General features: G+C 58.2%; 61 protein-coding genes, 2 tRNA genes and 2 pseudogenes (1 of these 65 cut by a window edge). 41 read left to right on the forward strand and 24 right to left on the reverse strand.

Going from position 1 to position 54,922, the window contains the following annotated elements; translation table 11 throughout:
* Positions 1–927 precede the first annotated feature (927 nt).
* Together petD and petB are read right to left on the reverse strand one after the other, a co-directional pair.
* A complete protein-coding gene (gene petD, locus C7K55_RS11100) occupies positions 928–1,410 on the reverse strand; it encodes a cytochrome b6-f complex subunit IV (protein WP_106632801.1) in 483 nt (160 codons plus the stop codon).
* Positions 1,411–1,498: 88 nt separating this feature from the next.
* Positions 1,499–2,182, reverse strand: a complete 684-nt coding sequence (gene petB / locus C7K55_RS11105) for a cytochrome b6 (RefSeq protein ID WP_106632802.1) — start codon at positions 2,180–2,182, stop codon at positions 1,499–1,501.
* A 101-nt stretch (positions 2,183–2,283) separates the two neighbouring features.
* On the opposite strand from petB, the gene ctpZ reads away from it, so the two are divergent.
* The 3 genes from ctpZ to C7K55_RS11120 are packed head-to-tail and all read left to right on the forward strand — an operon-like array spanning position 2,284 to position 5,489.
* Positions 2,284–3,510: a carboxyl-terminal processing protease CtpZ gene (gene ctpZ, locus C7K55_RS11110; RefSeq protein ID WP_241518336.1), complete on the forward strand. Its 1,227-nt coding sequence runs from the start codon at positions 2,284–2,286 to the stop codon at positions 3,508–3,510.
* A gap of 2 nt (positions 3,511–3,512) precedes the next feature.
* Positions 3,513–4,754, forward strand: coding sequence for an HD domain-containing protein (locus C7K55_RS11115; protein WP_106632803.1), 1,242 nt, complete (start codon positions 3,513–3,515; stop codon positions 4,752–4,754).
* A gap of 57 nt (positions 4,755–4,811) precedes the next feature.
* On the forward strand, positions 4,812–5,489 hold the full coding sequence (locus C7K55_RS11120) for a septum site-determining protein MinC (protein ID WP_241518337.1): 678 nt from the start codon (positions 4,812–4,814) through the stop codon (positions 5,487–5,489).
* On the opposite strand, the gene C7K55_RS11125 is transcribed toward C7K55_RS11120, so the two are convergent.
* Genes C7K55_RS11125 through C7K55_RS11135 form a run of 3 tightly spaced genes read right to left on the reverse strand, consistent with a single transcriptional unit; the run spans position 5,479 to position 7,638 of the window.
* Positions 5,479–6,081 carry a chromate transporter gene (locus C7K55_RS11125; RefSeq protein ID WP_106632805.1) on the reverse strand — a complete coding sequence of 201 codons (603 nt, stop codon included), beginning with the start codon at positions 6,079–6,081 and terminating at the stop codon, positions 5,479–5,481. The two genes, C7K55_RS11120 and C7K55_RS11125, sit on opposite strands and share 11 nt — an antisense overlap.
* Complete coding sequence (locus tag C7K55_RS11130; RefSeq protein WP_241518338.1) at positions 6,078–6,629, reverse strand: chromate transporter; 552 nt, start codon at positions 6,627–6,629, stop codon at positions 6,078–6,080. The genes C7K55_RS11125 and C7K55_RS11130 overlap by 4 nt, the downstream gene beginning before the upstream one ends.
* Positions 6,622–7,638 carry a phospholipase D-like domain-containing protein gene (locus C7K55_RS11135; protein WP_106632806.1) on the reverse strand — a complete coding sequence of 339 codons (1,017 nt, stop codon included), beginning with the start codon at positions 7,636–7,638 and terminating at the stop codon, positions 6,622–6,624. The genes C7K55_RS11130 and C7K55_RS11135 overlap by 8 nt, the downstream gene beginning before the upstream one ends.
* Positions 7,639–7,753: 115 nt before the next feature.
* On the opposite strand from C7K55_RS11135, the gene minD reads away from it, so the two are divergent.
* The 5 genes from minD to C7K55_RS11160 all read left to right on the forward strand — a co-directional run bounded on the left by minD (position 7,754) and on the right by C7K55_RS11160 (position 11,146).
* On the forward strand, positions 7,754–8,572 hold the full coding sequence (minD, locus tag C7K55_RS11140; RefSeq protein ID WP_106632807.1) for a septum site-determining protein MinD: 819 nt from the start codon (positions 7,754–7,756) through the stop codon (positions 8,570–8,572).
* A 5-nt stretch (positions 8,573–8,577) separates the two neighbouring features.
* The gene (gene minE, locus C7K55_RS11145) at positions 8,578–8,892 is read left to right on the forward strand and encodes a cell division topological specificity factor MinE (protein WP_106632808.1); all 315 of its coding nucleotides are present in this window, start codon (positions 8,578–8,580) and stop codon (positions 8,890–8,892) included.
* Between the two features lie 39 nt (positions 8,893–8,931).
* The gene (locus C7K55_RS11150; RefSeq protein ID WP_106632809.1) at positions 8,932–9,144 is read left to right on the forward strand and encodes a response regulator transcription factor; all 213 of its coding nucleotides are present in this window, start codon (positions 8,932–8,934) and stop codon (positions 9,142–9,144) included.
* Positions 9,145–9,178: 34 nt separating this feature from the next.
* Positions 9,179–9,250, forward strand: a tRNA-Thr gene (locus C7K55_RS11155).
* Between the two features lie 603 nt (positions 9,251–9,853).
* Positions 9,854–11,146: a DUF2252 domain-containing protein gene (locus C7K55_RS11160; RefSeq protein ID WP_161956164.1), complete on the forward strand. Its 1,293-nt coding sequence runs from the start codon at positions 9,854–9,856 to the stop codon at positions 11,144–11,146.
* Here C7K55_RS11160 and C7K55_RS11165 read toward each other — a convergent pair.
* Complete coding sequence (locus C7K55_RS11165) at positions 11,143–12,672, reverse strand: MFS transporter (RefSeq protein ID WP_106632854.1); 1,530 nt, start codon at positions 12,670–12,672, stop codon at positions 11,143–11,145. The two genes, C7K55_RS11160 and C7K55_RS11165, sit on opposite strands and share 4 nt — an antisense overlap.
* A gap of 300 nt (positions 12,673–12,972) precedes the next feature.
* Between C7K55_RS11165 and C7K55_RS11170 the strand changes: the two genes are divergently transcribed.
* From C7K55_RS11170 to C7K55_RS14080, 4 genes and pseudogenes are all read left to right on the forward strand, one after another.
* Positions 12,973–13,965 carry an FUSC family protein gene (locus C7K55_RS11170; RefSeq protein ID WP_161956165.1) on the forward strand — a complete coding sequence of 331 codons (993 nt, stop codon included), beginning with the start codon at positions 12,973–12,975 and terminating at the stop codon, positions 13,963–13,965.
* 586 nt (positions 13,966–14,551) lie between these two features.
* Positions 14,552–17,239: a DUF4347 domain-containing protein gene (locus tag C7K55_RS11175; RefSeq protein WP_127432020.1), complete on the forward strand. Its 2,688-nt coding sequence runs from the start codon at positions 14,552–14,554 to the stop codon at positions 17,237–17,239.
* A 228-nt stretch (positions 17,240–17,467) separates the two neighbouring features.
* Positions 17,468–17,772, forward strand: a pseudogene (locus tag C7K55_RS14075) (transposase); the annotation flags it as partial.
* A 164-nt stretch (positions 17,773–17,936) separates the two neighbouring features.
* A pseudogene (locus C7K55_RS14080) lies at positions 17,937–18,141 on the forward strand (integrase core domain-containing protein); the annotation flags it as partial.
* Between the two features lie 45 nt (positions 18,142–18,186).
* Here C7K55_RS14080 and C7K55_RS14085 read toward each other — a convergent pair.
* The 3 genes from C7K55_RS14085 to C7K55_RS14095 are packed head-to-tail and all read right to left on the reverse strand — an operon-like array spanning position 18,187 to position 19,846.
* Positions 18,187–18,669 (reverse strand): hypothetical protein, encoded by a 483-nt coding sequence (locus C7K55_RS14085; protein WP_241518339.1) that lies wholly within the window; start codon positions 18,667–18,669, stop codon positions 18,187–18,189.
* Positions 18,627–19,436: an integrase catalytic domain-containing protein gene (locus tag C7K55_RS14090; RefSeq protein ID WP_241518340.1), complete on the reverse strand. Its 810-nt coding sequence runs from the start codon at positions 19,434–19,436 to the stop codon at positions 18,627–18,629. The genes C7K55_RS14085 and C7K55_RS14090 overlap by 43 nt, the downstream gene beginning before the upstream one ends.
* A 17-nt stretch (positions 19,437–19,453) precedes the next feature.
* Positions 19,454–19,846, reverse strand: coding sequence for a hypothetical protein (locus tag C7K55_RS14095; protein WP_241518341.1), 393 nt, complete (start codon positions 19,844–19,846; stop codon positions 19,454–19,456).
* A gap of 371 nt (positions 19,847–20,217) precedes the next feature.
* Between C7K55_RS14095 and C7K55_RS13310 the strand changes: the two genes are divergently transcribed.
* Positions 20,218–20,715: a hypothetical protein gene (locus C7K55_RS13310; RefSeq protein ID WP_127432021.1), complete on the forward strand. Its 498-nt coding sequence runs from the start codon at positions 20,218–20,220 to the stop codon at positions 20,713–20,715.
* A 28-nt stretch (positions 20,716–20,743) separates the two neighbouring features.
* On the opposite strand, the gene C7K55_RS11190 is transcribed toward C7K55_RS13310, so the two are convergent.
* The 7 genes from C7K55_RS11190 to C7K55_RS11210 form a co-directional block, all read right to left on the reverse strand.
* Positions 20,744–23,506, reverse strand: coding sequence for an MGH1-like glycoside hydrolase domain-containing protein (locus C7K55_RS11190; RefSeq protein ID WP_106632813.1), 2,763 nt, complete (start codon positions 23,504–23,506; stop codon positions 20,744–20,746).
* A gap of 259 nt (positions 23,507–23,765) precedes the next feature.
* Positions 23,766–23,966, reverse strand: coding sequence for a hypothetical protein (locus C7K55_RS13905; protein ID WP_127432022.1), 201 nt, complete (start codon positions 23,964–23,966; stop codon positions 23,766–23,768).
* 245 nt (positions 23,967–24,211) lie between these two features.
* Complete coding sequence (locus tag C7K55_RS13610; RefSeq protein ID WP_161956166.1) at positions 24,212–24,379, reverse strand: hypothetical protein; 168 nt, start codon at positions 24,377–24,379, stop codon at positions 24,212–24,214.
* Positions 24,380–24,391: 12 nt separating this feature from the next.
* Positions 24,392–24,961, reverse strand: coding sequence for an L-threonylcarbamoyladenylate synthase (locus C7K55_RS11195; RefSeq protein WP_273330404.1), 570 nt, complete (start codon positions 24,959–24,961; stop codon positions 24,392–24,394).
* 31 nt (positions 24,962–24,992) lie between these two features.
* Positions 24,993–25,889 (reverse strand): peptide chain release factor N(5)-glutamine methyltransferase, encoded by an 897-nt coding sequence (gene prmC / locus C7K55_RS11200; protein WP_106632815.1) that lies wholly within the window; start codon positions 25,887–25,889, stop codon positions 24,993–24,995.
* Positions 25,890–25,898: 9 nt separating this feature from the next.
* Complete coding sequence (locus tag C7K55_RS11205; protein WP_106632816.1) at positions 25,899–27,053, reverse strand: DNA-processing protein DprA; 1,155 nt, start codon at positions 27,051–27,053, stop codon at positions 25,899–25,901.
* Between the two features lie 27 nt (positions 27,054–27,080).
* Positions 27,081–27,515, reverse strand: a complete 435-nt coding sequence (locus C7K55_RS11210; protein WP_396094831.1) for an acyl-CoA thioesterase — start codon at positions 27,513–27,515, stop codon at positions 27,081–27,083.
* A gap of 122 nt (positions 27,516–27,637) precedes the next feature.
* On the opposite strand from C7K55_RS11210, the gene C7K55_RS11215 reads away from it, so the two are divergent.
* Complete coding sequence (locus C7K55_RS11215) at positions 27,638–28,486, forward strand: universal stress protein (protein WP_106632818.1); 849 nt, start codon at positions 27,638–27,640, stop codon at positions 28,484–28,486.
* Here the strand turns inward: C7K55_RS11215 and psbM are convergent.
* Together psbM and C7K55_RS11225 are read right to left on the reverse strand one after the other, a co-directional pair.
* Positions 28,483–28,590 (reverse strand): photosystem II reaction center protein PsbM, encoded by a 108-nt coding sequence (psbM, locus tag C7K55_RS11220; RefSeq protein ID WP_015109223.1) that lies wholly within the window; start codon positions 28,588–28,590, stop codon positions 28,483–28,485. The two genes, C7K55_RS11215 and psbM, sit on opposite strands and share 4 nt — an antisense overlap.
* A 48-nt stretch (positions 28,591–28,638) precedes the next feature.
* Complete coding sequence (locus C7K55_RS11225; protein ID WP_106632819.1) at positions 28,639–29,124, reverse strand: 2Fe-2S iron-sulfur cluster-binding protein; 486 nt, start codon at positions 29,122–29,124, stop codon at positions 28,639–28,641.
* 114 nt (positions 29,125–29,238) lie between these two features.
* Between C7K55_RS11225 and psbB the strand changes: the two genes are divergently transcribed.
* The 12 genes from psbB (at position 29,239) to C7K55_RS11285 (ending at position 38,421) form a co-directional block, all read left to right on the forward strand.
* The gene (gene psbB / locus C7K55_RS11230; protein ID WP_106632820.1) at positions 29,239–30,798 is read left to right on the forward strand and encodes a photosystem II chlorophyll-binding protein CP47; all 1,560 of its coding nucleotides are present in this window, start codon (positions 29,239–29,241) and stop codon (positions 30,796–30,798) included.
* A 24-nt stretch (positions 30,799–30,822) separates the two neighbouring features.
* Positions 30,823–30,918, forward strand: coding sequence for a photosystem II reaction center protein T (locus tag C7K55_RS11235; RefSeq protein WP_010314684.1), 96 nt, complete (start codon positions 30,823–30,825; stop codon positions 30,916–30,918).
* Between the two features lie 124 nt (positions 30,919–31,042).
* Positions 31,043–31,537 (forward strand): transcriptional regulator NrdR, encoded by a 495-nt coding sequence (gene nrdR / locus C7K55_RS11240; RefSeq protein WP_106632821.1) that lies wholly within the window; start codon positions 31,043–31,045, stop codon positions 31,535–31,537.
* 208 nt (positions 31,538–31,745) lie between these two features.
* Positions 31,746–32,831 (forward strand): 30S ribosomal protein S1, encoded by a 1,086-nt coding sequence (locus C7K55_RS11245; RefSeq protein WP_106632822.1) that lies wholly within the window; start codon positions 31,746–31,748, stop codon positions 32,829–32,831.
* Between the two features lie 24 nt (positions 32,832–32,855).
* Positions 32,856–33,671 (forward strand): HAD family hydrolase, encoded by an 816-nt coding sequence (locus C7K55_RS11250; protein ID WP_106632823.1) that lies wholly within the window; start codon positions 32,856–32,858, stop codon positions 33,669–33,671.
* 21 nt (positions 33,672–33,692) lie between these two features.
* Positions 33,693–34,940, forward strand: coding sequence for a methionine adenosyltransferase (gene metK, locus C7K55_RS11255; RefSeq protein ID WP_106632824.1), 1,248 nt, complete (start codon positions 33,693–33,695; stop codon positions 34,938–34,940).
* Between the two features lie 15 nt (positions 34,941–34,955).
* Positions 34,956–36,221 (forward strand): FGGY-family carbohydrate kinase, encoded by a 1,266-nt coding sequence (locus tag C7K55_RS11260; RefSeq protein WP_106632825.1) that lies wholly within the window; start codon positions 34,956–34,958, stop codon positions 36,219–36,221.
* A gap of 175 nt (positions 36,222–36,396) precedes the next feature.
* Entirely contained in the window at positions 36,397–36,663 is a 267-nt protein-coding gene (locus C7K55_RS11265; protein WP_106632826.1) for a DUF2470 domain-containing protein, read from the forward strand.
* 44 nt (positions 36,664–36,707) lie between these two features.
* Positions 36,708–37,394: a ComF family protein gene (locus tag C7K55_RS11270; protein WP_106632827.1), complete on the forward strand. Its 687-nt coding sequence runs from the start codon at positions 36,708–36,710 to the stop codon at positions 37,392–37,394.
* Positions 37,385–37,457 (forward strand) — tRNA-Phe (locus tag C7K55_RS11275). The genes C7K55_RS11270 and C7K55_RS11275 overlap by 10 nt, the downstream gene beginning before the upstream one ends.
* Positions 37,458–37,540: 83 nt before the next feature.
* Positions 37,541–37,789 (forward strand): hypothetical protein, encoded by a 249-nt coding sequence (locus C7K55_RS11280; protein WP_127432023.1) that lies wholly within the window; start codon positions 37,541–37,543, stop codon positions 37,787–37,789.
* A 29-nt stretch (positions 37,790–37,818) separates the two neighbouring features.
* The gene (locus C7K55_RS11285; protein ID WP_106632829.1) at positions 37,819–38,421 is read left to right on the forward strand and encodes a chromophore lyase CpcT/CpeT; all 603 of its coding nucleotides are present in this window, start codon (positions 37,819–37,821) and stop codon (positions 38,419–38,421) included.
* A 16-nt stretch (positions 38,422–38,437) separates the two neighbouring features.
* On the opposite strand, the gene C7K55_RS11290 is transcribed toward C7K55_RS11285, so the two are convergent.
* Positions 38,438–38,851: a hypothetical protein gene (locus C7K55_RS11290; protein WP_106632830.1), complete on the reverse strand. Its 414-nt coding sequence runs from the start codon at positions 38,849–38,851 to the stop codon at positions 38,438–38,440.
* A gap of 514 nt (positions 38,852–39,365) precedes the next feature.
* Between C7K55_RS11290 and C7K55_RS11295 the strand changes: the two genes are divergently transcribed.
* From C7K55_RS11295 to C7K55_RS11335, 10 genes are all read left to right on the forward strand, one after another.
* Positions 39,366–39,884, forward strand: a complete 519-nt coding sequence (locus C7K55_RS11295) for a phycocyanin subunit beta (RefSeq protein WP_106632831.1) — start codon at positions 39,366–39,368, stop codon at positions 39,882–39,884.
* Positions 39,885–39,926: 42 nt separating this feature from the next.
* On the forward strand, positions 39,927–40,415 hold the full coding sequence (cpcA, locus tag C7K55_RS11300; protein ID WP_106632832.1) for a phycocyanin subunit alpha: 489 nt from the start codon (positions 39,927–39,929) through the stop codon (positions 40,413–40,415).
* A gap of 193 nt (positions 40,416–40,608) precedes the next feature.
* The gene (locus tag C7K55_RS13320) at positions 40,609–41,025 is read left to right on the forward strand and encodes a hypothetical protein (RefSeq protein ID WP_127432024.1); all 417 of its coding nucleotides are present in this window, start codon (positions 40,609–40,611) and stop codon (positions 41,023–41,025) included.
* Positions 41,022–41,615 (forward strand): globin family protein, encoded by a 594-nt coding sequence (locus C7K55_RS11305; protein WP_106632833.1) that lies wholly within the window; start codon positions 41,022–41,024, stop codon positions 41,613–41,615. Before C7K55_RS13320 ends, C7K55_RS11305 begins: the two co-directional genes overlap by 4 nt.
* A 100-nt stretch (positions 41,616–41,715) precedes the next feature.
* On the forward strand, positions 41,716–42,447 hold the full coding sequence (locus C7K55_RS11310; RefSeq protein WP_106632834.1) for a pentapeptide repeat-containing protein: 732 nt from the start codon (positions 41,716–41,718) through the stop codon (positions 42,445–42,447).
* A gap of 116 nt (positions 42,448–42,563) precedes the next feature.
* Complete coding sequence (locus tag C7K55_RS11315; protein WP_106632835.1) at positions 42,564–43,448, forward strand: phycobilisome linker polypeptide; 885 nt, start codon at positions 42,564–42,566, stop codon at positions 43,446–43,448.
* A 132-nt stretch (positions 43,449–43,580) separates the two neighbouring features.
* Complete coding sequence (locus C7K55_RS11320) at positions 43,581–45,197, forward strand: phycobilisome rod-core linker polypeptide (protein WP_106632836.1); 1,617 nt, start codon at positions 43,581–43,583, stop codon at positions 45,195–45,197.
* A 68-nt stretch (positions 45,198–45,265) separates the two neighbouring features.
* Positions 45,266–46,006 (forward strand): phycobilisome rod-core linker polypeptide, encoded by a 741-nt coding sequence (locus C7K55_RS11325; RefSeq protein WP_106632837.1) that lies wholly within the window; start codon positions 45,266–45,268, stop codon positions 46,004–46,006.
* Between the two features lie 277 nt (positions 46,007–46,283).
* Positions 46,284–46,826 carry a phycobiliprotein lyase gene (locus tag C7K55_RS11330; protein WP_106632855.1) on the forward strand — a complete coding sequence of 181 codons (543 nt, stop codon included), beginning with the start codon at positions 46,284–46,286 and terminating at the stop codon, positions 46,824–46,826.
* A gap of 8 nt (positions 46,827–46,834) precedes the next feature.
* The gene (locus tag C7K55_RS11335) at positions 46,835–47,473 is read left to right on the forward strand and encodes a chromophore lyase CpcT/CpeT (RefSeq protein ID WP_106632838.1); all 639 of its coding nucleotides are present in this window, start codon (positions 46,835–46,837) and stop codon (positions 47,471–47,473) included.
* Positions 47,474–47,767: 294 nt separating this feature from the next.
* On the opposite strand, the gene C7K55_RS11345 is transcribed toward C7K55_RS11335, so the two are convergent.
* Positions 47,768–49,108, reverse strand: a complete 1,341-nt coding sequence (locus C7K55_RS11345) for a HEAT repeat domain-containing protein (protein WP_106632856.1) — start codon at positions 49,106–49,108, stop codon at positions 47,768–47,770.
* Between the two features lie 439 nt (positions 49,109–49,547).
* Positions 49,548–49,976, reverse strand: a complete 429-nt coding sequence (locus C7K55_RS11350; protein ID WP_106632840.1) for a DUF2656 family protein — start codon at positions 49,974–49,976, stop codon at positions 49,548–49,550.
* A 72-nt stretch (positions 49,977–50,048) separates the two neighbouring features.
* Here C7K55_RS11350 and C7K55_RS11355 point away from each other — a divergent pair, with 72 nt between their 5' ends.
* Positions 50,049–50,939 (forward strand): HEAT repeat domain-containing protein, encoded by an 891-nt coding sequence (locus C7K55_RS11355; protein WP_106632841.1) that lies wholly within the window; start codon positions 50,049–50,051, stop codon positions 50,937–50,939.
* 19 nt (positions 50,940–50,958) lie between these two features.
* Here the strand turns inward: C7K55_RS11355 and C7K55_RS11360 are convergent, their stop codons facing one another.
* From C7K55_RS11360 to cpeB, 3 genes are all read right to left on the reverse strand, one after another.
* Positions 50,959–51,579, reverse strand: a complete 621-nt coding sequence (locus C7K55_RS11360; protein ID WP_106632842.1) for a HEAT repeat domain-containing protein — start codon at positions 51,577–51,579, stop codon at positions 50,959–50,961.
* A 93-nt stretch (positions 51,580–51,672) separates the two neighbouring features.
* Positions 51,673–52,167, reverse strand: a complete 495-nt coding sequence (cpeA, locus tag C7K55_RS11365; RefSeq protein WP_106632843.1) for a class 1 C-phycoerythrin subunit alpha — start codon at positions 52,165–52,167, stop codon at positions 51,673–51,675.
* A gap of 61 nt (positions 52,168–52,228) precedes the next feature.
* Entirely contained in the window at positions 52,229–52,789 is a 561-nt protein-coding gene (gene cpeB, locus C7K55_RS11370) for a class 1 C-phycoerythrin subunit beta (protein ID WP_106632844.1), read from the reverse strand.
* A gap of 371 nt (positions 52,790–53,160) precedes the next feature.
* Here cpeB and C7K55_RS11375 point away from each other — a divergent pair, with 371 nt between their 5' ends.
* The 4 genes in view from C7K55_RS11375 to C7K55_RS11390 are tightly spaced (at most 31 nt apart) and all read left to right on the forward strand, a layout consistent with a single transcriptional unit that may run on beyond the window.
* On the forward strand, positions 53,161–53,415 hold the full coding sequence (locus tag C7K55_RS11375; protein ID WP_106632845.1) for a hypothetical protein: 255 nt from the start codon (positions 53,161–53,163) through the stop codon (positions 53,413–53,415).
* Between the two features lie 31 nt (positions 53,416–53,446).
* A complete protein-coding gene (locus tag C7K55_RS11380; protein WP_241518342.1) occupies positions 53,447–54,034 on the forward strand; it encodes a phycobiliprotein lyase in 588 nt (195 codons plus the stop codon).
* A 26-nt stretch (positions 54,035–54,060) separates the two neighbouring features.
* Positions 54,061–54,768: a 15,16-dihydrobiliverdin:ferredoxin oxidoreductase gene (locus C7K55_RS11385; protein ID WP_106632847.1), complete on the forward strand. Its 708-nt coding sequence runs from the start codon at positions 54,061–54,063 to the stop codon at positions 54,766–54,768.
* On the forward strand, positions 54,765–54,922 hold the 5' end (the start) of the coding sequence (locus tag C7K55_RS11390) for a phycoerythrobilin:ferredoxin oxidoreductase (protein WP_106632848.1). The gene runs 631 nt beyond the window's last position; the window shows 158 of its 789 coding nt (coding positions 1–158); the start codon lies at positions 54,765–54,767; its stop codon lies beyond the right edge, outside the window. Before C7K55_RS11385 ends, C7K55_RS11390 begins: the two co-directional genes overlap by 4 nt.

Genomic DNA, 54,922 nt, shown 5'->3' on the forward strand with positions numbered 1-54,922 from the left:
GCACGCCGCCAGCGTTCATCCTGAGCCAGGATCAAACTCTCCGTTGTAGTTCACGTCCTATCGGCTTTCGCCTCAACCTGAATTGCTTCTCACCCGCTTCAACCCACTGGCGCAGGTCTCACAGTTGGAGCCCCTTCCTCTGACAGAAGGTTTCAAAGAGTGCATTCAGAAATTTCTTTCCTCTTGACTTTCCCGAATCCCAGATCCGGTCGCGCTCGCCTCTCCCATCGGCACACCAGCTCCTGTTCCCTCGTGAGAAGGCAACAAAAACCAACCAACAGGCGCGTCACGCTTGTTCTTTTTTGACGGGACCTCACACCTTCACTGCTATTTCCGTCACTAGCTGATCTCTCAGCTAATAAAACCAAAGCTCCAACACCCTCCCTCTCAGGCGGTGCAGGCTCCCTTGGTCCGTGACGCAGTGAAAGCGTCAGTTCCTAAACTTTTTAGTTGTCCAGGTGCTTCCGCTTCCTCCCCCTCTCGGGAGTTCTCGGCGGAACGTCGCCTCTCAGCGACTCAGAAAACCTACAACACCGTCGGCTCTCGCCTTCTTCGTCGTAAGCCTGCTCGCTTCGGGTTCTTCCCCCTTGCGCGCAGTCCAAAAACATATCACCTCCTATGCCCTTCTGGCAAGGACCCGTATCGAGCGCGACAGCGCTTCAAGCCAAAACCATTGCGGCCAGGCATTTAGGTGCATTCCATTTGCCGCCTTCCCCCTGGCGCCGCTGCAGGCCTTTCAGCGCCAAATGCGCCAAGAGCACCAATAGGGGACGCCACTGGGGCAGGGAAGCTCCCAGAGCTCTGCCAGGGACGGGCCAAAGCAGCTGAAAGAGCCTCTCTATTCATGCCATAAAAAAAGCCGCGACCAAAGTCGCGGCTTAATGAGGGGAGCTAGACAGAGTGCCTATGCAGATTTGGTCCTAAATCTCAGAACAGACCAAGGGTGAGTGACTTGTCGATCGGCATAGCTGCGCCAATGCCGAGATAAATCGCAAACACCGTGCCGAACAAGAAGGTGGCCATGGCCACGGGCCTGCGGAAAGGATTCTGAAACTTGTTGAAACTCTCGATGAAGGGCACCAGCATCAGGCCCAGGGGGATCATCGTCTGCAGGGCAATGCCCAAAAGCTTGTTAGGAACGACCCTGAGGATCTGGAAGACCGGATACAGGTACCACTCAGGCAGGATCTCGAGCGGGGTTGCAAACGGATCAGCCTTGTCGCCCAGCATGGCCGGATCCATGACTGCCAGACCAACCATGCAGCCAATGGTCCCGAGGATTACCACGGGGAACATGTAGAGGAGGTCGTTGGGCCAGGCTGGCTCACCGTAGTAATTGTGACCCATGCCCTTCGCCAACTTGGCGCGGAGCTTGGGATCGGTGAGATCGGGCTTCTTAAGGATGTGCATGGCAGCTGCCGGCAGCAGGGATCTTTGTGGTGATGGTGTGGAGCTTAAGGGGTGAGATTCGGGAGGCGAGAGGCCCCGAATCAATAGGTCACAAGGGACCAGAGATGCCCTGCTTCCGGATCATCAGGAAGTGCATCAGCATGAAAACGGCAAGCAGCCAAGGCATAACGAAGGTGTGCAGGCTGTAAAAGCGGGTCAGGGTGGACTGACCAACGCTCTCTCCACCGCGGAGAAGCTCAACCATGAAATCTCCGATTACCGGCACAGCCGCGGGGACTCCAGAAACAATTTTGACAGCCCAGTAGCCGAGTTGATCCCAAGGCAAGGAGTAGCCGGTAACGCCGAAGGAAACGGTGATCACCGCCATGGTGACGCCCGTAACCCAGGTGAGCTCCCTAGGACGCTTGAAACCACCGGTGAGATAAACGCGGAAGACGTGCAGGATCAGCATCAGCACCATCATCGAGGCGCTCCAGCGGTGCACAGACCTGATCAACCAGCCAAAGCTGACGTCAGTCATGAGGTACTGGACAGAGGAATAGGCCTCGGCCACCGTTGGCTTGTAATAGAAGGTCATCGCAAACCCAGTGGCGAACTGGATCAGGAAGCACACCAGGGTGATGCCGCCCAGGCAGTAAAAAATGTTGACGTGGGGGGGCACGTATTTCGACGAGATGTCGTCGGCAATCGACTGGATCTCAAGGCGCTCGTCGAACCAGTTGTAAACCGGGTTCGAAGCCTGTCCGGAGTTTCCAGCAGGAGTGTTCGCCATGCAGCTGGGAGGTTTGGTTGCGAGAGTCTACCGATGACCTCGAGCCGCTCGTGAGTGCCCCGCCCATTAGGCCAGCGCCTTCTAAACCGTTTGCAACAGCCGTGAAAAACCGCTTGGCAACACTGCTGCAGCATTTGCTTGGCACCGTGCTGGGCTTGGCACTGCTGGCAGCCAACTGCGCGACGGCCTTGGCCCTCAGCGATACCCAGCAGCTGGTGGTTGAGGCATGGCGCTTAGTGAACCAGAGCTACGTGGATCCAGGCCGCTTTGAAACGGTGCATTGGAAGCGGCTGCGCCAAAAAGCGCTCGAGCAACCAATCAACAGCTCAGGCGATGCCTACGACGCCATCGAATCAATGCTCACCCCCCTTGGGGATCCCTATACCCGTCTTTTGCGGCCTGCCGACTACGCCACCCTCCGCTCCAACACTCAGGGCACCGTGACCGGAGTGGGACTGCAGCTGGGCTTGCGCAGTAACGACCAAGCAGTCGTTGTGATCGCCCCCCTGGACGGCTCCCCCGCCGCTGAAGCCCTTATCCCTAGTGGCGCCGAGGTACTGCAGGTAGATGGCCAGGACACTGGGCTGCTGGGGCTGGAACGCACCGCAGCCGCCCTGCGCGGCCCCGCCGGAAGCCGGGTGCTGGTGCAACTCAACATGCAAGGACAGCCGCGCGAAGTGGAGCTCGAACGGCGGGAGGTGGAGCTGCGTCCGGTGCGCAGCAAGCGGCTGCGGGTGGGAGAGCACACCCTCGGTTACCTGCGTATCACCCAATTTTCTGAACCGGTGCCCCAGGACGTACAGGAAGCCCTCGCCGATCTCAACAGCAAGGCGATCGAGGGACTGATTCTTGATCTGCGCAACAACTCCGGCGGGCTGGTGAGCGCCGGCTTAGCCGTGGCCGACGACCTGCTCAATGGCGAGCCCATCGTGGAAACCCAGGACCGTGATGGACTCAGCTCGCCCCAACAAGCCAACCCCGGCATGCTCTTCGACGGGCCGATGCTCACCCTGGTGAACGGCGGCACAGCTAGTGCCAGCGAAATCCTTGCGGGAGCACTTCAAGACAATGGCCGCAGTGAGCTGGTGGGAGCTCAAACCTTCGGCAAAGGGCTGATTCAGACCCTGATACCCCTGGGCGACACCAGTGGCCTGGCCGTAACCGTGGCCCGTTACCTCACCCCCAGTGGCAGGGACATTCAGCACCAGGGAATCGCACCGGATCTAGTGCTGCCCGAACCCGAACCCTTGGATCCCGGCGGTGAGGGTGACGGCTGGCTTGATGCCGCGGGCCGCTTGCTGGCCAGCCGGCTTGAAGCGACCCTCTGAATATGGGAGAGCGCACGTATCACGATCCACTGCACGGAGCGATTCGACTCGATCGCACCGATCCAGCTGAAGCCCTGGCCATCGACCTAATCGATTCCGCTCCCTTCCAGCGCTTGCGCCGAGTACGTCAATTGGGCCCAGCCTTTCTGACCTTCCATGGAGCCGAGTCCAGCCGCTTCACCCATTCCCTCGGGGTGCTGCACCTAGCCCGCCTAGCCCTGCAACAGCTGGAGCGTCACCACCTTGAACTGGCGGAACATCGAGCCGTGCTCTACGCCGCGGCGCTGCTGCACGATGTGGGCCACGCTCCCCTGAGCCACTCCGGCGAGGAGATGTATGGGCTGCACCACGAGGCTTGGTCGGGGCGTCTAATCCGGGAGCATCCGGCCTTGCGCGACCGCCTCGAAGCCCACTCCCCCGGCACGGCCAGCGTCGTGGCCGACCTGCTAGAGCACGGCCGCCACCCCTGCCCGGCGATCAAGGCCCTAGTGAGCAGCCAGCTGGACTGCGACCGGCTCGATTACCTGGTCCGCGATAGCTACAGCACGGGCACTACCTACGGGCGGCTGGATCTCGAGCGGATCCTGGCCGCCTTCACCTTGGCTCCCGATGGCCAGCTGGCGATCACCCCAAAGGGCCTGATGGCCGTGGAGCACTACCTGGTGGTGCGCAACCTGATGTATCGCAGCGTCTACAACCACCGGCTCAACGTGGTGTGCAACTGGCTGCTCAACCAGGCCATCGCCACCGCCCGACGCCTGGGGCCAAAGCGAGTTTGGGCCGACCAAGTGATGGGCCGCTGGCTGTGGCACTGCGAAGCTCTCGATCTGGAGTCTTTTCTTGCCAACGACGACATCCGCACTGGCTACCACCTGATGCGCTGGATGGAAGAGGGCCCGGCCGAACTGCAGGATCCTTGCGGTCGACTGCTGGAGCGGCGTCTACTCAAGGCCACGGATGTGAGTCACTGCAGCCCCGCCCAGCGACTGGAGCTCCTAGCTGCAGCGAGGCAGTTAAGCGAAGCAGAGGGCCTGAGCGCCGAAACGAGCTGCGGCCTACAGCAGCGCCAGAGCCGCGGTTATCACCCCTATAAGGGTGGGCTGCGCCTTTGGGATGGCGAGCACCTACAGGCCCTGGAGCAGCGCTCAAACCTGGTGCAAAGCCTCACTGTTGAAGTCGAGCTGGCCTGGCTGATCCATCCCGGTGAGGTGGCACCTAAGTTGCGCCAATTGCTAGGGCGCTGAGGGAGAATGGGGATGGAGATAGGGCCGGGAACGGAGTTGGAGCCTGCTCGCGGAGCCTTGTTGGTTGCAGACGAATCTGGGCGAGGCAGCCACCGGCTAGTGCTGCCCGCCTCTTGCCAGACCCCTTTGCCCGCTCTGGTGCAACAAGCAATCGATAGCGGCGCCCTGCTGGCTAATCGGCCAATCGAGGGCCAGGTGCTGCTCGAGGCTGGGGCCTGGCGTATCGGCCTAAGCCAACTTGGCGAGCTGCAGCGCACCCTGAACGGCCGGGGGCTTGAGCTGGTGACGATCTGCAGCAGTCAGCCCCACACCCACGTAGCAGCTGCGGGGCTGGGAATCTTGAGCCAGTGGCCTAATTCGGCCGCTCCTACTAGCCCCGCCAAACCAGATTCCGACCTGCAAGTGCATCAGGGCACCCTGCGCTCCGGCGACCATCTGGAAACATCGGGCAGCGTGCTGCTGCTTGGGGACGTAAACCCAGGGGCACGGATTTCAGCCGCAGGCCATGTGCTGGTGTGGGGGCGATTGAGGGGTGTTGCCCACGCCGGCTGCCAGGGCGACAACTTCGCCCGCATCGTGGCCCTGCAACTACGACCGCTGCAGCTGCGCATTGCCGGGGCGGTGGCCAGGGGCCCCGAGGGCGCCCCCCCAGCCGGGTTTGCCGAAGAAGCTCGGATAGTGGCGGGCGCCATCCAAATAGACCCGGCCCAACCAGTCTGGCCCCTTAGCGGTTAATTACACCCAGACCGCCCAGTACACCGGCCACCGCCATAAACCAGAGCGGCGAAATGCGGGTGCGCAACATCAGCACGCAAACCAGCACTGACACCACCACCCCAGCCCAATTGGTGTCAGCCGTGCGCAGAATCTTGAGCCCCACGGCAAACAAAATTCCTAAGGTTATTGGCCCTAGGCCTCGCTCAAACGCCACGCGCCAGGGGGAGTGTTCAAGGCGCTTCCAACTAAGGCAGGCCATGACCATCAGCAAGGTAGAGGGCAACAGGATCGCTGCTTCGGCGCCGTAGGCGCAGAGCAGGGCCCAGAAAGGCCCCTCCCGCCAGCCGGCCCCGAGACCAAGCAAACCCACCAACATTGAGCTGGGACCAGGTGCCGCCTCCGCCAGGGCATAAAGATCGGCGAATTGGGTATTAGTGAGCCAGCAAAACTGGGCCACCGCCAAATGGTGATATTCCGCCAGCAGGGTGTTGCCACCGCCAAGTGAAAACAGCGACAGCGATAAAAACTGCCACAGCACCTGCACCAAGGTGCCCAAATCCGAGAGGCGAGCTGGCTCACACGCCACCGCCGCGGCCAGCAGCCCACTCATGGATTGCTCTGCCGGCGGGGCCAATACCAAGCCATGGCCAAGGGACCGGCGATCAACACCACTGGAATCAAGCGCTGGTCAAACAAGCTGAGTGCCAGAAAGACCACCACAGCAAGCAACAAAGCAACCCGATCATTCCAATACTGATCAAGAATCTTGAAACCCATGGAAAGGGCCATCCCCGCTGCCGCAGCCACCACCCCGGCCAGCACCCGATCTACCGAGGGGATGGTGTGGAAATGGAAATAGGCCAAACCCAGCCCCATCAACAGGCTGAAGGGGAGCAGCAACATGCCGGCCAGGGCTACTAAAGCGCCTGGCAAACCGTGGAACTCGGCGCCGATGTACACGGCCATGTTGATCTGGTTTGGCCCGGGGAAAAGGCGGGCAACCGTGAGTCCGGTGAGGAATTGCTCGTTGGACATCCAACGGCGCTGCTCGACCACAATCCGCTGGCTCCAGGCTGACAGGCCACCACCAAAGGCCGAGAGCGCCACCTGGAGCATCCCCCAGAACAACTCAGAAAGGCTGGGGCGCCGCTCAGTCATGGACGAAGTGGGGATCTGGTGGCAATTCGCCGTCCTCGTGCAGGCTGGGATCAAGGGGATCTGGAGCGTGATATTTCTTTGCCGCATCCCAATCAGCCTGGAAGGTGCTGCGCAGCCTCTCCACCACCTCGGGGGCATCGGATTCGATGCCAAGCTCGCGCCGCAGATCAAAGGCACTGCGATCGATGTTCATGGAACCGGTCTGGGCGTAGGCACCGTCAACCAAAAGCAACTTGGCGTGCAGTTTTAGATGCTTCTGCCGCCGCACCTTCACACCAAAGCGCTCCATTACCCGCAGCGAAGAGAATGTGTCGTAGATGTCCCAGTCGGAGATGCCGTGCTTGCCACCACAGAGGAAGCGCACCTTCACGCCGCGCTCCCGGGCCGAAATTATTCTCTCCAAAATCACCGCATCCACAAATTTTGGGTGCTGAATCCAAAGGCTTTCGAGCGCCATATCAATGATCCTGGCCATCTGGCCGCGGCTGTGAACGCTGCTCCACACCAGGCCCACAGTGAGATCGGGATGGAAAAAGCTGCGGTTCCAGTCGGCCTCAAAGCAAGCGATCACCTGCTCCACCACAGGCACTGCATAACTGACGACCCCGTAGTCACGGGTCTCAGTGAAGTATTTGTCGCTGAGGTTAAAGGTGGCAATTAGCACGCAGGTGGAATCGACCACCAGCGACTTCTCATGGGTGACTGGAAAGGCTTCGCTGGTCCAGGCCACCTGAATGCCGCAGGCATCGAGGCGGTCATGGGCCTCATCATTCCAACGGTCACCGCCGGAGGTGTGCGGATTGAGCATCACCCGCACCAGCACGCCACGCTGCTGAGCCCGGATCAAGGCCTGCTCAATGGTCTCCGACTGCAACTTGAACTGCTTGATCCGAAGTGTCTCTTGGGCAGAGTCGATCAAAGCCACCACAGCCACTGCGCCGTCATCGGGCATCACCAGCAGCTGCTGGTGATGGTGCAGATGGTTAGGCCCACCTGGGGTTTGGGTCATCCCTTCTCAGAGCCTGAACACCCCTTTTAGAGCAGCTGCCGCCAGTAGCAATGCCAGCCCCAATACCTGCAACTCAAGGTTTTGGCCTTAACCTGCCCTCAATCCAGCCTGTGCCGTGGCAGCCACGTCTACCCGCTACATCCTGATCTGCTCCGGCAAAGGAGGCGTGGGCAAAACCACCCTCACCGCCAACCTCGGCATAGCCCTTGCCAAGCAAGGGGCTCGCACCGCCGTGCTCGATGCCGACTTCGGCCTACGCAACCTCGACTTGTTGCTCGGCCTAGAAAACAGGATCGTTTACACAGCCCAGGAGGTGCTGGCCGAAACCTGTCGCCTCGAGCAAGCATTGGTGAAACATAAGCAGGAGCCAAATCTGGCCCTGCTTCCCGCTGGCAATCCACGGATGCTCGAGTGGCTCCAGCCCGACGACATGCGCATGATCGCTGCCATGCTCGGCGAGCAATTCGATTACGTTTTAATCGATGCGCCGGCGGGCATTGAGGGCGGCTTCAAGAACGCCATGGCGGCTGCACGCGAAGCAATCGTGGTCACAACACCGGAGGTTTCGGCCGTGCGAGATGCCGACCGGGTGATTGGCCTGCTCAACAGTGAAGGCGTAAAGCCAATCCAGCTGGTGCTGAACCGGGTGCGGCCCAAAATGATGGCAAATCAGGAGATGCTGGCCGTCAGCGATGTCACCGACATCCTGGCCCTGCCCCTACTTGGACTCGTGCTGGAAGACGAACAGGTGATAGTGAGCACCAACCGCGGTGAGCCCCTCACCCTCACGGGCAATAGTTCACCTGCTGGCCGCGCCTACACCAATGTGGCCCGCCGCCTGCAGGGTGAAGAGGTGCCGCTGATCGATCCGAGCAAAGAGCGCCAAGGCTTGCGCGCCACGATCGGGCGACTGATGCAAACCAGGATCTTCTGAAGCCGATGACCTTGCTTGATGTGATCAACAAACTGTTGGGGCGGCAGCCCGCCAGTGCCAACACGGCTAAGCAGCGACTGCAGTTGGTGCTCGCCCACGACCGCAGCGACCTCAATCCCGAGCTGCTGCAACAAATGCGCCGCGAAATCCTTGAGGTTGTGAGTCGTTATGTGGAAATCGACTTTGAGGAAGGGGATGTGACCCTGGAAACGGAGGACCGAGTCACGGCCCTCGTAGCCAACCTGCCGATTCGGCGGGCCAAGCTGCCGGCTCCCGCCCCTATCCCTGAGCCAACCCTGGAGAACGAGCTCAGTTCCTGAGACGGTGTGGGAACTCTGAGGAGATGCCGCCCCAATGCCATGCCCTGTTCAACCGCCTTCGAGCATTCAGAACTATCCGCCGCAGAGCGGCGTGTGCTCGAGCAACTGGAACGGGGCTACAGCAACAAGGCAATTGCCGCCGCCTTAATTCTCAGCAGGCGCACGGTCGAAAGTCATATGTCTAGCCTGCTGGCCAAAACCGGCTGCCAAAGCCGCACCCAGCTGCTGCTCTGGGCGCTGGGTGAGCGATAAGCTCAGAACAGGAAGCCGCCAAGCGACTTCCATTGCCGGCTTAGCTCAGTGGTAGAGCAGCGCTTTTGTAAAGCGAAGGCCATCGGTTCAAATCCGTTAGCCGGCTTTTAGGTTCAGATCAGTTGCGAGGGGGGAGGTGCAACGGGTCTTGGGGATCGGGGACTGCCGGAGGAGCCCCGTCGCTTGATAGTGGGTTGATTAATGGGTTGATTAACAACTTGCCTAGATCAAGACTCTGCAGGGCACCAACCAACCACACTCCCGCCTAGGCACCAACGGAGAACAACTCCGAGTGAGGTGCTCGCCTTGAGGAATGAGTCCCTGATGAATCGGGCAGGACGCAGGACATCGATATCCAGATAGTCCCACTCCTCAAAATCTTCAAGGTCATTAATCGTTGCGGCCGATCAGAAAAACCTGGTAAACTACATCGGCCTCAAGGATTACAGCAATCTCTGCGGCTGGATGGTGGGGCGATCAAGGTGATGACTCTCGATCAACCCACGCAGGTGACGGTGCTCCGGCCCTGAGATCCGCTCCGGCTCGGGGGTCTGGCCTAAGGCCTTGGCTTGCTCGCCCGTTCAACGCACCAATGGGAGAGCACATAAATCCAGCACCTGAGGTCAGGCCGAGAGGCTCGCAGCTCGTCCATTGCCTCACCTTGTGCTCTGCGATGCTGATCCCAAGCCCTGGCGGGGAGAGGCCAACGATGAACTCCAGTGTTCGCTTGGATCCGCTCAAGCTTCTCCGGCAACAGGAGGCCACCCGTCTGCCCTGGCTGCTCCCCGAACGAAGGCGCCGCATGGCGGAGAGCCCCTTCGCGTTCTTCCGCGGCGCCGCCATCGTGATGGCAGCCGACCTCGGTCGCCAGCCCCACTCGGGCCTGATGGTGCAGCTCTGCGGCGATGCCCATCTGCTCAACTTCGGCTTCTACGGCTCCCCCGAACGGCAATTGCTGTTCGGCATCAACGACTTCGATGAAACCCACCCCGGCCCGTTCGAGTGGGATGTGCAGCGGCTGGCTGCCAGTTTCGTGTTGGCGGCCCGCAGCCTGGGGCTGAGCGAGAAGCAGCAGAGCAGGGTTTGCCGCCGCACGGTGCGCGCCTATGGCGAGGCGATGGCTGAGTTTGCTGCCATGCCTCAGATCCCGATGTGGGTTGCCCAGCTGCCGCTGGAGCGCCTGATCGACGAGCGCGCCAGTGCCAACTTTCGCGGTCACCTGAAAAAGGTGACGGCGGCCGCCCTGCAACGGGATAGTCGCCAGGCGGTGCGCAAATTGTGCGAGCCCGATGGCAATGGTGAACTGCGCTTTCGCCATCAGCCGCCACTGATCTGGCGCTTTGATGCCCTCGATCAAGCCTGGCTGGCGGGCATGGACTGGCATGACTGGTCGCAGAACGGCCTGCGCAGCTACATGGGCTCGATGGCCTCGACCATGCAGCACTTGATGGGCCACTATCAGCACAAAGATTCCGCCCTTAAGGCGGTGGGCGTGGGTTCCATCGGCACCCGCTGCGGCATCAACCTGTTCGTGGGCCAGCACCCTGAGGACGTCCTAGTGCTTCAGGGCAAGCAGGCTGAACCCTCCGTGCTGGCACCGTATGTGAATCTGCCTGCACCGGAGCATCAAGGGCAGCGGGTGGTGGAGGGGCAGCGGTTGCTGCAAACCGCCAGTGATGCCTTTCTGGGTTGGGGCACCAACCCCGCAGGTGATCACATCTATGTGCGCCATTTCCGCGATTGGAAGGCTTCGGTGGATGTGGCCCAGCTGGATGCCGACGGCCTCAAGGATTACGGCCGGCTCTGCGGCTGGACCCTGGCCAAGGCCCACGCCAGAGGCGGTGATCGGCGAGCCATAGCGGTTCACATTGATGACCCGAAGCGTTTTGCCGAGGGCGTTCTGGAGCAGGCGATCCTCCATGCGGATCTGGCCGAGGCAGACCATGCCTCCTTTGTGGGAGCCATCATCCAAGGCCATGAACCCGGGGCAGAGACGCCCTAGGCCCGAGCCCCCTGCTCAACGCGCCGCTGCTGGTGGCCGATCACCAGCAACACCAGGCTGATCGCGCCGAGCAATCCCACCAGCAGGGCTGCAACAAGCATGGTGCCCCCCAGGCCACTGGCGTAGGTGTCGCTCATCAGCTGGATGGCCGGCGCCGGTAAGCCTTTGGCGTGGCTCAGCATGCCGCTGCCTAGGGCCGCCCGCACCTTGGCTTCGAGTTCAGAACTCCAAACGGTTGTGGAGCCCAGCTTCAGCACCTGTTGATGCAGGTTGGCGGAACCGAAGCCGTCCACCATCGCGCCACTTGCTGCGAAACCCAAGGCGAATCCAAATTGCCCAGTCGTGGTGCGAAAGGCCGTGACGGGGCCGAGCGAGCCCAGCGGAGCCTCCTGGACGAACAACGTCGCCTGGGGAACGATCATGAAGGCCAGACCACTGCCCACCAGCACCATCGGCATCACCAGGGAGCTGTAGGTGCTGTCGGCGCGGATCGCGGCAAACCACAGCAGCCCGAGCACAAGAGACACGGTGCCACCAGCCATCAACTGGGTGGTGCGGCGACCGGCACGCATCAGCCGGCCGGCCGGCACAGCGCCAACGGCACAACAAACGAGCAGGGGGAGCTGGGCCAGGGCCACCTGAGCGGTGCTGAAGTGCTGCACCAGCTGCCAGAAATTGCTCGTTTGCAGCTGCACCACGGCCCAGGCGAAATTCCCGGCGATGCCGCTCACGATCGCCGCAGCGAAGCAACCACGGCGGTACAGCGCAAACGGGAAGATCGGCACCTGACGGCCGCGCTCGATCAGCAGATGCAAGCCGAACAGCACCACCCCAGAGAGGGTGGGCACCAGGAACTGGGGCGAGCTGAAACCCTTGATGGCGTGACTTACGCCACTCAAAAAGAGCACCATCGCTCCCGCGATGCTGATTAGCCCTGGCCAATCGGGCTTGAGCTTGGCGTTGGCGGGCATCTGCGGCAACAGCAGCGGCAGCCACGGCAGACACAACAGCGCCAGCAGGGGCACCAGGCCGAGGGCCAGGCGCCAGCTGCTGTTGGCCAACAGGCCACCCATGAGCGAGGCGGCGATAAAGGCAGTGATGGTGCAGAGGTGCCACACGCCCAAAGCCTTGCCCAGCTGGTCGGGACGGCTTACGGCGCCCACGGCTGCAAAGGACAGCACGAGCACAGCACCAACGGCGATGCCCGCGATGGCACGGCCCAACAGAAACAGGCCCGCATGGGGCGCCGCCATGGCGATCCCATCGCCGGCAATCAGCATCAGCAAGGCGGCCATCAACACCTGACGACGCTCCAGGCGATCGCCGAGGAAGCCCATCAGCAACACGGTGGCCGCCTGAGCCAGGGTGGAGATGCTGGCAGCTAGGGCCAATGTGGCGCCCTGCATCTCAAGTGCTTGGCCGGCCTTCACCAAGGCTGTGTTGGCCACGCTCGGGTCGATCAGTTGCAAGCTGGCCAGAACGCCGAGGAAGGGCACCGCCAGGGCTCTGGTGGGTTGAGCGCTCATGGGGTGATCAACAAAGGTGGTAATCAGCAGCAGCGGCTTAGCCGGCACTGAGGCCAGGTGCGCCTCAGCGCAAGAGTCGCACGATTATGCGTTGAAAAATCAACTTCGCGGGCAGCGTCAGGGCAACTGCGCACCTCTGACTCAACGGTCGCCTTGGGGCACATGAGGAACGGGTCCAATGGGGCACCTCCCATGCTCGTCACGGCTTGACGACCGCAGCTAGGGCACCCTGTTAGGAGTCCGCATGGGTTAACCCGTGGGGCAGTTGACTGGGTCACCTGACGAATGAGGCCGCCTGGGATGACATCGCGCACTCGGCCCGTGGTGCTGGTGCTTGTGGTGGTGCTCTGCCTGGTGCTTACTGAGCAGATCGCCCGCGGGCTTGGCATCGAGCGGGCCGTGGGCCTGCTCAGCCTGGCGAACCTGGCCACCCTGGTGATCGGCATCAAGCTGGGCTGGCGTCAGGCCCTGCTGGGCGTTGGCAGCCTGGCGCTGCTCACCATCCCGGCCGTGCTGAGCCAGGGCGATCCGGCCGCGGGCACCGTCGTGATGACGCTCACAGCCCTCGCTCTGGGCCTGAGCGCCCGTTGGCAGCTGCAGCCGGTCTACTGGCTGATGGTGGTGAGCCTCTGCCTGCTGATCACCAACAGCCCGCTGGCAGCAACTGCCACAACCAGCGACCTGGCCAGGCTGGTGCTCGGCGTGCTCGCCTCAGGCAGCCTCACCACCCTGCTGCTCAGCAAGCTGTTGCCCCTCCCTGATGGGGCAGACACCCCAGGAGCATTTGCGGTGGCGCACAGCTGGCGCCGCGCCCTGGCCTATGGCTCGCTGCTGGCGGCCACCACCTTGATCACCACCCCGTTCGCCCTGCAGCACGACTGGCACATCAATGGGCTGTGGTTGATCCTCACGCCATTCCTTGTGCTGCGTCCGTTCGTGCGGGATGCCTGGAGGGTCGCTCTGCACCGCTCCATGGGAACCCTTGCGGGCGTTGGGCTGGTGATCCTCGTGGCCCCGGCCCTGCACCACACCGTGTCCCCTCAGGTGCCGGCCATCGCCCTGGCGGCGATCACCGCTGCGATCGCCGCCCGCAAAGGCCATCCAGCCCTGATGGTGGCCGTTCTCACGGCCACGATCGTGTTGTTCAACAGCAATGCAAGCGACCTGCCGCTGATGGCCGACAAACGTCTGCTTGCCTGTGCCATCAGCATCGCCATCAGCCTGGGCGTGATGGCCCTCGCCCACCCGATTGAGCAGCGCTTTCGGGCAGTCCACGGCGGAGAGGGACGTTGAACGCTCCATAAGGGAGTTCGCCAGGCCCGTGACGGCTGTCCGAGGAGGTGGCATCTCCGCGGAAGGAGAGAACGTGGCGCTTGGGGCGGTGCACAGAAACCCCAGGACTTCCTTCCGGTCCAGCCGGGCCCCAAGCTTCTTGCTCTGGTAGGCAGGGCCATGGCAGACCGTCAGGTGGGTTCAGTTTTGATCCGTGCGGCCCCAATCTCAGCCCAGCTCTGCGTTGAGGAGGGCTTCATCGGCCTCCAGGTTGGAGGTGACGCTACGCCAATTTGCGGTGTACAAAAACCCTGATGAATCCGGTAGATTGCCTGTCGTAAAGTCGCACTTGGGCTGGTTTACTCGCCTTTGCTGATGTGACTATCTAGAAAGACCGGAACATCTCGCTACCCGCTATTCCTCGCCTTGGTCGCAGTCTTGGGCTGCGCGACTATTGGATTGTAAATAATCTGGATTTTAAAGTATTTTAAAATCGAAAAGCCATGAGATGCTGATTGGCCATGAGTTGCTGGGCTTCCTTGGGCTATCGTGCTAAAACCTAATAGGCCTATCTACTGTGACTGGTTCTTCGACCTCGCTGCCAGCTTTGCTCGTCTACGACGCTGGGCTGCCTGACCTCGATTTGCTGTTCGACGGGTTAGCCGAAGACGTAGTTGCGGTGCAAGTCGATCGCGATGCTGACGCTATTAGCAGGATCGCTGAGGCCCTATCGGCAACCGGGGCACGTCGCTTGCAGCTGCTGTGCCACGGCAGGCCAGGAGTTGCTCTTATCGGAGCCCAACCAATCACGGCCGCTGTACTTAGGGAGCAAGTGGACGTGGTGAGCAGTTGGAACTTGGAGGTCGTTGACCTGTTTGCTTGCCAAATTGGAGCCGATCAAGAGTTTTTGCAACTATTAGCTCAATACACTGGAGGCAGGGTTGCAGCAAGCAAGGGAGTAGTCGGGCACGCGGGAAACGGAGGTAGCTGGAATCTTTGCGGAGCAATAAGTACAGTAGTTCCTTTCAGCCGTTTTGCACAGCTCTCTTGGAACCATTGCCTCGAGACGCCGTTATCATCTATCTCCCTGTATTCGGCAGCTGAAATAAATGCATTCGTCTCGGATCCTTCCTTTAGGTCTTCCCTCGAGGATTCAAGTGGCAACAATTTCAATGGACATCAGCATATCTTCCTAGATCTCACGGACACCGGATCGATTCCTGCTGCCGACCTGACGGCACTTGATGGTCTAACCGCTGGCACGATCGATGCCACCGCTATTACCTCCATCACCGGCACGTCAACCGATGTCGCTGCTGTCTATGCCGCAAAGGTCGTCTCTGGCAATGGCATCTCTGGCCTCGGCAATGAAGTCGTCATCATTATCGGTAATGACGCAGCTGCAGCTGATCTCCAAAATATCGATGCTGCCACCACTGGCACCATCGATGCCACCGCTATTAACACCATCACCGGCACCCTGGCTGCGGTAACGGGTGCCTATGAATCAAATCAAATATCTGGTCTGGGCGACAAAGCAGTCACCCTCACGGACACCGGATCGATTGCTGCTGACGACCTAACGGCACTTGATGATCTAACCGCTGGCACCATCGATGCCACCGCTATTAACACCATCACCGGCACGGCAACCGATGTCGCTGCCGTCTATGCCGCAAAGGTCGTCTCTGGCAATGGCATCTCTGGCCTCGGCGATGAAGCTGTCATCCTCAACAATGCCCACTCACTCAGCCAGCTCAAAGCGATCAATGACGCCACCACTGGCGCCATCACCCTGGACAATTATTCCGTTTCCCTCAACGGCTCCGCAGTTGATATCGCCGGTGCCCTGACCGGCATCACTGGTTACAGCGGGGCTTTGACTCTCACGGACACCGGATCGATTGCTGCTGACGACCTGACGGCACTTGATGGTCTAACCACTGGTGAGGTTGATGCCAAATCTATTAAAACCATCACCGGCTCGGCAACCGATGTCGCTGCCGTCTATGCCGCCAAGGTCGTCTCTGGCAATGGCATCTTGGGCCTCGGGAATGAAGTCGTCGCTGTTATCGGCATGAACGCAGCCGCAGCTGATCTCAAAAACATCAACGCTGCCACCACTGGCACGATCGAGGCCAGATCCATTACCACCATCACCGGCACGGCAACCGATGTCGCTGCCGTCTATGCAGCCAAGGTCCTCTCTGGCAATGGCATCTTGGGCCTTGGGAATGAAGTCGTCGTCATTATCGGCATGAACGCAGACGCAGCTGATCTCAAAAACATCAACGCTGCCACCTCTGGTACGGTCGATGCCAAATCAATTACCACCATCACCGGCACGGCAACCGATGTCGCTGCCGTCTATGCCGCCAAGGTCGTCGCTGGCAATGGCATCTCTGGCCTCGGCAATGAAGCTGTCATCCTCAACACTGCCCACTCACTCAGCCAGCTCAAAGCGATCAATGACGCCACCACTGGCGCCATCACCCTGAACAATTATTCCGTTTCCCTCAAAGGCTCCGCAGTTGATATCACCCGTGCCCTGACCGGCATCACTGGTTACAGCGGGACTTTGACTCTCACGGACACCGGATCGATTGCTGCTGACGACCTGACAGCACTTGATGCTCTAACAACTGGAAATGTTGACGCCAGCTCCGTTACTACAGTCACCGGCAAGCTGCTTGCCGTTTCCACTGCATATAGATCCAACGGAATCGTCGGGCTCGGCAAAAATGCCGTCAGCTTGACAGATTCTACACAAACTCGCTTGGGCGTTACGGCCTCAAATCAGGATATATTTTATCTGGCTTCAAATAAGCAAAAATTTGCCATCTCGTATAATGGCGATGACAATGACAACCGTTTTACGGGCTTAGCTGGTAATGACATCATCACTGGCAAAGGTGGCAGTGATACTCTAAGCGGGGGCCTTGGTATCGACGTTTTGACCGGCGATTTGGGAGCAGATACTTTCCGCTTCGATACGGCCCTTGGGAGCACTAACGTTGATAGCATTACCGATTTCAATATTGCCGAGGGGGATATATTCCAGCTGGAAAATACTGGTTCTGGTCTATTTACTGCAATCAGGGAGACAGGTGAGCTTGCGTCCAATGCGTTCGTCCTTGGTGCAGTCTTCACAAGTATTGACCAGCGTATCCGTTATGAATCAACAAAGGGTAATCTATTCTATGATCCCGATGGCATTGGTTCTGCGAAATCGGTGCTCTTTGCTAACGTTTCTCAAGGCTTGGCCATGAGTTCCAGTCAATTTCAGATCACATAAGCTAGTACCTGATTGGCCAATTGCCTGGATAAAAGAGTTTGACGCTGGCAGCAATGCAAAGAATAATCGGGCCAGGTGAATTTCAGCCCATTTATTCCGTTATCAATTTCCTTTGTTTATCTTGACCTGCCTAGGTTACTATTTTCGGCCTGTATTGACGTCGATCCCAGAAACTGACCAGACCTTATAGGAGATTCCCTGCCGGCCAGAATTGGCCTGGAGTAGCCCATGAAAGTTAAACGCCAAAGCCCCGAGCAGATCTTTCGCAAGTTTCGGACCGCTGAGTAGCTCTTGAACCAGGGCCAGGCCGTTGCTGATGTCTGCCGAGCCATGTAGGTTTCTCCGGCGACTTACCGCCGCTGGCAGCAGTTGTACGGGGGAATGAAAGCCACAGAGGCCAAACGCCTCAAGGAGCTTGAGCTGGAGAACACACGGCCAAAGCGATTATTGGCAGACGCAGAACTCGATAAGGCCATGCTCAAGGAGCTTGCCAAGGGAAACTTTTAGATCCTAAGCGTCGTCTCCGGGCCGTGATGTGGTGATTCTGCATGATCGATTCCGAGTTTCGCTCCGGCGTGCCTGCAGATTGGCGTGTCAAAACTGCAATGCCCAGCGGCGCTCTGTGCCACGGGCCGCACCATGGAGCCGGTCTATGGGGCCCTGGTCAAGTGGAGCCACGCTGGAATCAAGGCTGGAGGAGATGGGAGTACTCAGATCCTTCTCTCGGCCAAGGGTCTCATACGACAACCATTACTCAGAATCCCTGTTCCTAACTCTCAAGTACCGGCCGGACTACACCAGCACAGCCCTTTGCATGCAAGGACGAAGCCTGCGAATGGGTAGCGTCGTTTGTGGATTGGTACAACCATCGGCACCGCCACAGCGGCATCAAGTTCGTGACTGTCCCGTGTCAATCAGGTTGATGGGCGCTTTGCATCAATCATTTGTTACCCATTTTGATTGACGCTTGGTAACACCTTTTCTCTAGCCTCCGGCTTGTTTTCCGACCGCTGCGCTGCGCTCTCCAGGCATAGCTGCACCCTGGCCACGCGCCAATCCCTGATGCGCCGCTGCAGCGTGCGTTTGTGCTGTGGCCCATAGCGCTCTTTATCCAGTGCGATCAGCCTGTCCAGAAGCTCCTGGCTGCCCACATCTGCTTCTGCCTCTAGCCACTGAGGGATGAGATCGGCATGGGCCTCAAAGGGATCCACGCGGCTGCGGCGGCCCTGCCGCGGCTTGGGCTTTTTCTGTAGAGGCCTGCTCTGACGCCACAGGGCCTGCAAACCCTGCAGAAAACCCTCCAGCCCACGATTTTCTTCCTCGGGGGTCTGCCAGAGCAGCGGATCCCCCGCCATGGCGCTGGCACGTTGGCCGCTGATCAACAGCGTCAGCCGGCTCTGGCAGCTGCGCATCGTGGCCTGCAGCGCCACCGGGTCACACCGCTTTCTGAGCTCTCTGAGGCCCTGGGCTTCCTGATCGCTGAGCACTCCGGTACGCAGGAGCTGCTGCAGCGGTGTTCGCGGCGGGTGGTGCTGCCGCTTGATCCGGCCCCCTTCCCGCACGCTGCTTTTGAGCTTGAACGATGGCTGGAACAGGTTGGTGTAGCCGTAAGGCTTCCGCGTAAGCGGTACAGCCGCAGTGCCGCGTAGAGCTCGGCCAGCAGCTGGGCTGCCTCCAAGCCCACCAAACGCTCGTAGCCCACCACCCGGCGGATCAGCATCCCGTTTTTCTGCTCCACCCAGGCCTTGTCGTTGCTTTGGTAGGCGCGTGAGCGGGTGAGCTCGATTCCCTGTTCCGGAGCATCGCACCACTGCTCCATCAGGGCGTTCATGAAGGCTGGATCGTTGTCGGCATCGATCCCACGCAGGGGGAAGGGAAGTTGCTGTCGCAGCCGCTGGATGGCGGCCAACACTGAGGCTCCATCCCGTGTGATCACGGGCAGGCTCTCGCTCCAACCGGTGGCGATGTCGGTGGCAACGAGGGTCCAGATAAACCGACCCTCCAGGCGTCCGCCGAAATGGGCCACCAGGTCAATCTCCAGCCAGCCGGGCTGCTTGTGGTCATCCCAGCCCTTAAACGTGCGCACCTGCAGGCGTCGCCGCACGCCGCTATGGGCCCGCGGAGGGCGCCGCCATCCATTGCCTCCGCTGCTCTGGCGGACTGGGGCTAGCAGCCGATCAATCGTGGCGCTGCTCATCGTCAACACCCTCGCCCTCACGCCCTGCTCAAGCTGCAAGTGGCCGTGGTGCTCAAGCGACTCCACCAGCTGCGGCAAAGGACATGGAGCCGCTTGCCGCACAGCCGGTGGCTGGCTTCCCACAGCGGCACCAACGCCTCGACTACCTCTTGGCCGTAGCGGCGGCGATGCTGGCCGCGGAGGCTGGTCTGCCGCTGATCGGGTTGCTGGTTCAACCGGCGCAGCAGCGATTTGCGGTGATAGCCGGTGAGGGCCTGCAGTTCATTCAGCAGCATCTGTTTGCCCGTACGGCTCAAGCTCCGGTAACGGCCTGCTGCTGCGCTGAGCGCCAGCGCTATCGGCTCTCCCTCCTTGAGAGAGCCAGCTCGGACTGGCCTCACGCCTTGCTCGCCCCGCAGCGCTGATGCCATGAGAGGTCGTCAGTTCTGATGCAACAACCCTAGACGGGTAGCAGCTTTAAAGATGCAAAGCGCCCCTCAACCAGATTGTCGTCGGACACGCTGCTGGCGCCAACCCGAAGGAGTGTGGATCAACAAGCCAATAGAGGAGCCCATCCGATCCTGGAGCTACCCTTAATCCAGGCCGCCTGAGTGGCAGCCCAGGAGCGACACCTTTCCTGAAAGTCACCGCTCCAGGGGTACTCCCCTGGAGAGCCGAATGCAATGGAGAGTGGCTTAACCATCCAGCAGCTCTCATAAGAACTGAAGCAGCAAAGGGGATCACGTAACCCACGCCCCGCTCAATCATTTCAAAAAAATTCTCGCCAATTTTAGGTTCAATCATGCCGACGCCTGACGACAATTTTAGCGAGTCAATTGATAGCATTGACTTAAAAGACGCACTGGCCCTTGCGGCATACATAGAACAATTGCTCATGACTGAGCAGCAATGGATCCTTAATCGCTTGTCTTGGCTTTTTACCTCTCAATCCTTTCTTATAACCGCCTTTGTTGTGCTTTTGGGCTCAGGCAATCATTCCCCCAGTGCTTATCTCTTGCGAATTACACTGCCTCTTTTAGGCCTGTTTTGTTGTATAAGCGTAGCAATAGCCATCAGGGCCGCTGAACGAGTACGCAAGCCACTCGAAAACAGGCGCGCGTTCTTATCAATGCATATTAACAACATAGTTAAAAGTCCAAAGCTCGTTCCAGTGCTTGGATCAAGCAAGGCCCTTCGTGAAAATCCATGGACATTGCATCATGGTTCATTGCCGCACATTGTTTTGCCTTGGGCATTTGCCGTTCTATGGCTTCTGTTGTTAATGACATTAGGACTTTGAACCAAGGCAGTCTTTCTGCCAATCTCCCTCAATCGCCGCCATAGCGCTCAGCAGGCAGGGGTCCAGTATTGCCGCCGCTCGCCAACCGACTCTCCTGGGTGTTGGCGGCGAAGTAGTGAATCAAATTAACCACCAGACCACTCCATCCCGTCTGGTGGCTGGCGCCAATGCCGGCCCCATTGTCACCATGGAAGTACTCATAAAACAGCAGATGGTCCTTCCAATTGGGGTCGCTTTGAAAGGTCCGCTGGCTGCCAAAGACTGGTCTAAAGCCTTCAGCATTGCGTGTGAAAATGGAAACGAGTCTGTGCGAGAGATTCTCGGCAACTTCGTAGAGGTTTGCCATTTGGCCGCTACCGGTTGGGAATTCAACCTTGAAGTCGTTGCCGTAATACGTGTAGTAGACACTCAAAGAGCGAATGATCGCGAAGTTGACTGGCATCCAGATCGGCCCGCGCCAGTTGCTGTTGCCGCCGAACAGGCCTGAATCGGACTCTGCCGGCAGGTATTGGACAACGTACTCCTGTTGATTGTGGACAAAGCGATAGGGGGCCCGTTCGTGCCGTTTCGAGATCGAGCGAATGCCATGGTCACTGAGAAACTCATCAGGATCGAGCATGATCTTCAGCACGCGGCGAAGATTGGTTTCATCGAGGGCTGACATCATTTGTCGGTTGGCATAGCCCTTGAGCCTGATGTCGTGAAAAGAGCTGTGTAGGCCTGGATATTTATCCCGCATGTGTTGCAAGTAATCGCCAATTTCCGGAAATTGTTCCACGACATCCTGCTCGAACACGTGTACAGCGCACAATGGAATCAGCCCGACCATCGATCTGACTTTCAAGCGAGTTGAGCTACCGTCGCTTTTGCGGAGGACATCATAAAAGAATCCTTCCTCTTCATCCCACATGCTCTCGCTCGCATTGCGATTGACCATCGCGTGGGCGATTCTTAAATAGTGCTTGATAAATTTGGCTATGTATTCGCGATACGTTTCATCGCTTCGTGCCAACTCAACGGCGATATTAACCATCGTCTGGGCGTAGAAGGCCATCCACGCGGTGCCATCGGCCTGCTCGAGCCGGCCGCCCATCTCTGGCGATTCAGTGCGGTCAAAAATACCAATATTATCAAGTCCAAGGAAGCCACCTTGGAACACACTATTACCCTCGGCATCTTTTCGATTCACCCACCAGGTAAAGTTGATGAGAAGCTTGTGGAAGCTTTGTTTCAGCCACTGATGATCAGCCTGGCCATGGAGTGATGCATCGGTTAAGTAGACGAGATAGGTTGCCCAGGCATGTACGGGTGGGTTGACATCGCCGAAGTTCCACTCATAGGCTGGAATTTGCCCGTTGGGGTGCAGGTACTCGCTGCTCAGCATCAAGCTGAGCTGTTGCTTGGCGAAGCTCGGATCCACGAGTGAAAACGCCATGCTGTGGAAAGCAAGATCCCAGGCCGCGTACCAGGGGTATTCCCATTTGTCTGGCATGGAGATCACATCACAGTTGTTCATGTGATGCCACTGCTGATTTCTGAATCCCTGGCCGTTCACGGCACCCATGGGATCAATGCCACGCTGCTGGAGCCAGGGCGCAATGTCGTAGTTGTAAAACTGTTTGGACCACAGCATCCCTGCCACGGCCTGCCTGAACACCAGCTTTTGCTCAGTGCTTAATCCAGCTGGCATCACCCTGGCGTAGTAGTCATCGCAGTCCTGTTTTCTACGATCCAAGATCTGGTCAAAGTCATGAAAGGCAGAGTCGTGATAGGCAGAGTCGTTATTTGATTCAGGCGTTGACTTGGCCAATCGTAATTGGATTGTGCTCGAGGCATGGGCACCAATCGAGAGGTTATGAACTGCGGATGCCTTAGTGCCGCGCTGGGATGGGTTGACAGCTGCTATTTCGCCATGAACGATGTAGCGGTTAATGCCACACTTGGTGTAGGGGGATTGATTCGGTTTGTCGTAGATGATTTCTGTGTTTGTTTCGTTTTCCGTGAACACCAGTTCATCAGCATCCTGGCAGTGCAGCACGAAATCGCCAAGGTTGGGGTGGCTCGCATGGAGGCTGGCTGCACCTGATTCACCCGGCTGCGCTTTGATCAAGGGTTTTAGGCCGCTGCCCTGATCCCAGGTATTGCGAAACCAGAGGGTTGGCAGAACAGCGAGACTGGCTGCTTGATCGGAGCGATTGTGGACCGTGATCTGGATCAGCAGGTCTTCCGGATCAGCCTTGGCGTATTCGACTTCGATATCACAGTATTCATTCTTATCAAAGATCCCCGTGTCGATTAGTTCATATTCCGACTCGTGTCGAGACCTTGCTTTATTTACAGCTACAAGATCTTCGTAGGGAAAGGCATTGAGCGGATACTTGTAGAGGTAACGCATGTAGGAATGCGTTGGTGTTGAATCCAGGTAGTAATAATATTCTTTGACATCTTCGCCGTGGTTCCCTTCGCTGTTGGTGAGGCCAAAGAGGCGTTCCTTAATGATCGGGTCTTTGCCATTCCAGAGTGCTAAGGCGAAGCAAAGCAGCTGGTGGTCATCGCTGATGCCTGCCAGGCCATCCTCTCCCCACTGGTAGGCGCGGGATCTTGCCTGATCGTGACTGAAGGATTCCCAGGCATCGCCATCGGGGCTGTCGTCCTCGCGCACCGTGCCCCACTGCCTTTCGCTCAGGTAGGGACCCCACGCTCTCCACGGCTTTTGGCCCTGGTCGGCCTCCGCTAGGCGCTGGTGCTCAGGCGAGAGGGCTTCTGAGGATTGGGCCTGGGACACCACCATGGTTAACGAAGGCTTGAAATCAGTCCCTCTCACACTAAGGGGGGGCGGTTACGGCTGCTACTACTAGTGGGTGGGGGTAGGGGCGACCCCATGAGCGGCTGGATAAGTGACTACACAGATGGCAAAGGTGCGAGATCCGCGCCAGTATCAATGCCGAGGGATTTGCCTTCTCGCTGCCAAAGCGAAGCAGGAGATAGCAGGCAAGCAATGTTCCCCTAATACTGATCATTCTCCTTGGTCAAGCAGCCGAAGAGAGATTTCAATCATCACCCTGCGGTGTTTCAACCATCCGTTGCTGACCAGAGTTCATCATCTCTGTGTAGGAAAGAGCCCTTGGCCATTCCGGTTCGAAGGTAATAGTCCTTAGGTCTTCTCTTTGATCCCTAGGTTTGCCTGCAATGAGTTTTCTAACCATCCATGCCACGGACAAGGAAGCAACCAGAGCAACAAGGACTGTCATGGGCTCTCCGCAGATCTTGCCTTCCAAATTATGCAGTAGAAACAGCTGCCACCTGAAATACACAGAGCCAAGATCACCAGCGTCTGTGGATCGGCTGAGATCACCAAAAAAATGGCGATGCACTGCGACACCCTGCGGGTGAGCAACCAATCCGGCCAGGGAAACTGGAGCAACTGGCGCCTGCCGCTATCTCAACAGAAGTGGTCCGCCACCGCCAAACCGTTACTAGTCCAAACCCAGGCGCCCTAGGTGTCCTCCTGGGCTCGCCCAGCCAGAAGCCAGATACCAAGGGCCAGCAACAACCAGGGCAAAAAGCTGAGCTGCATCAAGTCGGACAACACCTGCAGCAAGGGCCCCATAGCCCAATAAAACACCGCTACCGAGACCGCCACCACAACAATCAGAGCCCCCATGCCTACGCGCTCCTAAATGCCTGGGGGCAGTAGAGCACCGGCCCGCAATACCCGCCAGCCTCCCTCAGCGCGCCAAGCAACAACCGTGCTGGCCTGACCTGCGGCGAGGGGCCAGGGGATCGGTGCCAGAAGCGGCACCCCGAGAAATTGCTGGGCAGCCTCCTGAGCTGTGCATGCGGCCGGACAGCCTGAAATGTTGGCGCTGGTTGTAGCCAAGGGGCCACTTAGCTGCAGCAAGGCCTGGGCTTCCGCACTGGCCGGCAGCCGCAGGCCCAGGCTCGACCCACCGGGATTAAGGGCCTCTGCCACCACTCCAACGGCAGGTAGCACCAAAGTGACCGCCCCTGGCCAGGCCCAAGCAGCCATCTCCAACCACTCAGTGCGCGGCGCTACGCCAAGGCAAGCAAACAGATCTTCGGAGCTGGCCGCCATCAAAATCAAAGGCTTGTCTGCCGGGCGTTGTTTCAGGCGCCAAAGCTGGTTGGCCTGGCCAGGTGAAGCCGCCAGAGCTGGCAAGGTATCTGTGGGGAACAGGGCAGCTGAACCCTGAAGGAGCAGTGCCGCCAGATCTGACGGCTCCAAGGCTGGAGATGGAACCGGCAACAATCCAGGCTTAATGGTCATGGCAATCCCTGCCCGATCCTGGCCAGCGTGCCGACGCAAAGCGCTCTACACCCTCGAGATCCCCATGGGAGCGCACCTCGGCATATCCGGCAGCACTGAGTAGGTCGATCACCGCCTGGCTCTGGTCGAAGTGATGCTCCATCAGCAACAGGCCTCCTGGAGCAAGAGCCGCCGCTCCACCCGCCACGATTAGGCGCAAGGCATCCAGTCCATCGACTCCACCATCGAGGGCTATTACGGGCTCATGATCCCTCACCCCGGGCTCCAAACCAGCCCATACCGCTGTCGGTATGTAGGGGGGATTGCTCACCACCAGCTCAAACTGTCCCAACCAGGGGCTCAACGGCTGCCACCAACTGCCCTCCAGCAATTGGACCCGATCGGCAACGCCTCCTGCCGCAAGATTTAGGGCCGCCTGACTAAGCGCCCCTGGACTGCAGTCGACGGCCCAGCCGCGACTGGAGGGCCAGGCGAGGGCCAAGGCCAGGGCCATACAGCCAGAGCCGGTGCCGAGATCGGCCCAACAGCCCGGGCCGGAAGGGGCCAGCTCCAGTGCCAGCTCCACCAGTAATTCCGTTTCCTGTCTAGGGATCAGCACTCCTGGAGCGACGCTGATCTCCAGGTCACGCCAGGGGCAGCGCCCCACAAGGTATTGGAGCGGCTCGGCCGTATCGAGATGGCAGCGCCACATCGCCTCCAATTGGTTGAGATCGCAGGCCAATTGAACCGGCAGCTCAGCATGAAGCCGCAGCTGCTGTTGAGCACGCCAGGGCAGGCCTCCCGCCAGATCCAGCAGCCAGTCAAAGTCTCCAGGGCTCCCGCCCAGGGCTAGTTGCTGTCGCCGCCAGGCCAACAATTGAGCCCCATCGAGCTGCCCATTCACCATGGATCAAGGCTAGGCCGGACGCCAGCAAAGCCCAGGCTCAGCCCGCACCAGCCCCTGAAGCTCTAGGGCCAACAGACGGGAGGCAAGGGAGGCCGCAGGCTCCTCCAGCATCAGGCAGAGCTGCTCAAGCGAAGCTCCGTGCCCCAAGGCTGCTAGCAGCGCGGGATCGGCTGATCGCAGCAGCCCATGGGAGGCCGAAGGAGCAGCGGGATCTGGCGAGGCCAGGGGGCCAGGCCCTAGCTGGCGAATTAAATCTGCGGGCTCAAGCAGCACCGTGGCGTCTTGGGCGAGCAGCCGATTGCTACCGGCAGCAGATGCCTTGCCCGCATCAGCCGGCACGGCCCAGACCGGCAACTCCTGCTGCATGGCGAGGGTGGCCGACTGGAGAGCCCCACTGCGCATAGGGCATTCGACCACCACCACCGCCCGAGCCAGGCCGACCTGCAGCCGGTTACGAGCCGCAAAATGACCTGCCTGCACCGCAGTGCCTGCCGGCAACTCGCTTACCAGCAGCCCCCCGGCACCCACCTCAGCCTGCAGCTGCTGATGGTGCCTGGGATAAACCCGCTCAAGGGGAGTGCCCAACACCCCCACAGGCCGGCCACCCTTGGACAAGCAGCCCCGGTGGGCGGCTCCGTCGATCCCTTCTGCCAGGCCACTCACCACCGGCCAACCCGCCTGGGCAAGGGCCGCACCGATCGCCTCAGCCATGGCCACCCCATGCAGGGAGGGCCGGCGCGTGCCCACGACCGCAATGGCCTGGCGGCGACGAAGCAGGGGCCACAACCAGCCCTTACCCCGCCAATACAGGCGCAGAGGCGGCCGCGCCAAGGCGAGCAACTCGGGCGGAAAGGCCGGATCAGCCGGCACCAACACCCCCTTGCCGCCGCGCAGCTCTTGGCAGAGACGGGGCAAGGGATCGGGACCCCAGCGGTCGCGATAGCGCTGAAGCTGGCGGCAGCCCACCGCACCAAAACCGGCAAGGGCAGCAAAGGCCTCGAGCGGAGCGCCCCAGGCTGCCGCCCAGCCACAAAAGTTGTCCCGAATGGCAACCAACCGCTGGGCGCCAATGCCTGGACAACCCGACCACAGCAGCCACCAAAGCCGCTGCTCCTGATTCCAACCGGCGCCATCGGCGCTCCGCAGCAACCCCTGAATCGCCATACCGCTTTCAGTACAGATGTACTGATCCTAATGCGGTCCCCGCACCAGGGCTGCGACCGCGGCCTCCAGATCAGCGGGCAAGCGGCGCACCAGCCGGCGCTGATCCAGCCCAGGGGCGCTCTCCACCAGCACAAGCTCAACCCTTGCCTCAGCCGCCAGCTTTCCGCTTGCAGCTACAAAACGGCTGCGCCAGGGCAACTTCAGACCACAGCGCGGCAGCACCTCGCTCCACAGCTGCACAGCGTCGCCGTGAAACAGGGGCTGCTTGTAGTCAATGGTCAAACTCACCACCGGCAGCTCCAAGCCGCGAGCGGAAAGATCGCTGTAGGCGATGCCAGCTGCAGCCAGGGCCTCCACCCGCGCCTCCTCAAGCCAAGCCAAGTAAGCGCCATGCCACATCACGCCGGCGTGATCCGTGTGCTGGGGCAGCACACGGCGCTCCAGCAACCAGCCTTCAGACACTCTCTTCACCACAGCCGGGCCAGCTTGGCCGGAGCGGGATGGTTGCGGTGTAGCGGGCAGATGGTTTGCACTTGCAGATCGGCCATAGGCTGACAGGCAGCCTGCTACTTCGAGTCTTCTCAGTGTTTCGCAACGTTCTAATCGCCGATTCCGGCAAAGGCCACGTTGAAGAGATGGTGCGCATGCTGCGCGACATCCCGGCGGTGCGTGCAGCCCGCATCAACCTGCTGCACGTGGTGCCTGAGCAGGCTGGTGAGAGCTTCGCGGAGCACTCCCAAAAAGCGGCGGCTATCGCCGCCGAAGCGGTGCAACGGCTCGGGCTCAACCCCAGCGAGGTGAACACGATCATTCGGCAGGGAGACACCAAGCAAACGGTGCTGAAGGTGGCCGACGAACTCAACAGCGACCTGATCGTGATGGGCTCCAGAGGCCTGGGCCGCCTCCAGTCGATCCTCAGCAACAGCGCCAGCCAATACGTATTCCAGCTCTCGACCAGGCCGATGCTGCTGGTGCGCGACGACCTTTACATCCGCCACATCAACCGGGTAATGGTGACCATCGATGGCACCGGGGTCGGAGACGATGCCCTGAAACTGGCCTGCGAGCTTGTGCGGGAGATTCCTGGCGGCAGCCTCACCGGCGTCCATGTCACCCGCCAAGACATCACCCCTTCTCGGGGCGGCAAATCCCCAGCCGATGCAGTACTCGAAAAAGCCAGCCAGCGAGCCCGTGGCTACGGAGTGGAGCTCAAGGCTGTGCATCGCAGCGGCGATGTCGGCCGCAGCGTGTGCGCCGCCGCCGAGGATCTCAAAGCCGACCTGCTGGTGATCGCTTCCCAGGATCGGCGCCCGGTGGTTGCTCGAGGACTGGTCGACATCGACCGGCTACTGGGCAGCTCTGTGAGCGACTACATCCGCGTTCATGCCCCAGCCCCTGTGTTGCTGGTGCGGGAGCCTGAGGGGAGGAACTAGCCCCCCTGGCGGCTGTTGGTTTGAATGTAAAGAATGATCAAAAAGACGGCGGGAACCAACACGAACAAAAGGCTGGCAACAAAGCCGAGATCGTTGGTTTCCATGGCTGAAGGGGAAGTGAGGGGAGGGTATCACCGCCAAATGGGCGCTTTTCAGGAGGCTTCACCGCTCGTTGCGGTTGGGGCCTGTTCATCGCCCTGGCTCTGACCTTCACCCCCATCCTCTAAATCCTCCTCGCCTTCCTGTACCGGAGGGGCAGGCCAGGCTGTGGGGCCGCTAGGCAGGGGCTTGGCCTGGGCCTCCGCCACCAAATTTTCCTGGTCGGCCATGCCCACCTGGGGCCGAGTCAAAACCAAAACGGACTCCTGGACCATGGTTTGACAGGCAAGCCTCCAGGTTTGGGGGCGCCGGCGCAGTTTTTGGTCTTCCACGGCGGTACGGCCGCTCAGCACCTGGGCACCGGTGCCCTCCGGAATTGCCACAAAGCAGGTGATGCACTGGCCGCAGCCGCCGCAATTGCCTAGGGCACCCTTGAGGCCGTAGAGCTGAATGCCCTCCCGCAAAGCCACTTCTCGCAGGTTTTCGCCGGGGTAGCACTCAATGTCGCGGCCCTCGCGAACAAATCGGATCACGGGCATGAAACCTTTTTGCAGAGGTCTTCATTCTGGGCCAGGCCGTTGCGGTCCGTTACCTGGAGCGCACCGCGGCCGGAGCGCCCCTTACGATCGCCCAACCCACCCAGAACTACCCCCATGGGATTGCCCTGGTATCGGGTGCACACGGTCGTCATTAACGACCCGGGCCGATTGCTCGCAGTGCACCTCATGCACACCGCCCTGGTTGCCGGCTGGGCCGGCTCCATGGCGCTCTATGAGCTCGCAATTTTTGATCCCTCAGACGCGGTACTCAACCCGATGTGGCGCCAGGGCATGTTCGTCATGCCTTTCATGGCCCGACTCGGCGTAACCGGCAGCTGGGGCGGCTGGAGCATCACCGGCGAAACCGGCGTTGACCCGGGATTCTGGAGCTTTGAAGGTGTGGCTGCAGCCCACATCATCTTCAGCGGCCTGCTCTTCCTAGCCGCCATTTGGCACTGGACTTATTGGGATCTAGAGATCTGGCAGGACCCACGCACCGGCGAACCTGCCCTCGATCTGCCCAAAATCTTTGGCATCCACCTGCTACTTGCCGGCCTTGGTTGCTTCGGATTCGGGGCCTTTCACCTCACCGGGGTCTTCGGACCTGGCATGTGGGTCAGTGATCCATATGGAATAACGGGACACTTAGAGCCAGTCCAACCATCCTGGGGCCCAGAAGGATTCAATCCCTTCAACCCTGGCGGCATCGTGGCCCACCACATTGCTGCTGGCATCGTTGGAATCATTGCTGGCATCTTCCACATCACCACTCGTCCGCCCGAGCGCCTCTACAAGGCCCTCCGCATGGGCAACATCGAAACGGTGCTGGCCTCGGCGATCGCCGCTGTCTTCTTCGCGGCTTTCATTGTTGCCGGCACGATGTGGTATGGCGCTGCAGCAACCCCTGTAGAGCTCTTTGGACCCACCCGTTATCAGTGGGACCAGAGCTACTTCAAGACGGAAATCAATCGTCGAGTCCAAACCGCGCTCGACAACGGAGCCACCAAGGAACAGGCCTATGCCTCGATTCCGGAGAAGCTGGCCTTCTATGACTATGTCGGCAACAGTCCTGCCAAGGGCGGCCTGTTCCGGGTTGGTCCGATGGTTAATGGCGACGGTCTCCCCACAGGCTGGATTGGCCACATTTCCTTCACTGACAAAGATGGCCGGGACCTTGAGGTGCGCCGCCTGCCCAACTTCTTCGAGAACTTCCCCGTAGTTCTCCAGGATCAAGAAGGCATCGTTCGCGCCGACATCCCCTTCCGTCGGGCTGAGGCCAAGTATTCCTTTGAGCAGACCGGTGTGACGGCAACCGTCTACGGCGGCGCCCTCAATGGCCAGGTCTTTACTGATCCTGCCGACGTGAAGCGCCTGGCTCGTAAGGCCCAGCTCGGTGAAGCCTTCGAGTTTGACCGCGAGACTTATCACTCCGACGGCACCTTCCGCAGCTCACCCCGTGGTTGGTTCACATTCGGACACGCCACCTTCGCCCTTCTGTTCTTCTTCGGCCACATCTGGCACGGTGCTCGCACCCTGTATCGCGATGTGTTTGCCGGTATTGATCCCGACCTGGGCGAACAAGTGGAATTCGGTCTATTCCAGAAACTGGGCGACCGCTCGACCCGTCGTCTGCCCGAGGGCTACGTGCCCCCGGCAGGCAGTCCCCTCAGCTGACCGCCAGCACCCCCGAGGACATCCATGGAAAGCTTCGCTTACATCCTGATCCTGGCCCTGGCCATCTCCACGCTCTTCTTTGCAATCGCCTTCCGCGATCCCCCCAAGATCGGCAAATAATCAGCCAGAGCCCTTTAAAGCCCCTGCTTCGGCAGGGGCTTTTTTGTTGTGCGATTGGCGAATGCAGGCCTTTCCAAATGAAAAAGTGCTGCTTACACTTGAATGACACTCCCGGATGCCAGGGATGCAATGTCCCTCATGCCAACACACCGATAGCCGGGTGCTCGAATCTCGAGCGGCCGACAGTGGTCGCAGTGTGAGGCGGCGGCGTGAGTGTCTCAACTGCGAATTCCGCTTCACTACCTATGAACGGGTAGAGACAGTGCCCATCACTGTGGTGAAGCGCAACTCCTCGCGGGAAACCTTCAACCGCGTCAAGTTGCTGCACGGGCTGCTGCGCGCCTGCGAAAAAACAGGCCTAGAGCCGGCCCGGCTCGAAGGGGTGGTGGATGAAATCGAACTCCAGCTGCAGCAACGCAGCGGACGGGAGGTGAGCAGTGCCGAAATCGGTGAACTTGTGCTTCAGCAGCTCAGCGAAATGAGTGAGGTTGCCTATGTGCGCTTTGCCTCTGTCTATCGCCAGTTCCAGGGCGTAAGCGACTTTGTGTCCACCTTGGAAGGACTGCACAAGCGCAGTGGTGGCCGCTTGCGCAAAGCCAGCTTGGCCACGGTCAGCTGACCTGGTTCAGCTGACCTGGTTCAGCTGACCTGGTTCAGCTGACCTGGTTCAGCTGACCTCATTCAACTGACCGTGTCCAAGCTGAACCAGGTCAAAGCAACGGAAACACGCTGCTGCCGCATTGGTACAGTAACAAACCGGGTTTGCTCTGCTGGCGGGCAGATCATCCGTTCCTTTCCTACTGCTTCAGGCAGACCGCCACCTATCCATGACCGTGACCCCTTCCGATACCAGCACTGAAGCGCTCAACCAAGACGCGATCAGTGCCGAGGCCGAGCTCGATTTCGCCGCCGCCATGGGCGATGACCTCGATCTAGCCATTCCGGAAGAGGTCCCCACCGCCGATGACCCCAGCAGTCGCGCTGCATCCCGCAACGACGCTGATGGCGTGGGTTTCACCCTGGATGAGTTTGCCTCGCTACTGAGCAAGTACGACTACAACTTCAAGCCGGGTGACGTTGTCAACGGCACCGTGTTTGCCCTGGAATCGAAGGGCGCCATGATCGATATCGGCGCCAAAACAGCGGCGTTTATGCCGGTGCAGGAGGTGTCGATCAACCGGGTTGAGGGCCTCAGCGACGTTCTCGTACCAGGCGAGGTGCGCGAGTTCTTCATCATGAGTGAGGAGAACGAAGACGGCCAGCTCTCGCTTTCCATACGCCGCATCGAGTATCAGCGTGCCTGGGAACGGGTGCGCCAGCTGCAGAAAGAAGACGCGACCATCTACAGCGAAGTGTTTGCCACCAACCGTGGTGGCGCCCTCGTACGGGTCGAAGGCTTGCGCGGCTTCATTCCCGGCAGCCACATCAGCACCCGGAAGGCCAAAGAAGAGCTGGTGGCCGACTTCCTGCCCCTCAAGTTCCTTGAGGTGGACGAGGAGCGCAACCGCCTGGTGCTCAGCCATCGCCGCGCCCTGGTGGAACGCAAGATGAATCGCCTCGAAGTGGGCGAAGTGGTGCTCGGCACCGTGCGCGGCATCAAGCCCTACGGCGCCTTTATTGATATCGGTGGAGTCAGCGGCCTGCTGCACATCTCCGAAATCAGCCACGAGCACATCGAGACACCGCACACGGTGCTCAATGTCAACGACCAGATGAAGGTGATGATCATCGACCTCGATGCCGAGCGGGGCCGCATCTCCCTCTCGACCAAGGCCCTAGAGCCCGAGCCCGGCGACATGCTCACCGACCCTCAGAAAGTGTTCGATAAAGCCGAGGAAATGGCCGCACGGTACAAGCAGATGTTGCTTGAGCAGGCCGAAGACAACGAACCAATGGGCGTCACCCTCGACTAAGCCAGGCCCAACTACGAGCCCTCCATGGCCGAGCTGTTTCTGCGGGGACAACCCCTGGCCGATGCCACGGGAACACCATTCCCAATCGAAGCGGTGTTGTTCGACAAGGACGGCACCCTTTGCATCAGCGAACCCATGCTCCACACCCTGGCCTCGGCCAGGGTTTTTCATGCCTGCGAGCTGTTGGGGAAACGCCACCCAGAGCTACCCACCAGCCGAGGCGAAGAACTGGCTCAGCTACTTCAGCGGGCCTACGGGCTCCGCAATATCGCCATCGATCCAGCCGGCGCCACGGCCGTCGGCTCCCGCAGCCACAACCTGATCTCCACCGCCACAGCTTTGGCCCAGGTTGGTCTTGGCTGGCCAGAAGCCCTGGAATTAAGCGAAAGCGTATTTGCGGCCACCGATGGCCTGCATGGCCAGGGAAGTGAGCACCGGCCAATCGCCACCACCGGACTCCACGATTTGATGCAAGCACTGCAGGAAGCAGGAGTGGTGTGCGCCGTGATCAGCAACGATGACGAGGCTGGCATCGAAGCTTTTCTGGCCAGCCAAAACCTCAGGTCCAGGTTTCAAGCCCTGTGGAGTGCCGACCACAACCCGCGCAAGCCAGACCCGGCCGCGGTGCACGCCCTCTGCGCCCAACTGGGTATAAAAGCCAACCGTTGCGCCCTGATCGGCGATGCCAACAGCGACCTGCGCATGGCCCAGCAGGCGGGGGTGCCCGTGGTGCTCGGCTATGGGTCGGGCTGGAGCATCGCCCCGCCACTAGATCCGCGCTTCCCCTGCCTGCAACATTGGCGCGAGCTCCAGGTAAAAGCAGGCCAGCACATAGGCTGAGTTCAGTTGAATTAAGGCTGCATGAGCCGCTACGTCTTCACCTCCGAGTCGGTAACTGAAGGGCACCCCGACAAGATCTGTGACCAGGTGAGCGATGCGGTGCTTGACGCCCTGCTGGCCCAGGACCCGGCTTCTCGAGTTGCCTGCGAGACCGTGGTCAACACCGGCCTTTGCCTAATCACAGGTGAAGTGACAACCACCGCCCGGGTTGACTTCAACACCCTGGTGCGGGGCGTGATCAACCAGATCGGCTATGCCGGGGCCCGCGCCGGCGGCTTCGATGCTCACAGCTGCGCCGTGCTGGTGGCCCTAGACCAGCAGTCCCCTGATATTGCCCAGGGGGTAAATGAGGCCGACGACCACGACGGCGACCCCCTCGATCTGGTGGGAGCAGGCGACCAAGGGATCATGTTTGGCTACGCCTGCAACGAGACGCCAGAGCTAATGCCTCTGCCGATCAGCCTGGCCCATCGCCTGGCGAGGCGGCTGGCCGAGGTGCGTCACAACGGCAGCCTCGGCTATTTGCTGCCCGACGGCAAAACCCAGGTGAGCGTCGTCTACGAAAACGAAGTGCCCGTGTCGATCGACACGATCTTGATCTCCACCCAGCACACAGCTGAGATCGATGGCATCTCGGATGAAAAAGCAATTCGGGAGCGCATTGCCGCCGACCTCTGGAGCCACGTGGTGGAGCCCGCCACCGCCGATCTGGCCCTCAAGCCCTCCCAGGCAGATACTCGCTTCCTGGTGAACCCCACCGGCAAATTTGTGGTGGGCGGCCCCCAGGGTGACGCCGGTCTAACAGGCCGCAAAATCATCGTCGATACCTACGGCGGCTATGCCCGTCATGGCGGTGGCGCCTTCTCGGGAAAGGACCCCACCAAGGTGGATCGCTCCGCCGCCTACGCCGCCCGCTTCGTGGCTAAAGCTCTCGTGGCTGCAGGCCTGGCCCGCAAATGCGAAGTGCAGCTCAGCTACGCCATCGGCGTAGCCAAACCAGTCAGCATCCTGGTGGAAAGCTTCGGCACGGGCGCCATCAGCAATGACGACCTCACCACCCTGGTGCAGGACCAGTTCGACCTGCGCCCCGGGGCCATCATCGACACCTTCGGTTTACGGGAGCTGCCCCAGCAACGCGGCGGCCGTTTTTATCAAGATGTGGCTGCCTACGGCCATTTCGGCCGCACCGACCTGGATCTGCCCTGGGAAAACGTGGACGCCATCGCTGCCACGCTCAAGCAGGTCACCGCAGCGCAGGTCAACGCCTGAGCTGCAGTCCGGCGGGTGAACACTGCACTTGCCCTTGGGGTGGATCTGGGCAGTAGTGGTCTGCGGATTGCCCTGATAGGCCCAGACGGCGAGCAGCTGATCGAAGAGTCCAGCCCCTATCCATCCAGCCTGGAGGAGCCTTTGGGCTGGGTGGAGGGATTAACAAGCCTCTGCGGGCTGCTGCCAGCAGCTACCCGCAAGCAGGTTGGGGCCCTGGCGGTGGATGGCACCTCCGGCACCCTGCTGCTGTGCCGTCCCGATGGCCAGCCCGGCCCTGGCTGCCTAGGCAAAGCCCTGGCCTATCACTTCGCCTGCCGTGAGCAGGCCCCTATTGCTGCAGCCATGGCCGGTTCAGGCCCAGCCGCCAGTGCCAACGGCAGCCTGGCCCGGGCCCTGCACCTGCTGGCACAGGCCCAAGAAATCGGAACGGGCGGCCCCTGGCTGCTGCGTCACCAGGCCGACTGGCTAACCGGCTGGTTGCTTGGTGACTGGAGCTGGGGAGAAGAGGGCAACAACCTGCGCCTCGGCTGGAATCTGCAACAGCAGGGCTGGAGTGGCTCGATTGCGCGCCAGCCATGGGCCACTGCCTTGCCGGCGATCCGCCCCAGCGGCGCGGTGCTGGGGCGGATCGCTGCTACGACCGCCCAAAAGCTGGGACTGGCGCCTGGCTGTCAGGTGGTGGCAGGCAGCACCGACGCCAACGCCGGGGTGCTTGCCGCCCAGCCAGGTAGGGGCGATGGCGTCACCGTGCTGGGTACCACGCTGGTGCTCAAACAGTTCAGCCCCAGGCCGATCGAAGGGCCAGGCATCAGCTGTCACCGAGTAGCAGGAAGCTGGCTGGTGGGTGGTGCCTCCAATGCCGGAGCCGGCATCCTGAGGCGCTTCTTCAGTGACGGACAGATCGAAGAGTTGAGCCGCCAGATCGACCCTCGCCAGCCCACGGGTCTGCAGCTGCGGCCGCTGCCAGCCCGTGGGGAGCGCTTTCCTGTGGACGATCCTGAACTAGAGCCGCTGCTGGGCCCGCGCCCGATCAGCGACGTCCGCTACCTCCAGGCCCTGCTGGAGGGCCTCACAGCCCTCGAAAAACAGGGATGGCAGCGGTTGCAAGCGGCCGGCGCCCCCGACTTGGAGCGGGTGATCACCCTGGGGGGCGGGGCCCGCAACCCCCAATGGCGGCGGCTGCGCCAGCAGAGCCTGGGCATACCGGTGCTGAATCGACCGGGGTGCACAGCTGCCCTTGGCATGGCCAGACTGGCCGCAACAGCCCTGCAAAAACCATGAACGACCGCCTGCGCTCTGTGATCTCCATGGCGGTGTTTGTGGTGCTGGCTGGCTATGTGGGCTTCAGTGCCCTGCGTCTTGGCCTGTTGTTGTGGCAGCGCTTCGGCGCCGCCTAACTCCCTCAGCAGCTTCGTCCGAGCCAGAATCACTCCCATACCCACCGCCGCTCAGCACCATGGCCGCCGACCCCATCACCCCCGCCGTGAGCGATCGGATTTGCCGACACATGAATGACGACCATGCCGAGGCGGTGCTGGCCTATGCCCGTCACTACGGCGGCCTAGGCGCAGCCGAAAAGGCAAGCCTGGTAGCAGTCCGAGCCGAAGCCATGGAGCTTGATGTGGATGGCGCCAAGGTCACAGTGCCCTTCGACCACTGCCTTAGTGACAGTGAAGATGCCCATCGCACCCTGGTGGCGATGTTGCGGGCCCTGCCCCGCTGAAGCCGGCGGCGTGGGAACCCTGCAGGAAACCTGCAGATCCATCCATGGCCTCTTGGTCCCCTGGCCCAACTCCCCTAACAGCAGGGCTGTTAAAGCTGCTGCCCCTGGACTGGATCGCCAAACCACCAAGCCTGCACGCCGATCTGGCGGCGGAATTACCCGAGGGGGGATGCCAGGGCAGTGATCCCATCCATTGGTGGGCCGCTGGCATGTACTCGGGGCGGCTGCGCCGGCAGCTTCTTTATCTGCGCACCCATCCGAATCCAGCAATGGTGGCAGTTCTGGTACAGCCACTAGCCGCAGGACTGGGCGCCGAACCTTGGGCCAGACCACCCCTGCTGGTTGCGATCCCCAGCTGGAAGCGGCGAGCCAACCCTCTGCCCGGCCTGCTGGGCAGAGCCCTTAGCTGGCAACTGGGCTGGCGCCAAGTACCCCTCCTGCAACGCAGTCGGGCAGTGCTGGGCCAGCACCACCTAGGCCGCGAACTGCGCTGGGCTAACCAGGCGGGAGCCTTTCGCTGCTCCGGGTCTGGGCAGCAACAGCACCCCCGGGAGAAAACAGCGGTGGTGCTCTTGGACGACATCCTTACGACGGGTGCTACGGCCTGCGCCGCCGCTGACAGCCTGCGCGAACAGGGCTGGCACGTGGCTGGCATGGCCTGCCTGGCCCGAACCCCGTGGCAGGGCCGTGATCTAAGATCGATTCGTCGCTTAGGCGACGGGCCGGGATAGCTCAGTTGGTAGAGCAGGCGATTGAAAATCGCCGTGTCCCCAGTTCAAATCTGGGTCCTGGCATTCTCATCCCACTACTTTCCTTCCGCGAAAAGCCTGCAGGGTTTGGGATGGCTCAACTAGAAACAGCTGAATATTGCAGCACCATGCGTGAGCATCCACTGAACTCCAACCGGATGTTCAATAACGCCGACAGCTTCGCTCAGGCCTTTGATGAAGCCTGGCAAAAGCATGAACATAGCGATCCCCACCACGGACTTGATCCAGCAGCCAAGGTCGATCTGATGCTCGAGGGGCTTGGCGACCATCCCTTTCTACAAAAACAACCAGAGCTGGCCCGGCAAGTAGCCGCTTTTCGCCTCCGCCTCTTGGGGTTGGCTAGGCCCAGCCAGTAGCGTCAGCCTCACAGCCGTGTAATGGCGTGATGGCGAGCTCCTTGGAGCGATTGGTGCGGATGTTGAGCGGTGGCTTCAGCAACCAGGAGCAGGCTTTTGAGAATCCGCCCCTCTACGCCCACATCCTGGTCAAATTCCGCCCCCTCCCCCAGCTGGCACCGGGCTCCCTGCTGCTGGAGCAGAGCTATGCGATTAACCCTGCAGCTCCCTACCGAATTCGAGTATTGAGGGTGGAAGCACTGAACGGCCAGCTGACGATCGTCAACCAGGCGCTGGCAGAAGATCAACGCTTCTGGGGAGCGGTAGAGGACAGCGAACTCCGTGGCCGGATTCAAACCAGTGACCTATTGCCCCTCGATGGCTGCGCCTACGTGGTGCGAGAAGAGAGCGAAGGATTCGTGGGAGAAGTGGAGCCTGGATGTCGCTGTCTGGTGGAGCGCAAGGGAGCCACCTCCTACCTGGTGAGCCGGCTGGAGCTAAACCCAGCTGGCATGCGCACGATCGACAGGGGCCACGATCCCATCACCCACGAACATCTCTGGGGATCGCTGGCGGGTGCCTTTGAATTTGCCCGAACCGACGACTACAACGACGAGATACCAGCCCATTGGTCTGAGCAGTGGGGCGATTGAGTGGCGCGATTGAGTCTCAGGCGCTGAGCTCATCGAGAAAGGGTTGCTCCTCTTCATCAAGGAAGGGCTCCTCGGCCAGGCTGTCATCCAGAAAGCTATCCTGTAGAGCCTCCTGGGCATGGGCCAGCTGGGGGGCAGCAACTGGACGCAGGTGACGGCCTACGCCTTGATTCTCGATGCCTTTTAGCAAGGCTTCAAGACGAGCCAGTCGGTCTTCGGTGTCATCGAGTCGTAGCTCCGTCTCATCAGACAAAACGCCCTGGCTACCTGCCTGGCCCTCAAGCAGCGGTTCGAGCCTCAACTCCTGAGCGGCAAGCCGCTCCTCCAGTTCAAGGAGGCGGAAGGTGATCGCTTCAGCAACTTCCGAGAGGGTCTGCAGCTGGTCAGCCAGCCGCTGGGTGCAGTCTGCAACCTTTAGCTCAACAGCCATAACCAGAGCCGATGGAATGGGCGGATGGTATCGGCGCAGCCCGGAAGCGCCAGGGGTTGGCGCCCCAAAGCCTGCAGCGCAGCGTTTGTAACGATTCCAAAAGCCTTGTGAACCAACCAAAACAGGCCATGTGGAACAGCGAAGGACAAGCGGTGCTTGCCAACCAATACGGAATGGCCAGGGAACGCCTCAAGAGCTCGAGTCATTGCTCAATCGCAAGTTGTGGAAGGCCAAGTTTTTTGAAAAACGCCCCACCCACCGCATTGTCGAGCGCAAAATGAGGCCCTTGCCGTGGCCCCCTGCACCGAGCAAAACCCTCCAGGCCTTGGGGCAATGACCGTTTGTTAAGGGAGCAGTAGGCAAGCAGGCATCTTGATGAGAATGGGCGAACCAAGTTGACAACAGCCAGGTTGCTGCTCCCTGCCCACAAGGGGCACTGCGCAGCCCTGGGCCCTGACCAGCCTGGAACCCCTATCCACCCTTCCGACTATTCGTCGCGACTAGGAGCCTCCCAATGTTCGACGCCTTCACCAAGGTTGTAGCCCAGGCTGATGCCCGTGGCGAATTCATCAACGCCGGTCAAATCGACGCGCTTGCGGCGATGGTTTCCGAGAGCAACAAGCGGATGGATGCTGTGAACCGCATCACCTCCAACGCATCCAAGATCGTCACCAATGCGGCCCGCGATCTTTTTGAAGCTCAGCCGGCGCTAACGGCTCCTGGGGGGAACGCCTACACCAGCCGCCGCATGGCTGCGTGCCTACGCGATATGGACATCATCCTCCGTTACATCACATACGCCATTTTCAACGGCGATGCATCCGTGCTGGAAGACCGCTGCCTCAACGGCCTGCGGGAGACCTACCTCGCCCTCGGCGTTCCTGGCAATTCGGTTGCTGAAGGCGTTCGCAAGATGAAGGCCGCCGCCATTGCAATTGCCAACGACCGCAACGGCATCACCCAGGGAGATTGCTCAGCTTTAATCAGCGAAATCGGCACCTACTTCGACCGCGCTGCAGCAGCCGTCGGCTGATCAGCTCACTAAAAAGTCAAACCAACTTATTCCCCCCTTCCAATGAAGACTCCCCTTACCGAAGCCGTCGCAGCCGCTGATTCCCAGGGACGGTTCCTCTCAAACACTGAGCTCAACTCAGCTTTTGGTCGCTTTGACCGCGCCAAAAATGCTCTTGCAGCTGCTAAGGGCCTAACAGCCAAAGCAGACAACTTGGTGAACGGCGCTGCCCAGGCCGTTTACAACAAGTTTCCCTACACCACCCAGATGCAGGGTGCAAACTATGCCGCTGACGCCCGTGGCAAGGCCAAGTGCTCCCGTGACATCGGCTACTACCTCCGCATGGTCACCTACTGCCTCGTGGCTGGTGGCACCGGCCCCATGGATGAGTACCTGATAGCCGGGATTGATGAAATCAATCGCGCTTTTGAGCTCTCCCCCTCCTGGTATGTGGAAGCTCTTAACTACATCAAGGCCAACCATGGCCTTGCCGGCGAAGCAGCAACAGAAGCAAACAATTACCTCGATTACGCAATCAACGCACTTGTTTGATCAGGCTTCCTGTAAAAAGTGATTAATAGCCTCCCCGCTCAAGGGAGGCTATTTTTATTGAACAAATAAAAGATATAAAGACTTGCATGCAGAATGTGCGACAAGGCAATAGGCATGTTGCATTAGGCGCGCGCGAAGATTCGAGAAAGACTAGACAGCCCGGGGAAACCGTCCTCCTGCCAAAAAAACCACCATGCCGCCCAATGAAATTTTTTGCATAAAAGACTTAATAAACCAAGCTGGAGAGGAACAGGAGATTCAGTACGGTACGAGCGAGGCACGCTTGCGCATAGACCTAAGAATTGACGACATTGGGCTTTGGAAATCCCATCACGACAAACATCCTGGCAACAAAAATCTTCTACTTGCCTGCGAAAGTAACAGCGGTGAATTATCAGACACCAATCTGACCTGGGTTGTCGGAGCGGCAATCCGTTCAGCCGTGGTTGAAGGAACGTCCGGAGCAAGGGATCTACTTAAAAACCTCGGAGTGTCAGAAGAACTAGTGGATCTGGCAGCTGAATACTGTCCAGACCTTGGCGGGACAGCAGTCTGGGCATTCCATTTGGAGCGACATGGCTGGCTGACCGCTACTCCTGTGGAATCGTGAACCTGACTAAAGAAGCTCAGCAGAAAGTGGTGATCAGCCAACTTGCCAAGGCTGCAAAAGTATGCGGGATAAGCAATCGCAACAACCTCCCCGAAGAGGCAGGAGTGATGATAGCTAAAGCCGATACTTCCAAACGGTTCCTAAGCGCAGAAGAATTAAAAACAATATGTAACTGTTGCAATACCTCAGAAGATGCCATTGAGCTACTGATAGCGGAGTCAAAGCAGGTAATCGACAAAGCAAGGCGACAATTACTAGCCCAACAACCACAGCTCACACTAGCTGGCGGAGAGCTATACCCGGAACCAAGGGCAGAAGCCTGCTGGCGCGATTGCCAACAGTTTCTGCGTGTGATCATTTACGGGGTGGCGTGCGATTGCACAGAAATAACAGATATGGCCGGCATGAGCGCATTACGTCAGTTATACAAAGAGATGGAAGTACCTATCCCTGCGATGATGTATGTGCTATCCCGGATGCGTACACTAACCACACAGCTCCTAGAAACTTCAGGGCATGGTCATGAGGCTACCTGCCTCAACAAGGCTTTTGATAACCTGTGCAGCGCTCTGCTACCAACCGAGCCCTGATAACAGGAAGTGAAGCAAACCAAGCGAGCGATTACCGAAGCGAGCGCAATCACAGAACATAGATGTGTCTGACCACTAGAGAATCAAATCCTGCCTGAAAATGAATCAAAAGCATCAAGCATTTTTGCTACCGGAAGTTCCAAGCCAATGGAGTGCTCCTGAGAAATGCAAACCAACTGCGGCTCAGCATCAACCCGTAGACGCGCGAGGTGCATGCTGGACCAACCGTGTTCTGGAACCACTTGATCTGCGTCAGGCAAACCTTTGTCGTATAGACATAAGAGGTGCAGATCTATCTTCCTGCCTACTAGAGGGATGCAGTTTAAAACTTGCCCGCTATGATAAAAATACTCGTGTACCCGTTGGTATTAATCTTGAAAAGTCAGGTGCAGTAGGGCCTGGCGCAGCTCTTAATGGGGCATTTTTGAATGGTGCAGATCTCAGGGGTATGGACCTACAGAACACCAACTTCATGGGTGCGTACCTAAGCGGATGTGACCTAAGTGGTGCAGTATTAGACGGAGCACGTTTTGTAGGAGCAGACCTAAGGTTTGCAAAAATGCAAGGCAGTCGTTGCATAGGCGCACGCTTTACCGGTAGCCAGTTGCAACAGACAGACTTTAGGGCCGCTAATTTAACAGATGCAATCCTAGATGGGGCTGAAAGTATCAAGGGGGCTGACTTCAGTCAAGCTACGGGTTTGGACACGATACAGCTAGCCAACCTCCTAACTCGCTCACACATCGAACTGGATTGCTGGAACCCACTCACTAGGCAAGCGACCCGGACGACACTGGAATCGCTGCTGGGATCCACAACAAGTCCCGCATAGCGCGCTGGCAATGGCAGACAAAGCGAAGCGATTGAAACAAAAGATTGAGGTTTATAAAGCTACGGTCGAGGGCTATGGGATGCCGGGGATAATTGCAAGGTATCGCCACGAAAGTCATGCCGTTTGGTCCAGCCTCCATCCTGGGTGTGGAGAGCTTCTCCCAAGAGTGCGAGGCACCACGTGAGCTAGTTCCAGGGGACGACGACCAAGCGAAGGAGTCAGTAATCCGGGCTGTCTACAGACAGGTGCTTGGGAATGCCTACGTCATGGAGAGCGAACGACAAGTTGTTGCAGAATCGCAGTTCAAGCTAGGTGAGATCAGCGTTAGAGAACTGGTAAGACGTATCGCAAAAAGCGATCTTTATAGCACGCGCTTTTTTGACTCATGCGCGCGATACCGCTATATCGAACTAGCTTTTCGCCACCTACTCGGACGTGCTCCAGCAGATTTTGAGGAAATGCGGGGGCATGCCGAAAGACTAGATACAAGTGGCTACGAAGCAGACATCGACAGCTTCTTAGATTCTGACGAATATCAGAACACCTTTGGTGAGTGGACAGTTCCATATCAGCGTGGGTGGAAAACAGAATCCTGTGCAACGCTTCAAGAGTTCACCTGGTCATTCCAGTTGCTACGTGGCAACAGCAGCAGCAGCCTAAAAGGCAACTTGGCTGGAATCAGGAGCCGTCTTGGCGGTGCTGCCTATCAAAACCGCCCCCTTCCTGTGGTAGCTCCCTCATCACAAGATTCCCAAGGCTGGAGCTTCCGGCCAGCTGCCAACCTGACAGATCCCGTGACCCGGATAGGTGTACTCGCAGGTGAAGCAGGCAAAGTCTATCGAGTTGAAGTAACAGCATACAGGGCCAATAACGTGCGACCCACATCACGCTATAGGAAAGCGAACAGAGTACTCTTCGTCCCATTCAACAAGCTATCTGAGCAGTATCAACTTATTCACCGCGAAGGCGGCAAGATCGCAAGCATCACACCATTAAGCTGATCCATTGCCAAAACCAGCCCTATTTAGCAACAGAGTTCCCAAATCAGCAAAAAACAAAGGAATTAGATGTCCAAAAACGTCTAACGACTTATCTTCCAACTAACAAAGCAAGTCCGCTAATCCCATAGCCCCATGACAGCAAATCAAAGCAATTCACTTGACTTCGGAGCCACTCAGCTGCTTGAAGCACCAGCAAGGTTTTCTCGACAAAGGACTGATACCGTAGAAACTGCCACAAGCGAAGATCAATTTCGCAACCAGCAGCTACTAAATACGCCGTCTGCATTCACTGCAAACGACAATGCTGCTTTTCACATAGCAGTAAGAGCTGCATACCGGCAGGTATTCGGCAATGTTCAGCCGATGGAAAGCGAGCGCCTGCTGAGTGCCGAATCAAAATTACGCAATGGGGACATAAACGTACGGGAATTCGTACGTAGATTGGCCCAATCCGATTTTTATCGCTCACGCTTCTTTGATGCCGTGTCTCCGCATCGAGCAGTTGAGCTTAACTTCAAGCATTTGCTGGGCCGCCCCCCCCAGAATCAAGCAGAGGTTGCTAGCCATGTGGCATTAATCGCCACAAGTGGCTTCACAGAAGAAATCAATAGCTATCTTGATTCCGATGAGTATCTAAAGTCTTTTGGCGAGGAAACAGTTCCATACCCAACAAGCTGGAACTCACCAGTAGGCCAGCCTCAAGCAGCGTTCAACAGGATCGCAGCACTTGAGCAGAATTTCGCTGGCAGCGACACAGCCGTAGGAACCAAAAGTCAACTGCTAGGCAATCTAGTTAGCGGCTACAGGCTATCAATAAAAGTGCCTGCACAGGTTTACCGATCTGGTTCCCTAAGTCAGATGGGTAGAACAGCGGCTGGTTCGAACGGAATGTTAGTGCCTGTCAAGCGGAACAGTGCCGATGGAGGCGACTCGACACCGATGCGTGGTGATCTATACGTTGGCTTTGGGCTTGGCCAGCGCCAGCAGGAAGTATTCGAGCGCTGCAACGGTGATTCAGCAGATCAGATTACTGCGCTGATCCGCTCGGTATACCGCCAAGTGCTGGGCAATCCCCATGTAATGGACAGCGAGCGCAACTTAACAGCAGAAAGCCAGTTTGCTGAGGGAAGGCTCAGCACCCGTGAATTTATAAGAGCTATTGGACTCTCTGCAGACTATCGCCGTCGCTTCTTCGAAACAAATGCTCCCTACCGTTTTGTTGAGCTGAATTTCAAACATATTTTGGGGCGTGCACCCGCATCTCAGGCCGAGATGAGTGAGCATCTACAAAGGCTAGCCATTCACGGCTATGACGCAGAAATCAACAGCTACGTTGATAGCGAAGAGTATCAGAACACCTTCGGCGAGAATACTGTTCCCTACCTGCGTGTAGCAACTGAAAATGGTCGCGAACAGGTTTCCTTTAATCGACACATAGCACTAGTTCAAGGCTATGCGGCCAGTGACACCATTCAATGTGCCTCAAGCCTGCTAAATTCGGTAGCAACAAGATCTGCACCTACAAACTGGACAAATACAACCGTACGGATTAACAGGCTTGGTGCAGCCTCTGGATCAGCTGATCCCACATCCAAGCGGTTCCGTATTGTCGTCAATGCCCAGCCTGCAGGCGGCCGCCAACGCAACCCGAACGCCAGTTACGTAGTAAGCGGCAATGACATTACAAGCCAACTGGGATACATCCATAGACGCGGTGGTCGGATCATTTCTGTGACCGAAATCACCTAGAAAACACTAGTTCATTTATTCGGGACAACTGCTAATTTCTGAACTCCCCCCCTACCAACCTAAAAACAATGGAAATCGAAACTCTTAACCGGGCCAATTCGGGTTTACGCCAATCAGAAGCTCAAGCCCAGCTGAAAGCCGCCTACCGCCAGGTATTTGGCAATGCACACCTATTTGATGAAGAGCTCTCAGTCTCTGCAGAGAGTCTATTCATCAACGGCGACCTCACTGTGCAGGGGCTGGTCAATGCTCTAGCTCTGTCCGACAGCTATCGGCGTCTCTTTTTTGATGCAAATGGTCCCTATCGATTTGTTGAACTCAACTTCAAGCATCTCTTAGGCCGCGCCCCACGAAATCAGGCTGAACTGAGCAAGCATGTTCAGCTCCTAGCCACAGAAGGATACGAAGCAGAAATCAACAGCTATATATACGGCGCCGAGTATCTAGAGGTCTTTGGCTTTGATACAGTACCTTATGACAGGGGAGTGGCAAGCCAGAAAGGTGAATCCAACCTTACATATAACAGAACACGTGCCTTGACTTCAGGCTTTGCAAGTTTTGATGGTGACGGGCAATCACAATTATTAGTCAGCCTGGCGACCAGATCAGCCCCCGGAGGCAGTCAAAAAACTCCCGGCCCAGGAGGTCGCAACAACCAGCGCTACGCTATTCGCTGGACAAGCGTTAATCCAGTCGGCCTAAATCGACGGGTAACGCAAACGACAACCGTTCCCTTCAGCTCACTATCATCAGCCATCCAATCAATTCATCGACGCGGAGGTCGCATCGCCTCAGTAAAGGAATCCTAAGTCAAACTAAACCGGAGGCGGTTCAAAGCCTTAATAAGTATATTAAGGCAACTCTTGCGCCGCCTCCCAAAAGCATCAACAGCAAGCACCCTGGCTGCAATCCATGAATTTAAAGGACAAAGACTATCGCAAAGCAGAGTGCACTCAGATTAATCAGAGCACTGAAGAAACGCAGCCTGCGATCAACATGATGATCGATACATGGGTACACATGGTTCAGGCAGGTCGTCTGCCAGTTGCAAGGACCACTCACAGAAACAGGGCCTGAGCAGCGTTGATGCAGCTGGAATCTTTTGTAGCTCGCAGCCTAGGCCGCTGGCGATCCATGAGAAGTGGTCATTCTCTTGCTTTTCAGCAATTTGAGGATGTTCGCAGTTCAGTATTGATTGAACCAATTGGACTCCAAGATCCGTTGGTACTTAAGTTAATTAGAGACTGCAAAATACACGACGCCAAACCCCTTCTGCCATTCCGAATGGAATGGAATGCAGAAAGTGACTGGGAGCCAGATGGCCCCAGTGAAGTATCAGCAGGATCATGCGTACTAATTCCAATCCCGACTGATAATCAAAAAGGAATCTTACTGCGAAGCGCTGGATACGCAGAGGCCGAGCAAGCAGTATCAAACTATGCTTTTTTAGAAGATGATACTTTTATACTCACTACCCAATATGGTCAATCGATTGCAGAGGAAAGGATCTGGTTCGTATCTGAGAATGTTCGCTGCCGCTCATCAGTGCTGCGAACTTCAGCCGGCTCAGGAATACTGCAAACATCCTTCGCATCTGAAATCAGACGGTTAGATTCCTTCAGCCAGTAGAGTTCGCCATGATAGGTATTACCCTAAAATTCGCTAAAATTCTAGCTGGACACTACAGTAATTTCTCTCAGTCACAGAGAGATCCCGTAAATTTTGCCCATATTAACATCTATTTTCGCCCTCTGCCTTGGGAAATATTTCAGGGCCCTGGTTTTTACTCCGAGCAGAGCTATGGGCACGATCCTTGGCGACCATATAGGCAAGGCGTACATCGGCTAATTTCGACCGAGAAGGTGCAGATTGTTGAGAATTTTGGATTCGACCAACCAATTCGCTTAGCTGGAGCAGGCTTCACGCCTAAACTGCTCAAGCTTATTCATATTGATCGCCTCAAACAACGCTGCGGTTGTGCGATGCATTTCCAAGAGACGACACCGGGTTGCTTCAGCGGGAAGGTAGAGCCTGGTAATAAATGCCTAGTACCACGTGATGGGCGGCCTACCTATCTAGTGAGCGAGGTGTTGGTTGATCATGAAAACTGGATTAGTAGAGATCAGGGTTTTGATCCAGCTACCAATACCTTGCAATGGGGCTCCGAACATGGGCCACTACGTTTTGAACGCGTGGCTAGCTTTGAGAATGAAGTCACAGCTGAGTGGGCACGTCTAAGTAATCATAAGGGAGAAGAATCTGAACAAATTGGATAAAACAGAAACCATGCAAGCTGATGGACCAGCTATCCAGCAATTCCGTAGCTGGATTCGCTCGCAGCACCTAATTTGCCAAGGCCAAGACTTTATTTTTGAAACAATTGATCATAGTCAGCTTGAGCGTTTTGAAGCCTGTCTAAATATGCTTGATGGGCAAGTGCGGTCTGTAAGAGCAATCGGAAACTGGCCCATGGGGCCCCGTCGAACATTCAAGATACTGAGAGCTGAAGCAGCTGTGCCAAGACCCAAAGGCCTGGAAATTCAGCGCTACTGGGCTGAACGTGGGTCCTTTCAGACCCGGTTTTCGGAAATAAGCAGTTGACGCCTACGATCTACAAAAACATCAGGATCCTGCACGGCAAAAGCATTCTGTAATAGCTGAAATATTTCATGGTTATGCCCAACATCAATTGAATCAAGACCCATCAATGCAGCATAACGTAGCTCCCAGCTCGGCGTGAAATCGGAGGACAAAAGCTGCCGCACACTTTTGCACCATATATCAGGAAAGTGTTTATTCAAAGCCAAGCAAGCAGCCGCTCTTGATTTACCGAATTGTGGGCGCTTGCTGTTCATAGCTTCCAGCAGCAATGCCTCAATGACAGGAGTAGCAGCGGAAGGCCAGATATCCACACTGCCAAGAAGCTGAATGAAGAAATAATGAGCACCATAGTCATTATAAGCATCCTCCTGCCATCGCTTCCAGAAAACAGGCCAGAGCTCTTCTACTGGCCTATGCTTCAATGTGGACAATGCTAGGTAGCAACGGCTAAAGTCAGTACCAAAAAACTCATCAAATAAAAATAATATGGTTGGTTCAGTGTCGTAGCAGTGCGCCAAGACCAAACCTTCTGGCTGATCCCACATCAGCGAATCTAAACAAGTAAGCAGGTCAATGCCTGCGTGTTCTTTGTCTTGGCCAGGCCAGAGTGTCCGCAGAGCGCGCAACCTGAACACAGGGGACACGGGCGCCTTGAGAATCGAAGGCAATAGATATGTAGCCCGACAGTCAATTAAATCCTGAATCGCCGACTGCCGGTCCATTTGGTTAGGCAGGGTCAGGTGGTCTTCCAATTCTTGAAGGCGACTGCCATCTCCACTGAGCTGTGCAACCCCGGCCAAAGCAGCGCCGCGAACCCCTGGATTCGCCTCATCTTGCAGCGATTGAAGTACGGGCAAGGCCGCATGCACTTCTAACCCCACAAGAGCCTGGATAAGAACCCGGCGGCTCTGGCCTGGATCATTGAGCAGCGGGAGCATTGCCTGATGGAGTTCAACATCCTGGCAATTGAGCTGAAGAAGGGCCCAGGCGGCATTTTCAACGAGATAGTGATCATTGCTCCCTAGGCAACGCCCAATGCTGGGGATGGCCCGTTGAACCCCAAGCCGGCCCAAAACTTCGACCGCTTTGCGGCGCGCAAGGTTAACCGCCTGTTCGCCCGAAGAATTATCAATGAGCCTCAATAATGCCTCCTCCGTTTTATCGCCGGGGAAATTCACGAGATGGGCGGCCGCCATGTAGTAGTCGCTGGCAGAATCAAGCGAGTCAAGAGATTGTTCAAGAATCGCTAGCGCATCATGGTGGCTGAGCCCGGGATGGATATTGTCGTAACTGTTGCTGGAGCTTGCCAAAATACTGTCCTCAGAAGTCAAAGTGGACGCGGCTGTGGAGCTCAAAGCAGAGCTGCTTCCAACTCTGATAGCCGGCAGGGCAAGAGCGCTGAAAGTTTAAGAGTTATGTGTCTTGATGCAACCCAGCCCAGGAAGCGTTCAATATGAACCCATCTAAATTAGAGGCACAATGGGACCCCATCAATGTGGTGCGCTTTTACTTGTTACAAGCATCAATTCTGAAACTCCCCAGAGGGTTGCTCAGAAGCTGCGAGTTCCGCGCCATATGCTGAGCCACACTATGCAGCAACTACACCAGAATGGAATCCCGGTTACGTCGGTATGTCTGATGGAGGCGGCCAGCTCAGTTTCCGCAGTGGCGACCACAGCCTCTACGGATCCAGTCGAATCACCCAAGTCTGGACAGCAATCACCTCGCCGCCGCCGCAAATAGCCCAGCTCAGCCTTGAAGCTCGAACACACCATCAGGAGCACGCCCCTGTTTGAGCAGATCCCAGTTGATTGACTGAAGGAAAGCGGCGGTGTTCAGAGTCTCCACCACATCGACCCCCCAGTCACTCTGCTGCAGCAACGCTCCAGAGGCGCCTTGATCGTCCTTGCGTCCACCTAAGGCCAACAGCTGGCAATCATGATCAGTAGCACCTGCAGAGCAGCGAAGCTGTCGCCAGGCCAGGAGTACGGCATTGGCCAAATCGACGGGCAGCAGGTCGGCTTCCACCTGAACCAACCAGTGAGGGTGGCTGACTGCCTGAACCCGGACATCGGTGGACAGGTGTGCAACGAGACCAGCCGCCAGTTCCGCGGAATTCAAGCCCTTCAGGTTGTCGGAAACCACCTGAAGGTTGTGGGAGAGCAAAAAGCGTGTCATGTCCTGATCTTGTTAAGCCCACCATAGGATCGCGGCGGCTATCCCTGATAATTAGTTCAATAGGAGGGACCCTTGTCTGCCGAGCTGTCCGCTACCCCCGCATCTGGAATCCAGCAACTGAGCGTTGAGGAAGCCAACATTCTTGCTGCAGAGCTTCGTTCCCAACTTCGTCAGGGGTTAGTTCCTTCATCCGACACCCCAGCTATTGAGCGCATGGTGGCTGGTCTCGGCGATACCAGGGGCTTGATGCGGCTCACCTTTGCCGAAAGCCTTGGAGCAGTGGGTGCTGCAGCGGTGCCAACTCTCTGCCGTGCATTGCAGTCTCACGACAACGTCACCGTTCGACGCGCTGCAGCTAAGACTCTGACCCTGATTGCAGATCCAGCTGCCTTGCCCGTTTTACTCGAAACCCTACTCTCAGATTCGGATCCCGTTGTGCAGGGATCAGCGGTCGGAGCGATGGCTGCAGTCGGCGAGCAGGCTCTCAATCCACTCCTCTCAGTGCTGGTTCATCCAAAAGCTTCGGCCATGCAACAGGGGCTGGCCAGCTGGGGGATCGCTTTTATCGGCGCCAAGGCGCCCGAAGCGCTTCGCCAAGCAGCCAGCTCGCCGGATGCCAGGATAAGAGCGGCAGCAATAGCAGCTCTCGGCGAACAGATCCAGTCTTTGGGGGATGACGAGGCGAGACAGCTGCTTCTAACCGCGCTGGATGACCTGGACTCCGAAGTGCGGGCAGAAGCTGCAACGCTGATGGGGAAGTTGCAGGAGCCAGAATGGGCCTGCCCGCGCCTGCTCCCCCTGCTCACCGACTCGGAAGAACAGGTTCGCAAAAACGCTGCTCTATCGCTGATGAAGCTAGGGGCCAGGGATGCATTGCCTGACTTAAAAGCAAGTGTGGAACAGGAAGTACAACCTGGTGTCAGATTAGTGCTAGAGCTAGCGATCAGTCAGCTAAGCAAGTGAGGATAACAATCGTCTCGCGTCAGCCCGGCTGAGGTTGACGTGCTTGCAGGTCCCTTATTCGAGCCAAGGCTGATTCAAGGGTCTCTCGCACATAACTATCTAACTTTGGTTGGCGCTGCAGATCCTTAAGAGTTGGTTCAATTGCAGGATCATCAATCTGGGCGAGTGCATTGACAGCTGCTACCGCCTGGGCTGGATTATCACCGCCCACCACTCTTAGCAACAGCGGCACCGCCTGCCCACCAACCTGCCCAAGGGCCATCACCGAAGCAACAGCCACAACCGGTGAGTCGTCGCTAAGTGCCTCCTCGAGAGCCTGCATCGCTGTCTCGGGGAAATGGATCCCAGGCTGGTTTGAAGCCACCTGGGCATAGGCCTTCACGCAGCTGGCGCGGATAGTACTGTCCGTGCTAGCCATAAGAAGATCCGCTAAGGGCAGCAAGGCTGCCGCGCCAAAGGCGCCAATACCACGAACAGAAGCCCTGCGTAAAGCTATATCCGGTTGGGCCAACAAACCAAGCAGGCGAGGTAGAGCTTGCTGAGGCCAATCCCTGACCATGGCCATAAAAGCCTGGCTTTGAATATAAGGATTAGGGTGGGCAAGATCATCAAATAAGATATCTAATGCTTCCATTTCCATCGAGGAGAGGGGGTAGGCGACGGCTAATTTTCACACAAAAAAGGAGGCCCGAAGGCCTCCCTGGTTTGTCCTCAACAATTAATCAGAAACTGATCAGGAGAGGGCGTTGATGGCGTAATCAAGGTACGACTTCAACTCATTGAGAGCCTGGGGGCTCATGTCACGAGGGGAGCAAGCCCGATCGCGGGTGAAGGTGAGCGCTTCCACGTAAGCAGCGGTAGGCAGACGCAGGGTGCGGTACACCTCACGGGCTCCGGCAATGCCCCACTCATCGAGAGGGCCAGTGCCGCCCACAACCAGGCAGTAGTTGATCAGACGCAGATAGTGAGCGATGTCGCGGTAGCACTTGTCCACCTTGACCTGGTTCTCACCAGCTTCGCCAGCTTGCTTGAGGTAGGGGTACTTGCTGAAGCAGGCGTCACCAGCCTCCTTGGTCACTTTGTCCAGACCGGCAGCCAGCTTTTCAGCAGCTTCAAGGCGAGCAGTAGCTCGCTGAATGTTGCCCTGAACAGCTTCCAGGTCGTTCTGGGAGGGGAAGCGACCAGCGGCATCAGCGGCGGTCACAACAGTGGTCACAACAGACTTCATCGTGAAGATCCTCGTTTAATTGAGTAGTAGTGGTTTAAAAAAAGCAATCTCTTCGGATGAATCAGCTGAGGCCGCTGATCACACGGTCAAAGTAGGTAGCAGCTTCAGCCACTAGAGCGGAGCAGTCGCCCTGAACGGTTTCCATCTTGCGGAAACGGGTTTCCACAGGGTTGGTGCCGCTGGTGTTTGTCTCGTTGATGTGAGCTGTGGAAGAAGCCTTCATGATGGCCACGGCGCGAGCGGCAGACTGAAGGGGAACGCCCAGAGCGATGTAGGTCTCCTTGAGGCCGTTCAGGCAGCGGTCGTCCAAAACCGATGCGTCGCCTGCCAGCAGCGCGTAGCTGATGTAGCGAAGCACAATTTCGCCATCGCGCAGGCAGGCGGCCATGCGGCGGTTGGGATAGCAGTTGCCACCAGCCTGGATCAGGCCAGTGTTTTCGCAGATCATGCCGGTGACTGCATCTGAAACGATGCAGGAGGCATTGCTGGTGATGGCGTTAACAGCGTCTAGACGCTTATTTCCCTCAGTAACATAGTTACGGAGAGCAGCGAGCTCACCGCCTCCAATAGGGGCAGTCTTCGAATCTGCGCTGACGACAGCGCGTGAAAAGGCGTCGAGCATGGGAAAGGGGCCAGGGGTGCTTGTGCTTAGCCAATTGACAGCCAGTGAAGATCGTTAGATCTGTTCAGGTCTGTATGGCGTAGCTGCCTCTCGGGGAAGGCGTAAGGGGAAACTACGGTCATCTCCCGCCTCAGGCCCCCCATCAAGCCAATCATGCAAACTTTCGTCACCCATCGCGCTCGGACTTGAAAAGTGCAGCGCTGGCAAAGGGTTTTGGCAAGGGGAAGGCACGCACTCCCTCCTAATCGCGGAACAAAGCACCAGGAGATTTATCTTTTCTTCCATTTTCACCATGGATGCGACCCATTTGAAGCTGCTCTAGTGGATCGCAGCGGTCGACTCCGTATGCTGACATCCGCCCAATCCAAGCCATGACCGACGGCACTCCCCCTCGCGCCGACACGTCTGCAATCAACGCATCCGATCCCAGCCGGCAGGAGTTGGAGGAGTCGATTGATCAGCTAGCGGCCTACCGCGATCGACTTATCAAAGATGTGATCGGCATGGGGCAAAGACTGAAGCTCCCTCAGAAGCAAGTGGACTTCACCCTGGCTCAGCATCCCGAGCTGCAGAAGTTAGAAGCAATTCTGGCTCAGCTTGAGTCCCAGAAGTCCGAGCAGGACTAACTCCCATCCCCCTCACACGCCCGTGGCACCCATGGACCCAGCCCGAACGATGGACCAGTTCTTGGCGGCCAGTCGAGGGACCTGGCTGACGCGACGGGCTGTGCACCACCTCGACCACCAAGATGATGAATTCGGCGATTCCAATCTTGTTATCGAGCCCTTCTCCGCTGAGGATCCAGCCGTCGAGCAGATATGTCTAACTCTTAATATCAACCCTCTACTAGCAGCAGGAGGGGCCCGTTTCTGGTGGGAGAGCAATCTTAAACCCCTAGCCAGAACAGATGATCAAGCGGCTGTATTAATAGATATCCCTCTGGCAGGAGATCCCACTCAGGGTTTTCTGGTCCGGGACAAGGGCTACGTGGAGAAGCAGCCCGTCCTCAGTCAATACACCTTTTCAACTGATGGCGTCATGACCGTTACCACGCGCTATGACAGCAATGTCGGCACGGAGCGCTGCTGGTTCGTCACGGATCAGGTGCGAATGCGGGTGAGCTCAGTGCAGTGTCTCGATGGTGTGTCGATGACCACCTACTGCACGGAGCTTCGTTGCCCCTCCGACGCAACTCTGCAGTCGCTTCGGGAAAGCGCCGATTCCATGGCCGCCGGTTTCCGTTAACCCACCCTGCTCCTGAGCACTCCGAGATGTTTGACCCTTTTTTGCAAGAGCTCAATAGCAGGCTGGAACGGTCTGGAGCGCAGCCCATTGCCCCACCCGATGGGCTAGCTGAATGTCGCTCCCCGAAGAGGCAGAGCGTGATCCAAAGCTGGCTCTGGCAGGTGCCTGGGTTCCGGCGCTGGCGGGTGACCAGGATGGACGCGGGGGACAGCCTGCAAGTGTTGAATTCGGTGGCCTATCCCGAATACAACAACGATCAGCCCCTTATGGGAATCGATCTCCTTTGGTTCGGCACCCGCGGCAAGCTGGTCGCAGTGCTTGATTTTCAGCCACTACTGCAGGATCAAAATTATCTTGACACCTATTATCAAGGCCTAAAAGAACTTATTTCACGCCACCCGGATCTTCACGGTGCTGAGGCGATGCGCTCATTTGATCCAAACCAATATTTTTCGCCCTGGCTGCTGTTCTGCCGTGGAGGAGCTGAGGAGGCGCAGGAATCTTTGCCCAGAGCTTTCACTGCCTTTCTCGACTGCTACTGGCAGCTCAGCGCCGAAGCCGGCCAACGCACTTCCATAGTTACAGCAGAAAAGGTGAAAACCCTGCAGGAGGCATACGATGTCTATAGCGCCGAAAGAGATCCGGCTCACGGCCTGTTTAGCAGCCACTTCGGCAAGGCTTGGTCGGATCGTTTTCTGCACGAGTTCCTTTTCCCATCTAGCCCGCAGCAATGACAGCACCGCAAAGCTGCAGCCTTGACCAGGTCAGAATCCCCGGTTGGCGTTGGCAGCCCTTTCTTGATCATGCAGTCGAAATGCTTCAGGCATTGGAGCCAGCCGCCTACCCCGTGCCGGAGCAGTTTCTGCAAAAAACCGGATCCACCGGTTC

It is taken from the genome of Cyanobium usitatum str. Tous (assembly GCF_003011885.1).
GTDB classification, from domain to species: domain Bacteria; phylum Cyanobacteriota; class Cyanobacteriia; order PCC-6307; family Cyanobiaceae; genus Cyanobium_A; species Cyanobium_A usitatum.

Excerpts from the sequence above, each read along its gene's own strand:
- C7K55_RS11115 (WP_106632803.1), top strand. The coding sequence starts at position 3,513 with ATGGGAGAGCGCACGTATCACGATCCACTGCACGGAGCGATTCGACTC.
- C7K55_RS11380 (WP_241518342.1), top strand. The coding sequence starts at position 53,447 with ATGGACCCAGCCCGAACGATGGACCAGTTCTTGGCGGCCAGTCGAGGG.
- C7K55_RS11325 (WP_106632837.1), top strand. The coding sequence starts at position 45,266 with ATGGAAATCGAAACTCTTAACCGGGCCAATTCGGGTTTACGCCAATCA.
- C7K55_RS11190 (WP_106632813.1), bottom strand. The coding sequence starts at position 23,506 with ATGGTGGTGTCCCAGGCCCAATCCTCAGAAGCCCTCTCGCCTGAGCAC.
- minE (WP_106632808.1), top strand. The coding sequence starts at position 8,578 with ATGACCTTGCTTGATGTGATCAACAAACTGTTGGGGCGGCAGCCCGCC.
- cpeB (WP_106632844.1), bottom strand. The coding sequence starts at position 52,789 with ATGCTCGACGCCTTTTCACGCGCTGTCGTCAGCGCAGATTCGAAGACT.
- petB (WP_106632802.1), bottom strand. The coding sequence starts at position 2,182 with ATGGCGAACACTCCTGCTGGAAACTCCGGACAGGCTTCGAACCCGGTT.
- C7K55_RS13610 (WP_161956166.1), bottom strand. The coding sequence starts at position 24,379 with ATGGGGGCTCTGATTGTTGTGGTGGCGGTCTCGGTAGCGGTGTTTTAT.
- C7K55_RS13905 (WP_127432022.1), bottom strand. The coding sequence starts at position 23,966 with ATGACAGTCCTTGTTGCTCTGGTTGCTTCCTTGTCCGTGGCATGGATG.
- C7K55_RS11205 (WP_106632816.1), bottom strand. The coding sequence starts at position 27,053 with ATGGCGATTCAGGGGTTGCTGCGGAGCGCCGATGGCGCCGGTTGGAAT.
- C7K55_RS11250 (WP_106632823.1), top strand. The coding sequence starts at position 32,856 with ATGGCCGAGCTGTTTCTGCGGGGACAACCCCTGGCCGATGCCACGGGA.
- C7K55_RS11245 (WP_106632822.1), top strand. The coding sequence starts at position 31,746 with ATGACCGTGACCCCTTCCGATACCAGCACTGAAGCGCTCAACCAAGAC.
- petD (WP_106632801.1), bottom strand. The coding sequence starts at position 1,410 with ATGCACATCCTTAAGAAGCCCGATCTCACCGATCCCAAGCTCCGCGCC.
- C7K55_RS11280 (WP_127432023.1), top strand. The coding sequence starts at position 37,541 with ATGCGTGAGCATCCACTGAACTCCAACCGGATGTTCAATAACGCCGAC.
- C7K55_RS11310 (WP_106632834.1), top strand. The coding sequence starts at position 41,716 with ATGAATCAAAAGCATCAAGCATTTTTGCTACCGGAAGTTCCAAGCCAA.
- C7K55_RS11315 (WP_106632835.1), top strand. The coding sequence starts at position 42,564 with ATGCCGTTTGGTCCAGCCTCCATCCTGGGTGTGGAGAGCTTCTCCCAA.
- psbB (WP_106632820.1), top strand. The coding sequence starts at position 29,239 with ATGGGATTGCCCTGGTATCGGGTGCACACGGTCGTCATTAACGACCCG.
- C7K55_RS11290 (WP_106632830.1), bottom strand. The coding sequence starts at position 38,851 with ATGGCTGTTGAGCTAAAGGTTGCAGACTGCACCCAGCGGCTGGCTGAC.
- C7K55_RS11125 (WP_106632805.1), bottom strand. The coding sequence starts at position 6,081 with ATGAGTGGGCTGCTGGCCGCGGCGGTGGCGTGTGAGCCAGCTCGCCTC.
- C7K55_RS11335 (WP_106632838.1), top strand. The coding sequence starts at position 46,835 with ATGATAGGTATTACCCTAAAATTCGCTAAAATTCTAGCTGGACACTAC.
- C7K55_RS11165 (WP_106632854.1), bottom strand. The coding sequence starts at position 12,672 with ATGAGCGCTCAACCCACCAGAGCCCTGGCGGTGCCCTTCCTCGGCGTT.
- C7K55_RS11285 (WP_106632829.1), top strand. The coding sequence starts at position 37,819 with ATGGCGAGCTCCTTGGAGCGATTGGTGCGGATGTTGAGCGGTGGCTTC.
- nrdR (WP_106632821.1), top strand. The coding sequence starts at position 31,043 with ATGCAATGTCCCTCATGCCAACACACCGATAGCCGGGTGCTCGAATCT.
- metK (WP_106632824.1), top strand. The coding sequence starts at position 33,693 with ATGAGCCGCTACGTCTTCACCTCCGAGTCGGTAACTGAAGGGCACCCC.
- C7K55_RS13310 (WP_127432021.1), top strand. The coding sequence starts at position 20,218 with ATGCCGACGCCTGACGACAATTTTAGCGAGTCAATTGATAGCATTGAC.
- C7K55_RS14095 (WP_241518341.1), bottom strand. The coding sequence starts at position 19,846 with ATGGCATCAGCGCTGCGGGGCGAGCAAGGCGTGAGGCCAGTCCGAGCT.
- C7K55_RS11150 (WP_106632809.1), top strand. The coding sequence starts at position 8,932 with ATGCCCTGTTCAACCGCCTTCGAGCATTCAGAACTATCCGCCGCAGAG.
- cpcA (WP_106632832.1), top strand. The coding sequence starts at position 39,927 with ATGAAGACTCCCCTTACCGAAGCCGTCGCAGCCGCTGATTCCCAGGGA.
- psbM (WP_015109223.1), bottom strand. The coding sequence starts at position 28,590 with ATGGAAACCAACGATCTCGGCTTTGTTGCCAGCCTTTTGTTCGTGTTG.
- C7K55_RS11160 (WP_161956164.1), top strand. The coding sequence starts at position 9,854 with ATGAACTCCAGTGTTCGCTTGGATCCGCTCAAGCTTCTCCGGCAACAG.
- C7K55_RS14090 (WP_241518340.1), bottom strand. The coding sequence starts at position 19,436 with ATGAGCAGCGCCACGATTGATCGGCTGCTAGCCCCAGTCCGCCAGAGC.
- C7K55_RS11225 (WP_106632819.1), bottom strand. The coding sequence starts at position 29,124 with ATGCCCGTGATCCGATTTGTTCGCGAGGGCCGCGACATTGAGTGCTAC.
- C7K55_RS11170 (WP_161956165.1), top strand. The coding sequence starts at position 12,973 with ATGACATCGCGCACTCGGCCCGTGGTGCTGGTGCTTGTGGTGGTGCTC.
- C7K55_RS11265 (WP_106632826.1), top strand. The coding sequence starts at position 36,397 with ATGGCCGCCGACCCCATCACCCCCGCCGTGAGCGATCGGATTTGCCGA.
- C7K55_RS11135 (WP_106632806.1), bottom strand. The coding sequence starts at position 7,638 with ATGACCCAAACCCCAGGTGGGCCTAACCATCTGCACCATCACCAGCAG.
- C7K55_RS11295 (WP_106632831.1), top strand. The coding sequence starts at position 39,366 with ATGTTCGACGCCTTCACCAAGGTTGTAGCCCAGGCTGATGCCCGTGGC.
- C7K55_RS11235 (WP_010314684.1), top strand. The coding sequence starts at position 30,823 with ATGGAAAGCTTCGCTTACATCCTGATCCTGGCCCTGGCCATCTCCACG.
- cpeA (WP_106632843.1), bottom strand. The coding sequence starts at position 52,167 with ATGAAGTCTGTTGTGACCACTGTTGTGACCGCCGCTGATGCCGCTGGT.
- C7K55_RS11320 (WP_106632836.1), top strand. The coding sequence starts at position 43,581 with ATGACAGCAAATCAAAGCAATTCACTTGACTTCGGAGCCACTCAGCTG.
- C7K55_RS11360 (WP_106632842.1), bottom strand. The coding sequence starts at position 51,579 with ATGGAAATGGAAGCATTAGATATCTTATTTGATGATCTTGCCCACCCT.
- C7K55_RS11130 (WP_241518338.1), bottom strand. The coding sequence starts at position 6,629 with ATGACTGAGCGGCGCCCCAGCCTTTCTGAGTTGTTCTGGGGGATGCTC.
- C7K55_RS11330 (WP_106632855.1), top strand. The coding sequence starts at position 46,284 with ATGCAGCTGGAATCTTTTGTAGCTCGCAGCCTAGGCCGCTGGCGATCC.
- C7K55_RS11350 (WP_106632840.1), bottom strand. The coding sequence starts at position 49,976 with ATGACACGCTTTTTGCTCTCCCACAACCTTCAGGTGGTTTCCGACAAC.
- C7K55_RS13320 (WP_127432024.1), top strand. The coding sequence starts at position 40,609 with ATGCCGCCCAATGAAATTTTTTGCATAAAAGACTTAATAAACCAAGCT.
- C7K55_RS11375 (WP_106632845.1), top strand. The coding sequence starts at position 53,161 with ATGACCGACGGCACTCCCCCTCGCGCCGACACGTCTGCAATCAACGCA.
- C7K55_RS11270 (WP_106632827.1), top strand. The coding sequence starts at position 36,708 with ATGGCCTCTTGGTCCCCTGGCCCAACTCCCCTAACAGCAGGGCTGTTA.
- prmC (WP_106632815.1), bottom strand. The coding sequence starts at position 25,889 with ATGGTGAATGGGCAGCTCGATGGGGCTCAATTGTTGGCCTGGCGGCGA.
- C7K55_RS11385 (WP_106632847.1), top strand. The coding sequence starts at position 54,061 with ATGTTTGACCCTTTTTTGCAAGAGCTCAATAGCAGGCTGGAACGGTCT.